The sequence below is a fragment of the Candidatus Sulfotelmatobacter sp. genome (genome assembly GCA_035498555.1).
GTDB lineage: Bacteria > Eisenbacteria > RBG-16-71-46 > RBG-16-71-46 > RBG-16-71-46 > DATKAB01.
In genome coordinates, this window is sequence record DATKAB010000053.1 from 57,672 (window position 1) to 115,342 (window position 57,671).

At 69.0% G+C, this 57,671-nt stretch carries 52 protein-coding genes (2 of these 52 cut by a window edge); 50 read left to right on the plus strand and 2 right to left on the minus strand.

What is annotated here, in order from left to right:
* The 38 genes from VMJ70_04780 to VMJ70_04965 all read left to right on the plus strand — a co-directional run.
* A protein-coding gene (locus tag VMJ70_04780) for an HD-GYP domain-containing protein (protein ID HTO90424.1) crosses the window boundary here: on the plus strand, positions 1–34 show its 3' end. The gene continues 1,292 nt to the left of window position 1, outside the view; the window shows 34 of its 1,326 coding nt (coding positions 1,293–1,326); its start codon lies off the left edge, out of view; it ends in the stop codon at positions 32–34.
* Positions 34–1,080 carry a phosphoribosylformylglycinamidine cyclo-ligase gene (gene purM / locus VMJ70_04785; GenBank protein HTO90425.1) on the plus strand — a complete coding sequence of 349 codons (1,047 nt, stop codon included), beginning with the start codon at positions 34–36 and terminating at the stop codon, positions 1,078–1,080. Before VMJ70_04780 ends, purM begins: the two co-directional genes overlap by 1 nt.
* Before the next feature lie 31 nt (positions 1,081–1,111).
* Complete coding sequence (locus VMJ70_04790; protein HTO90426.1) at positions 1,112–2,119, plus strand: sigma-54 dependent transcriptional regulator; 1,008 nt, start codon at positions 1,112–1,114, stop codon at positions 2,117–2,119.
* Positions 2,120–2,233: 114 nt separating this feature from the next.
* On the plus strand, positions 2,234–3,247 hold the full coding sequence (locus tag VMJ70_04795; protein ID HTO90427.1) for a Gfo/Idh/MocA family oxidoreductase: 1,014 nt from the start codon (positions 2,234–2,236) through the stop codon (positions 3,245–3,247).
* 40 nt (positions 3,248–3,287) lie between these two features.
* Complete coding sequence (gene lnt, locus VMJ70_04800; protein ID HTO90428.1) at positions 3,288–4,778, plus strand: apolipoprotein N-acyltransferase; 1,491 nt, start codon at positions 3,288–3,290, stop codon at positions 4,776–4,778.
* Positions 4,779–4,885: 107 nt separating this feature from the next.
* Complete coding sequence (locus tag VMJ70_04805) at positions 4,886–5,905, plus strand: aspartate-semialdehyde dehydrogenase (protein ID HTO90429.1); 1,020 nt, start codon at positions 4,886–4,888, stop codon at positions 5,903–5,905.
* Positions 5,902–6,633 carry an energy-coupling factor transporter transmembrane component T gene (locus tag VMJ70_04810; protein HTO90430.1) on the plus strand — a complete coding sequence of 244 codons (732 nt, stop codon included), beginning with the start codon at positions 5,902–5,904 and terminating at the stop codon, positions 6,631–6,633. The genes VMJ70_04805 and VMJ70_04810 overlap by 4 nt, the downstream gene beginning before the upstream one ends.
* Positions 6,634–6,646: 13 nt before the next feature.
* Positions 6,647–7,396, plus strand: coding sequence for a tRNA pseudouridine(38-40) synthase TruA (gene truA, locus VMJ70_04815; protein ID HTO90431.1), 750 nt, complete (start codon positions 6,647–6,649; stop codon positions 7,394–7,396).
* Positions 7,393–8,535 carry a trypsin-like peptidase domain-containing protein gene (locus VMJ70_04820; GenBank protein HTO90432.1) on the plus strand — a complete coding sequence of 381 codons (1,143 nt, stop codon included), beginning with the start codon at positions 7,393–7,395 and terminating at the stop codon, positions 8,533–8,535. Before truA ends, VMJ70_04820 begins: the two co-directional genes overlap by 4 nt.
* Positions 8,532–9,830, plus strand: a complete 1,299-nt coding sequence (gene purB, locus VMJ70_04825) for an adenylosuccinate lyase (GenBank protein HTO90433.1) — start codon at positions 8,532–8,534, stop codon at positions 9,828–9,830. The genes VMJ70_04820 and purB overlap by 4 nt, the downstream gene beginning before the upstream one ends.
* Positions 9,827–12,175, plus strand: a complete 2,349-nt coding sequence (gene purL / locus VMJ70_04830) for a phosphoribosylformylglycinamidine synthase subunit PurL (protein ID HTO90434.1) — start codon at positions 9,827–9,829, stop codon at positions 12,173–12,175. The genes purB and purL overlap by 4 nt, the downstream gene beginning before the upstream one ends.
* The gene (gene purQ, locus VMJ70_04835) at positions 12,172–12,987 is read left to right on the plus strand and encodes a phosphoribosylformylglycinamidine synthase I (protein ID HTO90435.1); all 816 of its coding nucleotides are present in this window, start codon (positions 12,172–12,174) and stop codon (positions 12,985–12,987) included. The genes purL and purQ overlap by 4 nt, the downstream gene beginning before the upstream one ends.
* Positions 12,984–13,592, plus strand: coding sequence for a hypothetical protein (locus VMJ70_04840; GenBank protein ID HTO90436.1), 609 nt, complete (start codon positions 12,984–12,986; stop codon positions 13,590–13,592). Before purQ ends, VMJ70_04840 begins: the two co-directional genes overlap by 4 nt.
* Complete coding sequence (purF, locus tag VMJ70_04845; GenBank protein ID HTO90437.1) at positions 13,589–15,034, plus strand: amidophosphoribosyltransferase; 1,446 nt, start codon at positions 13,589–13,591, stop codon at positions 15,032–15,034. The genes VMJ70_04840 and purF overlap by 4 nt, the downstream gene beginning before the upstream one ends.
* A gap of 4 nt (positions 15,035–15,038) precedes the next feature.
* A complete protein-coding gene (gene lysS, locus VMJ70_04850) occupies positions 15,039–16,556 on the plus strand; it encodes a lysine--tRNA ligase (protein ID HTO90438.1) in 1,518 nt (505 codons plus the stop codon).
* Positions 16,553–17,791, plus strand: coding sequence for an FtsX-like permease family protein (locus VMJ70_04855; GenBank protein HTO90439.1), 1,239 nt, complete (start codon positions 16,553–16,555; stop codon positions 17,789–17,791). Before lysS ends, VMJ70_04855 begins: the two co-directional genes overlap by 4 nt.
* A gap of 32 nt (positions 17,792–17,823) precedes the next feature.
* On the plus strand, positions 17,824–18,525 hold the full coding sequence (locus VMJ70_04860; protein ID HTO90440.1) for an ABC transporter ATP-binding protein: 702 nt from the start codon (positions 17,824–17,826) through the stop codon (positions 18,523–18,525).
* Between the two features lie 14 nt (positions 18,526–18,539).
* Positions 18,540–19,073, plus strand: a complete 534-nt coding sequence (locus tag VMJ70_04865) for a UvrB/UvrC motif-containing protein (GenBank protein HTO90441.1) — start codon at positions 18,540–18,542, stop codon at positions 19,071–19,073.
* On the plus strand, positions 19,070–20,188 hold the full coding sequence (locus tag VMJ70_04870) for a protein arginine kinase (protein HTO90442.1): 1,119 nt from the start codon (positions 19,070–19,072) through the stop codon (positions 20,186–20,188). The genes VMJ70_04865 and VMJ70_04870 overlap by 4 nt, the downstream gene beginning before the upstream one ends.
* Before the next feature lie 82 nt (positions 20,189–20,270).
* Complete coding sequence (locus VMJ70_04875; GenBank protein HTO90443.1) at positions 20,271–22,748, plus strand: ATP-dependent Clp protease ATP-binding subunit; 2,478 nt, start codon at positions 20,271–20,273, stop codon at positions 22,746–22,748.
* An 88-nt stretch (positions 22,749–22,836) separates the two neighbouring features.
* Positions 22,837–25,122: an outer membrane protein assembly factor BamA gene (bamA, locus tag VMJ70_04880; GenBank protein HTO90444.1), complete on the plus strand. Its 2,286-nt coding sequence runs from the start codon at positions 22,837–22,839 to the stop codon at positions 25,120–25,122.
* A gap of 1 nt (position 25,123) precedes the next feature.
* A complete protein-coding gene (locus VMJ70_04885; GenBank protein ID HTO90445.1) occupies positions 25,124–25,699 on the plus strand; it encodes an OmpH family outer membrane protein in 576 nt (191 codons plus the stop codon).
* Positions 25,700–25,787: 88 nt separating this feature from the next.
* Positions 25,788–26,837: a UDP-3-O-(3-hydroxymyristoyl)glucosamine N-acyltransferase gene (gene lpxD / locus VMJ70_04890; protein ID HTO90446.1), complete on the plus strand. Its 1,050-nt coding sequence runs from the start codon at positions 25,788–25,790 to the stop codon at positions 26,835–26,837.
* A complete protein-coding gene (locus VMJ70_04895; GenBank protein ID HTO90447.1) occupies positions 26,834–28,156 on the plus strand; it encodes a bifunctional UDP-3-O-[3-hydroxymyristoyl] N-acetylglucosamine deacetylase/3-hydroxyacyl-ACP dehydratase in 1,323 nt (440 codons plus the stop codon). Before lpxD ends, VMJ70_04895 begins: the two co-directional genes overlap by 4 nt.
* Entirely contained in the window at positions 28,153–28,929 is a 777-nt protein-coding gene (gene lpxA, locus VMJ70_04900) for an acyl-ACP--UDP-N-acetylglucosamine O-acyltransferase (protein HTO90448.1), read from the plus strand. Before VMJ70_04895 ends, lpxA begins: the two co-directional genes overlap by 4 nt.
* The gene (locus tag VMJ70_04905) at positions 28,926–29,924 is read left to right on the plus strand and encodes a Gfo/Idh/MocA family oxidoreductase (GenBank protein ID HTO90449.1); all 999 of its coding nucleotides are present in this window, start codon (positions 28,926–28,928) and stop codon (positions 29,922–29,924) included. Before lpxA ends, VMJ70_04905 begins: the two co-directional genes overlap by 4 nt.
* The gene (gene lpxB / locus VMJ70_04910; GenBank protein HTO90450.1) at positions 29,894–31,027 is read left to right on the plus strand and encodes a lipid-A-disaccharide synthase; all 1,134 of its coding nucleotides are present in this window, start codon (positions 29,894–29,896) and stop codon (positions 31,025–31,027) included. Before VMJ70_04905 ends, lpxB begins: the two co-directional genes overlap by 31 nt.
* Positions 31,024–31,707, plus strand: a complete 684-nt coding sequence (locus VMJ70_04915) for a lysophospholipid acyltransferase family protein (GenBank protein ID HTO90451.1) — start codon at positions 31,024–31,026, stop codon at positions 31,705–31,707. Before lpxB ends, VMJ70_04915 begins: the two co-directional genes overlap by 4 nt.
* The gene (locus VMJ70_04920; GenBank protein HTO90452.1) at positions 31,704–32,951 is read left to right on the plus strand and encodes a glycosyltransferase N-terminal domain-containing protein; all 1,248 of its coding nucleotides are present in this window, start codon (positions 31,704–31,706) and stop codon (positions 32,949–32,951) included. The genes VMJ70_04915 and VMJ70_04920 overlap by 4 nt, the downstream gene beginning before the upstream one ends.
* Before the next feature lie 2 nt (positions 32,952–32,953).
* Complete coding sequence (lpxK, locus tag VMJ70_04925; protein ID HTO90453.1) at positions 32,954–33,898, plus strand: tetraacyldisaccharide 4'-kinase; 945 nt, start codon at positions 32,954–32,956, stop codon at positions 33,896–33,898.
* Complete coding sequence (gene nadB, locus VMJ70_04930; GenBank protein ID HTO90454.1) at positions 33,895–35,538, plus strand: L-aspartate oxidase; 1,644 nt, start codon at positions 33,895–33,897, stop codon at positions 35,536–35,538. The genes lpxK and nadB overlap by 4 nt, the downstream gene beginning before the upstream one ends.
* A 28-nt stretch (positions 35,539–35,566) precedes the next feature.
* Positions 35,567–35,968, plus strand: a complete 402-nt coding sequence (locus VMJ70_04935; protein ID HTO90455.1) for a Minf_1886 family protein — start codon at positions 35,567–35,569, stop codon at positions 35,966–35,968.
* A 49-nt stretch (positions 35,969–36,017) separates the two neighbouring features.
* Positions 36,018–37,856, plus strand: coding sequence for an ABC transporter ATP-binding protein (locus tag VMJ70_04940; GenBank protein HTO90456.1), 1,839 nt, complete (start codon positions 36,018–36,020; stop codon positions 37,854–37,856).
* Positions 37,853–38,929, plus strand: coding sequence for a glycosyltransferase family 9 protein (locus VMJ70_04945; protein HTO90457.1), 1,077 nt, complete (start codon positions 37,853–37,855; stop codon positions 38,927–38,929). The genes VMJ70_04940 and VMJ70_04945 overlap by 4 nt, the downstream gene beginning before the upstream one ends.
* A gap of 131 nt (positions 38,930–39,060) precedes the next feature.
* A complete protein-coding gene (locus VMJ70_04950; GenBank protein HTO90458.1) occupies positions 39,061–40,866 on the plus strand; it encodes a C25 family cysteine peptidase in 1,806 nt (601 codons plus the stop codon).
* A gap of 160 nt (positions 40,867–41,026) precedes the next feature.
* On the plus strand, positions 41,027–42,469 hold the full coding sequence (proS, locus tag VMJ70_04955; protein ID HTO90459.1) for a proline--tRNA ligase: 1,443 nt from the start codon (positions 41,027–41,029) through the stop codon (positions 42,467–42,469).
* 11 nt (positions 42,470–42,480) lie between these two features.
* A complete protein-coding gene (gene waaF / locus VMJ70_04960) occupies positions 42,481–43,458 on the plus strand; it encodes a lipopolysaccharide heptosyltransferase II (GenBank protein HTO90460.1) in 978 nt (325 codons plus the stop codon).
* Positions 43,455–44,462 carry an HAD family hydrolase gene (locus tag VMJ70_04965; GenBank protein ID HTO90461.1) on the plus strand — a complete coding sequence of 336 codons (1,008 nt, stop codon included), beginning with the start codon at positions 43,455–43,457 and terminating at the stop codon, positions 44,460–44,462. Before waaF ends, VMJ70_04965 begins: the two co-directional genes overlap by 4 nt.
* 1 nt (position 44,463) lies before the next feature.
* Here the strand turns inward: VMJ70_04965 and VMJ70_04970 are convergent, their stop codons facing one another.
* The gene (locus tag VMJ70_04970) at positions 44,464–45,552 is read right to left on the minus strand and encodes a DUF4388 domain-containing protein (protein ID HTO90462.1); all 1,089 of its coding nucleotides are present in this window, start codon (positions 45,550–45,552) and stop codon (positions 44,464–44,466) included.
* Positions 45,553–45,559: 7 nt separating this feature from the next.
* Positions 45,560–47,608 carry a tetratricopeptide repeat protein gene (locus VMJ70_04975; GenBank protein ID HTO90463.1) on the minus strand — a complete coding sequence of 683 codons (2,049 nt, stop codon included), beginning with the start codon at positions 47,606–47,608 and terminating at the stop codon, positions 45,560–45,562.
* 163 nt (positions 47,609–47,771) lie between these two features.
* Here VMJ70_04975 and asnS point away from each other — a divergent pair, with 163 nt between their 5' ends.
* From asnS to VMJ70_05035, 12 genes are all read left to right on the plus strand, one after another.
* A complete protein-coding gene (gene asnS / locus VMJ70_04980) occupies positions 47,772–49,091 on the plus strand; it encodes an asparagine--tRNA ligase (protein ID HTO90464.1) in 1,320 nt (439 codons plus the stop codon).
* Between the two features lie 106 nt (positions 49,092–49,197).
* Positions 49,198–50,088 (plus strand): substrate-binding domain-containing protein, encoded by an 891-nt coding sequence (locus tag VMJ70_04985; GenBank protein HTO90465.1) that lies wholly within the window; start codon positions 49,198–49,200, stop codon positions 50,086–50,088.
* A gap of 27 nt (positions 50,089–50,115) precedes the next feature.
* Complete coding sequence (locus tag VMJ70_04990; GenBank protein ID HTO90466.1) at positions 50,116–51,909, plus strand: tetratricopeptide repeat protein; 1,794 nt, start codon at positions 50,116–50,118, stop codon at positions 51,907–51,909.
* Positions 51,910–51,919: 10 nt separating this feature from the next.
* Positions 51,920–52,267, plus strand: coding sequence for an STAS domain-containing protein (locus VMJ70_04995; GenBank protein ID HTO90467.1), 348 nt, complete (start codon positions 51,920–51,922; stop codon positions 52,265–52,267).
* Between the two features lie 20 nt (positions 52,268–52,287).
* Positions 52,288–52,638 (plus strand): STAS domain-containing protein, encoded by a 351-nt coding sequence (locus tag VMJ70_05000; protein ID HTO90468.1) that lies wholly within the window; start codon positions 52,288–52,290, stop codon positions 52,636–52,638.
* Between the two features lie 24 nt (positions 52,639–52,662).
* Entirely contained in the window at positions 52,663–53,406 is a 744-nt protein-coding gene (locus tag VMJ70_05005; GenBank protein ID HTO90469.1) for a MotA/TolQ/ExbB proton channel family protein, read from the plus strand.
* A gap of 18 nt (positions 53,407–53,424) precedes the next feature.
* Positions 53,425–53,898, plus strand: a complete 474-nt coding sequence (locus tag VMJ70_05010) for a biopolymer transporter ExbD (GenBank protein ID HTO90470.1) — start codon at positions 53,425–53,427, stop codon at positions 53,896–53,898.
* A 23-nt stretch (positions 53,899–53,921) separates the two neighbouring features.
* Positions 53,922–54,416 (plus strand): biopolymer transporter ExbD, encoded by a 495-nt coding sequence (locus VMJ70_05015; protein ID HTO90471.1) that lies wholly within the window; start codon positions 53,922–53,924, stop codon positions 54,414–54,416.
* Entirely contained in the window at positions 54,413–55,132 is a 720-nt protein-coding gene (locus VMJ70_05020; GenBank protein ID HTO90472.1) for a TonB family protein, read from the plus strand. The genes VMJ70_05015 and VMJ70_05020 overlap by 4 nt, the downstream gene beginning before the upstream one ends.
* 132 nt (positions 55,133–55,264) lie before the next feature.
* Entirely contained in the window at positions 55,265–56,032 is a 768-nt protein-coding gene (locus VMJ70_05025; protein HTO90473.1) for a hypothetical protein, read from the plus strand.
* Between the two features lie 84 nt (positions 56,033–56,116).
* Positions 56,117–57,502, plus strand: a complete 1,386-nt coding sequence (locus VMJ70_05030) for a TolC family protein (GenBank protein HTO90474.1) — start codon at positions 56,117–56,119, stop codon at positions 57,500–57,502.
* 28 nt (positions 57,503–57,530) lie between these two features.
* On the plus strand, positions 57,531–57,671 hold the start of the coding sequence (locus VMJ70_05035) for an efflux RND transporter periplasmic adaptor subunit (protein ID HTO90475.1). It continues 1,152 nt past the right edge of the window; the window shows 141 of its 1,293 coding nt (coding positions 1–141); the start codon lies at positions 57,531–57,533; the stop codon falls past the right edge of the window.

Here is a 57,671-nt window from a genome sequence, read left to right on the forward strand (position 1 = left end):
GCTGAAACTGCGACCGATGCGGGCCCGCGCCTGATGCGCTACCGCGACGCCGGCGTGGACCTGTCGCGCTCGGATGCGCTCAAGGCCGAGATCGCGCGCGAGGTGAACACCACCTGGCCGGCGGGCTCGAGCCCGCTGCGCGGCGGATTCGCCGGGGTGCTGGCCTGGCCCGGGCCGGGGGGCGCGCCCGGGGTGGCGACCCACGGGCTGATCGCCGCGACCCTGGATGGCGTCGGCACCAAGCTCCATCTCGCGATCGAGGCGGGCCGGCTGGCCGACGCGGCCGCCGACGTGGTGTATCACGGCGCCAACGATCTGCTGGTGCATGGCGCGCGTGCCTTCGCGTGCCTCGACTACATCGCGCAGGCGCGGCTCGAGCCCGAGCGAGTGCTCGAAGCGATCCGCGGTCTCGCGCGCGGGTGCCGCGAGGTGGGCGCGGTGCTGCTGGGCGGTGAGACCGCCGAGATGCCCGACACGTACCTTCCCGGCACGCTCGATCTCGCCGCCTGCATGCTCGGGCGCGTGGAAGAGGCACTGCTGCTCGACGGGGCGCGCGTGCGCGCCGGCGACCGGCTGCTCGGGCTCGCTTCGGCGGGACTCCACACCAATGGCTTCTCGCTGGCACGACGCGTTCTCGCCGCGTCGGGAAAGCGCCTGAGCGACCGGCTTCCGGGCGGCGCCGGGGAGACGCTGGGCGACGCGCTGCTGGCGCCGCATCGCTGGTACGGGGCGAGCCTCCTGCCGCTGATCGAGGCCGGGCGCATCCACGCGCTCGCGCACGTGACCGGCGGCGGCATCGCCGGCAATCTGGTGCGTGTCTTGCCGCGCGGGTGTCGGGCGGTGGTCGAGCGGCGCGACGAGCCGCCGGCTCTGTTCCGCTGGCTCATGGAGTCGGGCGCGATTCCCGAGGACGACGCGCGCGCGACGTTCAATCTGGGTGTGGGAATGGTGGTGGTGTGCGCCCCCGATCAAGCGGACCTGCTCGCCGAGGCGCTGCGCCGATCCGGCGAGCGGGTCCTTTCACTGGGGCGCGTCGAGGAGGGAGAGCGCGGGGCCGAGTGGCGCTCGAATTCCGGATGACGCTCACCGGGGTGGTGGGGAGGAGGTCGGGATGGAGCGGGAGGAGACGCGCGCGCGGACCGAGGGAATCGGTCCGGAGCTGATCGGAGCATCACCGGCGTGGCGCGAGGTGCTGGAGGTGCTGCCCCGCGTGGCGGCCAGCGACCTGCCGGTGCTGATCCAGGGTGAGACCGGCTGCGGCAAGGAGCTGGTGGCGCGCGCGGTGCACGCGCAGAGCCACCGGCGGCGCGCCACCTTCGTCGCGCACAACTGTGGCGCGACGCCCGACAGCCTGATCGAGAGCGAGCTGTTCGGGCACACGCGCGGCGCATTTACCGGCGCGGTCGCGGATCGCGCCGGGTTGTTCGATGCCGCCGACGGCGGCACGCTGTTCCTCGACGAGATCGGGGACGGGAGTCCGCTGCTGCAGATGAAGCTTCTGCGCGTGCTGCAGGAGGGCGAGGCCCGTCGGGTGGGCGAGACTCGCCTGCGGCGGCTCGACGTCCGCATCGTCAGCGCCACGCACCGCGATCTGGACGAGGGAGTGCGGGACGGCCTGTTTCGCGCCGATCTCCTGTTCCGGCTGAACGCCGTGCGCCTCACCCTGCCACCGCTGCGCGAGCGCGGCCGCGACGTGCTGCTGCTGGCCGAGCATTTCCTCGCGCGGGCGGCGCAGAGCTGCGGCGTCGCGCCGCCGCGAATCGCGACCGCGCTCGAGGCGCGGCTGCTCGAGCACTCGTGGCCCGGCAATGTTCGCGAGCTGGCCAATGGCTGCGCGTACGCGGTGCGCGTGGCCGGAGCGCGGGAGGCCGTCGAGATCGCCCACTGGCCGACCTCGCCGTTTCGCGTGGCGCCGGCCGCGGCGCGGGGTCTGCACGCCGAGACCCGCGCGCTCGAAGAGCGGCGCCTGCTCGAGGCGCTCGATCGTTCTCATGGCAACAAGTCACGCGCGGCTCGCTCGCTGGGTCTGTCGCGACAGGGTCTGCTGAAGAAGTTGCGCCGCTACGGGCTCTGGAACGGTGAGGCGATCGAGGCGCCGATGGGCGATGCCGGCGATTGACGTTTTCCGCCGTGCACGTGGCCGCGCCATCGTCGCGCGTTGGCGACACCCGAACCCTTCGGCTAGACTGCCGCCTCTCTCGAACCAGGAGCCGCACGAAAAGGAGGTCGCTTCGTGGCGCGAAAGGCCTTGCGCATCGGACTCGTGGGGGTGGGTGCCGCCGCGCAGATCAACCACATACCGGCGTGGAAGAAGATCGAGGGCGTCGAGCTGGTGGCGCTTTGCGATCGCGATCCCGAGAAGGCGGCGCGCGTGGCCCAGAAATTTCAGGTGCCGCGCGTGCACTCGCGGGTGGACGATCTGCTGACCGACGAGGAAGTCGACGCGGTCGACATCTGCACTCCCAACTACCTCCACGCGCCGATTGGAACGGCCGCCCTCGAGGCCGAGAAGCACGTGCTGTGCGAGCGGCCGCTGGCCAGAAGCGCGCAGGAGGCCGCCGGGATGCTGAAGGCCGCCAAGAAGGCCGACCGCGTGCTGATGTGCTGCGTCCAGCATCGGTTCCGCCCCGACGCCCAGCTGCTCAAGAAATTCGTGGAGAAGGGCGACCTCGGCTCGGTGTTCTTCGCCAAGGCCGGCTGGCTCCGCCAGCGCGCCGAGTGGGACTCGGACGAATGGCGCGCCCAGAAGCGCGAGAGCGGCGGCGGCGTGGTGCTGGACCTCGGCTTCCAGATGCTCGACCTCTCGCTGTGGGTGCTGGGCGGGCCCAGGGTTCAGGCGGTGACCGCCAGCGTTCATCGCTCGCGCAAGGGGGAAGTCGAGGACAGCGCGACCGCCTTCTTCCGCCTCGAGTCGGGCGCCACGCTCACGCTCGAGTTGACCTGGGGACTGCTGATGGAGAAGGACTTCGCCTATCTCAACCTGTTCGGCTCCGGAGGCGCGGCGCTGCTCAATCCCTTCCGGCTCCACCGCGGCATGCACGGGACCCTGGTCAACGTCACCCCGACCATGGAGACCTCGCGCAACCAGTACAAGATCTCGATCGAGGCACAGCTCTCTCACTTCGCCGAGGTCCTGCGGAAATCGGCGAAGCCGATGGGGGACGCCGAGGAGATCGTGCCGGTGATGGAGCTGCTCGACGCGGTCTATCGTTCGGCGGAGCAGGAGAAGGAGGTCCGGCTCGGCTGATCGTCGGAGCCTCGCGCTCGGCGCGCTCGCCGGGCTGCTGCTGGGCGCGGCGTTCCTGCCGTTCCGTCTCGGCGCGCTCGCCTGGATCGGATTCGTTCCGCTCCTCTCGGCGCTCGATCGCCGGCTGAAATCGGGAAGCGGAGCGCGGAGCTTCCTCGGGCCGGGCTACGTCTTCGGCTTCGTCTTCTACCTGATCGGCACTCATTGGATCGCGCGCCTCAGCACGGTCGCGATCACCGTGCCGTGGCTCAAGTATCCCGCCTGGGTCGCGGCCGCCGCCTACCTGGCCCTGTTTCCGATGCTCGCCACCTTCCTCTCCGGCTGGCTGGCGCGCCACACTCGCCTGCCGCTCGCGCTGATCGTGCCGCCGGTGATGATCTGTGTCGAGGAATTGCGCGGCTCGGGCGAGCTCGGTTTCCCCTGGTTCCAGCCCGGTTATACGCAATGGTCGCTCACGCCCGTGATCCAGATGGCCAGCCTCGGCGGCGTCACGCTGGTGACGCTGTGGGTGCTGGTGCTGAACGTGCTGATCTGGCGCGCGATCGCGGGCACCGCTCGGCTGCGCGCGGCGATCGGCGCCGTGCTCGCGCTGGCGTTGCCGTTTGCCTGGGGTTCGCGCGTGCTGCGCGCGGCGCCCGCCGATCAGGGGCCGACGGTGGCGCTCATCCAGGGCAACATTCCCGGCGAGATCAAGTGGGCGGGAGGCCACGATCGCGAGATCTTCGGCACCTTTCTCGCCCTCTCCGATTCCGCCGCCTCGCGCGAGCCGCGTCCGGTTCTGATCGTGTGGCCCGAAACCGCGACCGGCAGCTGGATGCGCAAGCGCCTCGATCAGTGCCTGCTGGTGACCGACTTCGCAGCGCGAGTCGGTGTGCCGGTCTTCAGCGGGTTCGCCGACTACGCCTATGACTCGCTGGGCCGCGCGCGCCAGTTCAACGCCGCCGGGCTGTTCGCGACCGACGGTTCGCTGGGCGAGGTCTACGCCAAGCGCCATCTGGTTCCCTTCGGCGAGCGCATGCCGTTCCAGTGGCTGGTTCCGGCGCTCGGCAAGCTGGATCTCGGCCAGGCCGAGTGGACGCCGGGGACCCGAGTGGTGCTGTTTCGCTCCGCGGCCGGACCGTTCGCCTGTCTGATCTGTTTCGAATCGATCTTCCCCGACCTCTCGCGAGAATCGGTGCGCGCCGGCGCGCGCTGGCTGGTCAACATCACCAACGACGAGTGGTTCGGCCTGAGCGCCGCGCTCGAACAGCACGCGGCGATGGCGGTGTTCCGCGCGGTCGAGAATCACGTCGCCGTGGCGCGCTGCGCCAACACCGGGCTGTCGTGGCTGATCGACGGCCGCGGGCGCGTGATTCGCGCGGCGGGCGCGTTCGTTCCGGCGGTCGTGGAAGGCCCGATCGCGCCTTCGGGTCCACCCACGCCCTACACGCGCTTTGGCGACTGGCCGGGGCTCTTGTGCGGCGCGTTCACGCTGATCCTGATGGTTCAGGCCGGCCGGGGCGCGCTGACAGTCCGCAAGATCCGCTCCTGACGGGGCGCGTTGACAGTCCGCAAGATCCCCTCCTAACATGCGCGCTCACCGCGGTACCACTCCACACCTTACGCGGAGTCGTTCGTGCGCATCGAGCGCCCAAGCGAATGAGCCGGCGACTGGGCATCGTCGGCGCCACCGGCCTCGTGGGGCGCACCATGCTGGCGCTGCTGGAAGAGCGCCATCTTCCCATCGCCGCATTGAGCCTCTTCGCGAGCCCCCGCTCCGCGGGCCGGCACCTCACCTTCCGCGGCCAGCCCGTGCCGGTGCGCACGCTCGACGAGGGCGCGTTCTCGGGGCTCGATCTGGTGCTGTTCGCGGCCGGCAACCCGGTGAGCGAGCGCTGGGCCCCCGAGGCGGTTCGCGCCGGGGCGAGGGTCGTGGACAACAGCAGCGCGTTTCGCTATCGGGACGAGATCCCGCTGGTGGTGCCGGAAATCAACGGCCGGTTGCTGGACCCGCTTCCCGAGCTGGTCGCGAATCCCAACTGCTCGACGGTCGCGATCGCGCTGGCGCTGGCGCCGCTGGCCACGGTGGTGCCGCTCGAGCGTTTGTGGGTGGCCACCTATCAGGCGGTGTCCGGTGCCGGCAGTCGCGCGATCGAGGAGCTGGAGAGCGGCGTACAGGCCGGCCTCACCGGAACTCCGCCGCTCCGTTCGGGCGGCGAGCCGCCGTTCGCGTTCAACGTCGTGCCGCACATCTCGACCTTCGAGGACAACGGCTACACGCGCGAGGAAATGAAGATCGTCTGGGAGTCGAGAAAGATCCTCAATCTGCCGGACCTCAAGGTGAGCGCGACCGCGGTGCGCGTGCCGGTGCGGGTCGGCCACAGCGCCGCCGTGCATGCCGTGTTCGCCCGCCCCATCAGCCCGGACGAAGCGCGGGCGGCGTGGCGCACGTTCCCGGGCCTCGAAGTCGTCGACGATCCGGCGCGCGGACGGTATCCGACCCCGCTCCAGGCGGCCGGGCGCGACGCGGTGCTGGTGGGACGGGTGCGCCGGGATCTCTCCGAGCCGCGAGCGCTCGAGTTCTTCGTGGCCTCGGACAATCTTCGCAAGGGGGCCGCGCTCAACGCGGTCCAGATTGCCGAAGCCCTGCTCGATCGCGAAGCGGCGACGCGCCGATGAGATCTTCCGAGCACGCGCGGCGCCAGATCGCCCCGCTGCTGCTGGGCTCGCTGCTCGGATCGCTGGTGGCGGCCCACGTCGCGGTGGGAGTGGGCTGCCTCGCGCTCTCGACGGGCGCCGCGATCGCCGCCGGGGCCGTGCGGCCGTCATGGGGTTGGTGGCGGGCGCTGCTGATCGCGGCCGGCATCGCGATTCTCCTCAACACCTACCTGGTGGCCGGGGCGACGCTGCCGTGGCCGCGCGTATTCGGCGCGCCGGCGACGCTCGAAGGTCTCCGCCAGGGGTTGCTGTTCGCGCTTCGGCTCACCGGCGCCGCGGTCGCGCTTCACGGCCTTCGCGCCGCGTGGCCGGGCGAGCGGGCGGTGGACGAGCTGGCCTCGCGGCTTCGCTGGCTCGAGTCCCTGCGCGTGCCGGTGCGGCGCGCGCGCGCCACCATCGAGCTCGCGCTGCGCTTCGCGCCGCTGCTGGCCGAGGAGGCGCGACGCATCTCGAAGCTCCAGACCCTGCGGGCCGGCCGCCCGCCGCGCTCGCTGGCGGAGCGTGTGACTCGCGCCCGCGCAGTGGCGGTGCCGGCGCTGGTGGCGTCGCTCGAGCGCGCCGATCAGGTGGCGCTCGCGCTCGAGGCTCGCCACTATCGCATGAAGCAGGTGACGCGCACGCCGGCCGCGGGCTGGCTGTGGCGCGGCGCCGGACTGGCCGTGGCGGGAGTGGGACTCCTGTGGCGATAGCGTCCCACGGAACGTGAGGATCGTGCGCATCGTGCTGGCCTACGACGGAACGGAATTCCATGGATGGCAGCGCCAGCCGGGCCAGCGCACGGTTCAGGGGGTGCTGGAAGAAGCCCTCTCCCATGTGCTGTCGGAGCGGGTCGAAGTGGCGGGTGCCGGACGCACCGACGCCGGGGTGCACGCGCGCGGCCAGAGCGCCTCCTTCGCGACTTCGTCCCGGCTGCCGGCGCGCGCCTTCGCCCCGGTGCTCGACCGCGAGCTGCCGGAGGACGTTCGCGTGATTCGCGCCGAGGATCGGGAAGAGGGTTTCCACGCGCGCCATGACGCCACCGGCCGGCGCTACGCCTACCGACTGCTCGATCGTGAGGACGTCCTGTGGAGCCGCTTCGCCTGGCAGCCCGGGGTACCCGTCGACGCCCCGGCGCTCGACCGGGCCACACGGGCGCTGGAGGGTCGTCACGATTGCCGCTCATTCGAGTCGTCGGGAAGCCCGTCGCGAAACCTGGAATGCCGCATCGATCGCGCGCGCTGGACGCGCTGGGAAGGTGGCCTGCGACTCGACGTGGTCGCGGATCACTTTCTCTATCACATGGTGCGCACGCTGGTCGGCACGGCGCTGGCGGCGTCCACGACTTCCGATCCCGCCGGCGAGATGCGCGCGGTGCTCGAGGCTCGCGATCGCGCGCGCGCCGGAGTCACCGCGCCGCCCCAGGGATTGTGCCTCGAGGAAGTCTTCTACGGATCCCGGGGAGCCGCGGAATGAAAGACACGCGCCGATTCCGAGCTCTGCGAGCCCCCGCGGCGCTGCTGTCGCTGGCGTGCCTGCTGCCTCCGCTGCCGACCCGGGCCGACTCCGGCGAGGTCGCGAGCATTCCGGCGTCGCGCCGCACCGCGATCGTGACCGCGGCGCAACGCGTGAGCCCGGCGGTGGTGACGGTCAACGTGATCTCGACGCGCGTGGTGCGCGCCGACCCGTTCGGCGGCATGTTCCACGACGAGTTCTGGGATCGCTTCGCTCCCTACGTCGAGCAGCGCCAGCGGATTCCCAGCCTGGGTTCGGGCGTGATCGTGGATCCGAAGGGGCTGGTGCTGACCAACGAGCACGTGGTCCGCGATGCCGAGCAGATCACCGTGAGCCTGGCCGATGGCCGCCAGCTGCCCGGCAAGGTGCTGGGCAGTTCCTCGATTTACGACCTGGCGGTGGTGAAGGTCGAGGCCGCCAGGCTGCCGGTCGCGCCGCTCGGCGACAGTGACCGGCTGGTGGTCGGCGAATGGGCGATCGCGATCGGCAATCCGTTTGGCTACCTGCTCAACGATCCGCAGCCCACCGTGACCGCGGGCGTCATCAGCGCGACGCGACGCGACATCAAGTCGGAAGCGACCGACACCGGCGTCTACAAGAACATGATTCAGACCGACGCCGCCATCAATCCCGGCAACAGCGGCGGCCCGCTGGTGAATGCCGACGGCGAAGTGATCGGCATCAACACGTTCATCTTCACGCGCGGCGGAGGTTCGCTCGGCATCGGCTTCGCGATCCCGATCGATCTCGCCCGGCAGGTGTTGAGCGAGGTCGAGAAGTACGGCCGGGTGCGTACCGCGTGGCCCGGAATGCAGATCCAGGCCGTCACGCCCGAGCTGGCGCAGCGTCTCGGCTGGGACGACGATTCGGGGGTAGTGGTGACGCGGGTCACCAAGGGCGGGCCGGCCGACCAGGCGGGAGTTGAGGTGAGCGATCGCGTGCGCCGCGTCAACGGGGTGGTGGTGGACGACATCGAGGACGCGCAGCGCGGCATCTACGGGCTGCAGGTCGGCGACACGCTCGACCTGTGGGTGGAGCGTCGCGGCAAGCGCCTGGATCTCAAGGTGGTGCTCGCCGAGTTGCCCGGAGACGACAGGTGATCGAACGCTATTCGCGGCCCGAGATGCGCCGGATCTGGACCGACGCGCACCGGCTCGAGCTCTGGCTCGAGGTCGAGCTCGCGGTCACCGGCGTTCGCGAGACGCGCGGCGAGGTCCCGGCCGGCACCGTCGCCGGGATCCGCGCGCGCGCGCGTCTCGACGCGGCCCGCATGCAGGCGATCGAAGCCGAAGTCCATCACGACGTCATCGCGTTCCTCACCATGCTCGCCGAATCCGCGGGCGATGGAGCGCGCCACCTCCACGCCGGGCTCACGTCGTCGGATCTGGTGGACACCGCGCTCGCCCTCCAGCTCCAGGAGGCATCACGGCAGGTCTCGAGCGGGCTCGCGGCGTTGCGCGGCACCTGCTGGAATCTGGCTCAGCGCCATCGCCACACCGCGATGGCGGGGCGTACCCACGGCATCCACGCCGAGCCGATCAGTTTCGGACTCAAGTGCCTGGTGTGGAGCGAAGAGCTGGGCCGCTCCGAGCGCCGGCTCGGCGCGGCGGCGCGCGACCTCGCAGTCGGCAAGTTTTCGGGCGCGGTCGGCACCCTCGCCCATCTCGAGCCCGCGATCGAGGAGCAGGCGTTGGCCAAGCTCGGGCTCGAGCCCGAGCCGGTTGCGAATCAGGTGGTGCAGCGCGATCGTCATGCGGCGTTGCTGGCGACGTTCGCGGTGCTGGCCGGTACGCTCGAGAAGATCGCCACCGAGATCCGCCACCTGCAGCGCTCGGAAGTGCGCGAGGCGGCGGAGCCGTTCGGAGCGGGACAGAAGGGCTCATCGGCGATGCCGCACAAGAGGAATCCGGTGCGCAGCGAGCGCATCGCCGGGCTGGCCCGTCTGGTGCGCGGGTACGCCATGGTGGGATTCGAGAATCAGCCGCTCTGGCACGAGCGCGACATCAGCCACTCGTCGGCCGAGCGCGTGATCCTTCCCGATGCCTTCGAGGTGGTGGACTTCATGCTCGCCGAGCTCGACGACATCCTGTCTCGGCTGGTGGTGGACGAGCGGCGGATGCGCGCCAATCTCGAGGCCGGCGGCGGCCTGGTGTATTCGCAGCGCGTGCTGCTGGCGCTCACCGATCACGGCCTGCCGCGCGACGAAGCCTATCGAATCGTGCAGCAACACGCGCTGGCCGCGCTGGATGGCGGCCCGGCGTTCCGCGAGGCGTTGTCGCGCGACCCCGCGGTGCGTGCGCGGCTCTCGAGCGAAGAACTGGAAGCGTGCTTCACGTTCGAACCGTTCTTCCGCCACCTCGATGCGCTCTACGCGCGCGCCGCGGCCCCGCGATGACGCTCGGGCTCGAGAGTCACGGGTGGACACTCGAGGAGGCGCGCGACCCGGCGGCGGTATCGGCGCGACTCCAGGGGCGCGGGGTTCGCCTCGAGCCCGAGGAAGTGGTGCTGCTCTCGAGCCTGCTCGGCCGCGCCCCGAGCTGGGCGGAGGCGGTGCTGTTCGGAATCCTGTGGAGCGAACACTGTTCCTACAAGTCCACGCGGCACCTGCTGCGACGGCTGCCCACTCAGGCGCCGCAGGTGATCCTCGGGCCGGGCGAGGACGCCGGCGTGGTGGCGCTGCCCGCGCCCTGCGAGGACCTGGCGCTGGTGCTGGCGCACGAGAGCCACAATCACCCCAGCCAGGTGCTGCCGGTGGAAGGCGCGGCGACCGGCGTCGGGGGCATCGTCCGGGACGTTGGCTGCATGGGCGCCCAGGTCATCGGCGTGCTCGATTCGTTGCGCTTCGGCGATCCGCGCGGCGAGGTTCACGTGCGCGACGTGGTGCGGGGTGCGGTGCAGGGCATCGCCGACTACGGCAACGCGCTCGGCGTCCCGAATCTGGGTGGCGACGTAGTGTTCGACGGCGGCTTCGACCGGAACTGCCTGGTCAACGTCATGGCGCTCGGACTGGCGCCGCGCGACGGCGTGCTGCGCAGCCGGGTTCCCGAGGGTCCCGGGCCGTGGAGCTTCGTGCTGATCGGCAAGCCCACCGACGAGAGTGGCTTTGGCGGCGCCTCGTTCGCCTCCGGCGAGCTGGGCCAGAGCGATCAGCGCGGCGCCGTCCAGCTCCCCGATCCGTTTCTGAAGCGCGTATTGCACGTCGCCAACGACGCCGCCTTCCAGCGCATCCGCTCGCGTGGCATCCCGGTCGGGTTCAAGGATCTCGGCGCGGGCGGGGTGGCCTGCGCGACCAGCGAGCTCGCCGCCGCCGGCGGCCGCGGCGCTCACATTCGCCTCGACGAGGTTCACGTGGTGGGGCGCCGGCTTCCGCCTGAAGTGCTGCTGTGCGCCGAGACGCAGGAGCGCTATTGCTGGGTGGTGCCGCAGAGCTTCGCCGCCGAGCTGTGCGATCTCTACAACCGCGAGTTCGATCTTCCGCGCATGTTCCCGGGCGCCGGCGCGCGCGAGATCGGGGTCGCCACCGACGACGGACGCTACCGGGTGACCTGGCGCGGCGAGCCGCTGGTGGACTGCGCGGTGGAAGCCATCACCACCGGACGCCGGGTGCAGCGCCCGGCCCGGCGGCGCGCGCCGCGGCGCCCGCGCTTGCCGCGCCGACGCGGGCCGGCGGTGCGCGGCGCGCTGCTGCGCCTGCTGCGCGGCGTCCACCTCGGCTCGCGCGAATACCTGTTCCGCCACTACGACAGCGAGGTGCAGGGCCGCACCTGGCTTCGCCCCGGTGAAGGGGATGCCGCGGTAATCCGGGTCGCCCCCGATCGCGCGCTCGGCGTCGCGGTCGCGGTGGGAGGCAATCCGTTCTGGTGCGGGAGCGATCCCGAGCTCGGGGCGCGCCATGCGGTCGCCGAGGCGGCCCGCAACGTCGCGTGCGTGGGCGGGCGGCCGTGGGCGCTCACCGACTGCCTCAACTTCGGACATCCCGAGAATCCGGAAGTGATGGGCGATTTGGAGGCGACGCTCGAAGGACTGGCGGTGGCGGCCGAGAAGCTCGGCGGCCTGGCCGCCGCGGGCCATCCGCTGCCCTACGTGAGCGGCAATGTCAGCCTCTACAACCAGTCGGGCGATCGGGCGATTCCGGCCTCGCCGATCGTGATGTGCGCGGGTGTGCTCTCGAGCGTCGCGCACGCGGTCGGCCAGGGCTGGCGGCGTCCGGGAGACTTCCTGGTGTTCGTTGGGGAACCGCGCGACGATCTCAGCGGCTCGAGCTTCGCGCGCGAGCTGCTGGGCCACAAGGGCGGCGCGCCGCCCTCGCTCGATCTCGAACGCGAGGCGCGGCTGCAGGAGCTGGCGGTGCGCGCCGCCGAGGGCCGCTGGGTGAGCGCCGCACACGACGTGTCGGATGGCGGGCTGCTGGTCGCGCTGGTCGAGATGATGCTGGCCGGCCCCGCGGATCGAGCGCTGGGCGGCGACGTGGATTTCGGCTCGCTCGAGGCGGAGCCGCTGCCCGCGCTGTTCAGCGAGCAGCCGGGCATCGTGTTCGCCGTGCGCCCCGAACGCGCCACGCGCCTCTTCCAGGCGGCGCGCGAACGCTCGCTGCTGGCCTGGCCGCTGGGGAGCGTCGCGGCGCACGGCCGCCTGCGCGTTCGGCTGCCGGAGGGCGGGCGCGAGGCATGGAGCCGCGACGAGCTCGAGGCCGCGGTGCATCGCGCCCTGCCGCGGCTGTGGAACGAGGAGTCGCTGTGAGCGCACGCGTGGCGGTGGTGCAGATTCCCGGCACCAACTGCGAAGCGGAAAGCGTGCGCGCGCTCGAGCGCGTGGGACTTTCCGCCCAGGTGCATCCGTGGTCGCTGCCGGCGGATCGCCTGCGCGACTATCAGGCATTCGTGCTGCCCGGAGGTTTCGCCTATCAGGATCGCGTGCGCGCCGGCGCGCTGGCGGCCAAGGAGGCGAGCCTCGAGGTACTGGCCGAGGAAGCCGCGCGCGGCAAACCGGTGCTCGGCATCTGCAACGGCGCTCAGGTGCTGGTCGAGGCCGGCCTGGTGCCGAGCGAGGGGCCGGTCGAGCTGGCGCTGGCGCGCAACCGCATGAAACATCGGGTGGGTTACTACGCCCGCTGGATCCACCTGCGCGTCGAGGAGAGCCCCTGCGTGTTCACGCGCTCGCTCGAGCCGGGAACCGTTCTGGCGATGCCGGTCGCTCACGGCGAAGGACGCTTCGCGTCGCGGAGCCCCGAGCGGCTCGCGGCGCTACTGCGCGGTGGACAGGTGCCGCTCCGCTACGCCTCGGCCGACGGCGGGCTCGCCGACGATTTCCCGGACAATCCCAACGGCTCTCCTCACGCGATCGCGGCCGTCTGCAACCGCCGCGGCAACGTGCTGGCGCTGATGCCGCACCCCGAGCGCGCCCAGGATCTCGGCGGCCTGGGCCGCGAGGTCGGCGGCGCGTGGGGGGAACGCTACGATGCGTGGGCCGGCAGCGGCTCTCCCGACGCGGATGCCCGGGGGCCCGGGCTGGCTCTGTTCGAGGGACTGCGTCAGTATCTGGAGCGCGCATGACGGCGAGGACGGGACCGGCAGGAGTAACGCGGGAGGCGAGGCCGTCACGCACGGTCCAGGCGTGGATCGAGCCGATCGCCGACGATCCCGAGGCGCTGTCGGCGCTCGAGGTCGCACGCCGCACGCTCCCGGCGTCGCTTCGGCTGCGCTCGCTGCGGCGCATGCGGCTGATGGAAATCACCGGACCGCTGAAGGAAGGATGGGATGTGGGCGAACGGCTTCATGAATCCACGCAGTTCTACAACCCTCACAAGGAGCGCGTGTTCCTGCGCCAGTCGACGGCCGACCTCACGCCGGGCTCCGCCGAGGAACGCCTGGTGCTGATCCGCGAGCGCGGAGGGGAGCGTCGCGCCGCGGCGGAGCGCTGGTGGCGTCATGTCACGGGTGATCCGGTGCAAGTTCGCGAGGCCACGGTGTGGCTGGTGACGCCGGAATCCGCCGAGACGGCGACCGCGCTGCTCGGCGAGCTGGTCGAGCTGCGCGACCGTCATCACGGGTTGCTCTGCAATCCCCATTCGCAGGATCGCGAGCTCGCTTCGGCCACGGTGCCGGTGCCCTGGCTGGATCAGGCCCGGCCGGAGCGCGCGCGAAAGGGGAGACGATGAACCGCGGCTGGTCGCCGGACAAGGTCTGGCGCGAGGAATGCGGGGTTTTCGCGGCGGTGGGCGTACCGCGCGCGGCGGAGGTGGTGTGCCTGGGGCTCCACGCGCTTCAGCATCGCGGCCAGGAATCGGCCGGCATCGTGGCCTGCGATGAGCGCGGCGAGTTCCACGCGCACCGGGGTCTGGGGCTGGTTTCCGACGTGTTCGGCGATGCCGAGGTCGCGCGGCTCCCCGGCTCGATGGGCATCGGGCACAACCGCTATTCCACGACCGGGGCGCTGACCCGCGAGAACACCCAGCCGCTGATGGTGGTCTATCGCGGCGGGCCGCTGGCCCTCGCTCACAACGGCAATCTGGTCAATTCGAGCGAGCTGCGGCGTTCGCTCGAGTCGGCCGGCTCGATCTTCCAGACCACGCTCGACACCGAGATCTTCCTGCACCTGATGGCGCTGTCGGGATCGGACGATCCCCAGGTGGCGTTGATCGAGGCCGCGAAGCAGGTGCGCGGCGCCTATTCGCTGGTCGTGCTGACGCGCGAGGCGGTGTTCGCGCTGCGCGACCCGCACGGATTCCGGCCGCTGTGCATCGGCAGGCTGGGCGATGGCTATGTGGTCGCGAGCGAGACCTGCGCGCTCGATCTGGTTGCGGCCGACTACGTGCGCGACGTCGCTGCCGGCGAGCTGGTGCGGATCGATCCGCACGGCATGCGCTCGATCCGGCCCTTCGAACCCCAGGAGCCGCTGCGCCAGTGCGTGTTCGAGCACATCTACTTCTCGCGCCCCGACAGCCGGGTGTTCGGCGTCACCGTGGATCGGGTGCGGCGCCGCATCGGACACCAGCTGGCGCGCGAGCACCCGGCCGCCGGCGACGTGGTGATCGCGGTGCCCGACTCGAGCAATTCGATCGCGCTCGGCTACAGCGAAGCCACCGGCATCCCCTTCGAGCTCGGCCTGATCCGCAATCACTACGTCGGTCGCACCTTCATCCAGCCGCAGCAGGCCGGCCGCGACTCGAGCGTTCGCGTGAAGTTCAATCCGGTGCGTGAGGTGCTGGCCGGGAAGCGCGTGGTGCTGGTGGACGATTCGATCGTGCGTGGCACCACCTCGCGCAAGCTGGTGCGCATGCTGCGGCGGAACGGCGCCGAAGCCGTGCACTTCCGGGTGGGTTCTCCGCCGGTGACGCATCCCTGCTTCTACGGGATCGACACGCCGAGTCGGCGCGAGCTGATCGCCGCGCTCAAGACTCCCGAGGAGATCCGCGAGTTCCTGGGCGCCGATTCGATCGGCTATCTCTCGCTCGAGGGACTGCTGGCCTGCGAGCAGGACGGCCAGCAGTTCTGCCGCGCCTGCTTCACCGGCAGGTATCCGGTCACGGTGGATCCCGGGGCGAGCAAACTGAGTCTCGAAGAGATCCACCGCCCGCTTCCCTTCCCCGAAAGGGTCTAGCCGAATGTCGCTCGCCGAATTGATGCGGCAGAGGCAGGAGAAGCTCGAGCGCTGGCGGGCTCTGGGCGTGCCGCCCTATGCCTATCGTTTCGACGTCACGCACGACGCCGCGCAGTGTCTGGCGCGCGGCGAGGCGGTGACCTCCGAGCCGGGCGAGCGCGTGCGCGTCGCCGGCCGGGTCATGGCGCTGCGCGGCCACGGCAAGGCGGGATTCGCGCACCTGCTCGACCGCTCCGGCAGGATCCAGCTCTACTTCCGCGCCGATCAGCTCGGCGAACAGTTCGCGCGATACGAGCTGCTCGACGTCGGCGACTGGATCGGGGTGGAGGGCCCGCTGTTCCGCACCCGTACCGGCGAGATCACGGTGCGCGTCGACATGCTGGAACTGCTGGCCAAGTCCATGCGCCCGCTGCCCGAGAAGTGGCACGGGCTGCGCGAGCCCGAAACCCGCTTCCGCCAGCGCTACGCCGACCTGTTCATGAACCTTGAGGTGCGCGAGGTGTTTCGGCGGCGCAGCGCCATGATCGCCGCGCTGCGCGACGGGCTGACCGCGCACGGCTACCTGGAGGTCGAGACGCCGGTGCTGCAGCCGCTCTACGGCGGCGCTTTCGCGCGGCCATTCGTGACCCGCCACCTCGCGCTCGACATGGATCTCTACCTGCGGATCTCCGACGAGCTCTATCTCAAGCGCCTGATTGTGGGCGGACTCGATCGCGTGTTCGAGTTCTCTCGCAACTTCCGCAACGAGGGCATGGATCGCTCGCACAACCCCGAGTTCACGATCCTCGAGTACTACCAGGCGTTCGCCGACGTCCACGACATGATGGCGCTGACCGAGGCCCTCGTCACTGACGCGATCCGCCGGGTGCGGGGCGGGACCGTGCTTCCTCACGACGGCGGCACGCTCGACTTCACGCCGCCCTGGCCGCGGCTCTCGATGCTGGACGCGGTGAGCGAGAAGGTCGGGGAGCCGGTCCACGATCTCGACCGTTCGCGGCTCGAGCAGATCGCCGCGCGCCACGGGCTCGGCGCGCGTCCCGGCACCGGCGCCGGCGGGCTGCTGGACGAGCTGTTCGGCGAACTGGTGCAGCCGGGGCTCGTTCGCCCCACCTTCGTGATCGATCACCCGATCGAGATCTCGCCGCTCGCGAGGCCGAGCCGCACCCGGCCCGGAGTGGTCGAGCGCTTCGAGCTGTTCATCGCCGGGATGGAGCTGGCCAACGCCTTTTCCGAGCAGAACGACCCCGAAGCGCAGCGCGCCGCGTTCGAGGCGCAGGCGCAGCGCCGCGCGAGCGGCGACGAAGAGGCGCATCCCATGGACCTCGACTACCTGCGCGCGCTCGAGTACGGCATGCCGCCGACCGGCGGGGTCGGCATCGGCATCGATCGGCTGGCCATGCTGGTCACCGACCAGCGGTCGATCCGCGATGTGATCCTGTTCCCGCAGCTCCGGCCCGAGGAGGGCCGCGCCGAGCCTCACGACGAAGAGGAGGCCGAACCCTCCGAGGCGCCGTCGCGGTGAGACTCTCCCTGTGGATCGCCGGGCGCTATCTGCGCACCCGGCGACAGAGCGGATTCATCTCGCTGCTCACCGGGATTTCGATCGGCGGGGTTACGGTCGGGGTCACCGCGTTGCTCACCGTGCTGGCGGTGATGAACGGCTTCGAGAGCGAGGTCCAGACCCGCATCGCCGGCACCGACGCCCACGTCGTGCTGCTGGGGGAGAACACCGCGGCGGTCAAGGACGCCGATCCGCTGGCCGCCAGCGTCGCGAAGCTTCCGGGGGTCGCCGGCGTCGCGCCCTTCGTCTACACCAAGGCGATCGTCTTCCATGAAGGCCTCACCGAGGGCCTGGTGGTGAAGGGTGTGGATCTCCGCGCCGAACGCACCGTCACCACCATCGGCAAGCACATCGAGCCGCCGCTCGATTCGATTCCGCGCATGACGCCCGGGGGCGCTCCCGGCATCGTGCTGGGCTCGGAGCTCGCGGCCCGGCTCGGCACCGGGCCCGGCCAGCGCGTGACGCTGGTCTCGATGGTCGGCGCCCGGAACTCGGCGATGGGTTTCGCTCCCAAATTGCGCGCCTTCCAGGTGGTCGGGATCTTCACCTCGGGGCTCTACACCTACGATTCGAGCTTCGGCTTCACCTCGCTCCCGGCGGCTCAGGATTTCTTCGGCTACCAGGACGGTGTCACCGGGCTCGAGATCCGGCTCGACGACATGTTCGACGCGCCGCGCATGGCGGCGCGGATCCTGGCGGCGCTGCATCGCCCCGATCTGCGCAGCAACAACTGGATCGAGCTCAATCGGAATCTGTTCACCTGGATGAAGCTCGAGAAGGTGGTGATGTTCGTGATCCTCGCTCTGATCGTGGTGGTCGCGACCTTCAACATCGTCAGCACGCTGTTCATGGTGGTGCTCGAGAAGCGCCGCGACATCGGGGTGCTCAAGTCGCTCGGGGCCTCGGACGGCCTGGTGCTGCGCGTGTTCCTCTGGAAGGGACTGCTGATCGGCGCTGCCGGCACCTTCCTTGGCGCCACGCTCGGGGTGACGCTCATCGAGATCCTGCGCCGCTACCCGTTCGTGAAGCTTCCGGGTGACGTCTACTTCATCGAACGCCTGCCGGTTCGGCCAGAATGGGGCGACTTCGCCGCCGTGATTCTGGCCGCCCTGTCCCTGTGCCTGATCGCCGCCCTCTATCCCGCCTGGCGGGCCTCCCGACTCGACCCGGTCGAAGCCATCCGCGGCCCGGTGTGAAGCCGTGGCTCAGGCGATTGAGATAACTCACTGTGAATAGGACAGTATCGGACTCGACTCCCGTTCTGGTGGCACGCGGGCTCGAGAAACGCTACCGCCACGGGCACGAGGTGCTCGAGGTACTGCGAGGGCTCGATCTCGAGGTCACGCGCGGCATGCTTCTGGCTATCGTCGGAGCTTCGGGTTCGGGCAAGAGCACCCTGCTGAACATTCTTGGGACACTTGACCGGCCCGACGCGGGCACCGTCGAGTTGGAGGGTCGCAGGCTGGAAGGACTGTCCGCCCCGGAGCTGGCCCGGATTCGGGCCCGGCGGATCGGATTCGTGTTCCAGTTCCACCATCTGCTGCCGGAGTTCAGCGCCGAGGAGAACGTCATGATGCCACTCCTGATGACGGGTCAGTCCACCCTCGAAGCCCGGGCGCGGGCCCGGGAGCTGCTCGGCGTGCTCTCGCTCTCGGGTTGGCGCGATCATCGCCCGGCCGAACTCTCGGGTGGCGAGGCCCAGCGCGTGGCGGTGGCGAGGGCGCTGGCGGCGTCGCCGGATCTGGTCCTGGCGGACGAACCCAGCGGAAACCTCGACTCCCAGACCGCACAGGAACTCCACCAGCTCCTGACAACCCTCTGTCGCGAGCGACATCAAACTTTCGTCATCGCCACCCACAACGAACGCCTGGCGTCGGCCGCCGATCGAGTGCTCAAGCTCGAAGCGGGCCGCCTGCGTCCCATGGAATAGAGGATCATCGATTCATGCTCTGTCAGATCTGCGGCAAGAGCCCGGCCACCGTGCACTTCACGGAGATCCAGGACAACAAGATGTCCGAGATCCACGTGTGCGATCGCTGCGCGGAGGAAAAGGGCATGCACGCCTCGGCGAAGAAGCACAAGTTCGACATCGCCGACCTGCTGGCGGGCATGGTGGACGGCATGACCTCGACCGAGGAGGAGCGCGTCGGGCACGTCCAGTGCCCGCGCTGCGGCATGCTGTATTCGGCCTTCAAGGAGACCGGCCGCCTGGGCTGCGCCGAGTGTTACGCCGCCTTCCAGTTCCAGCTCCGGCCGCTGCTGCGCAGGATCCACGGCGACACCCGCCACAAGGGCAAGAAGCCGGCGCGCGATCATGCCGGCGCCACCCGCACCCGGCAGATCCAGCGCCTTCACGACGAGCTGCAACGCGCCGTCGAGCGCGAGGACTTCGAACGCGCCGCCAGCATTCGCGACGAGATTCGCCGCCTGGAGCGCGAAGCGCAGGTGACGACCGATCCGGCGGAGGGGCGCTCGTGAGCGCGGAGCGTCCCAATCCGCCCGCCGACTTCGGCGACCTGCTGTCGCGACCGAGCCCCTGGCTCTCCGGCGATGGCCCGCACGCCGAGATGGTGCTGTCGACGCGCATGCGCCTCGCCCGCAATCTGCAGAGCGTGCCGTTCACGCATCGCGCCCGCGACGAGCAGCTCCAGGGCGTGATGATGAGCGTGACCGGCGCGGCTCAGCGCGCCGCATCGTTCGAAGGCGGGCTGATGCTGCGCATGAACGAGCTGGAGCCGGTCGAGCGGCAGATCCTGGTCGAGCGCCACCTGGTCAGTCACGAGCTGGGCGACGGCGTGCGCCCGCGTGGAATCCTGATCGGTTCGGACCAGCGCCTGTCGCTGATGATCAACGAGGAGGATCACCTGCGGCTTCAATCGATGGCCGCCGGGTTCCAGCTGGCGGAGGCCTGGTCGCTGGCCGACGACGCCGACGACGAGCTCGAGCAGGGTCTCGACTACGCGTTCTCGGAAGAGATCGGCTATCTCACCTCGTGCCCGACCAACGCCGGCACCGGACTGCGTGCCTCGGTGCTCATCCACCTGCCGGCGCTGGTGCTGCTCGAGGAGATCCAGCGGGTCTTGAAGAGCGTGGCGCAGGTGGGGCTCAACGTGCGCGGCCTGTACGGCGAGCACAGCGAGGTGATGGGCAATCTGTTCCAGATCTCGAATCAGACCACCCTCGGTCGCGGCGAACACGATTCCATCGAGCAACTCGATCGCGTGACCCGCCAGATCATCGGCTGGGAGGAAAAGGCGCGCGAGCGTATGATGCGGGATGCGCGAGTCCAGGTGGAGGACAAGGTGTGGCGGGCCTACGGCACGCTGCGTCATTGTCGCTCCATTCAGACCCGCGAAGTCATCAATTTGTGTTCGGCGGTGCGCTTCGGCGTGGCCCTGGGCCTGAACGGCCTCTGCCCGCTCGGAGTGCTCAATGAATTGCTGGTGATCACGCAGCCTGCGCACCTCCAGCGCGCTCATGGCGGGCAGCTTCAGCCGGCCGAGCGCAACGTGGTGCGCGCGGATGTGGTGCGCGAGAGGCTGGCGGCCGCGGAGCGGGAAGAGCCGCGCCGGCGCCGGCCGAATCGCGAATAGCGAAGCCGAAAACTACAGGCGTGGGAGCGGCGACCACCGGTCGGTGGCCGCGGGCTCCCCTCCAGGGAACGAGAGCAACGCCATGCATGACAAATTCACGGAGCGGGTGCGAAAGGTCATCTACCTCGCGCGCGAGGAAGCGGCGAGGCTCCAGCACGACTACATCGGCACCGAGCATCTGTTGCTGGGTGTGATTCGCGAGGGCGAGGGCATCGCGGCCACCGTGCTGAACAATCTGGGGCTCGATCTCGATCGCATTCGCCAGGAAGTCGAGAACATGGTGAGCGCCTCCGGCGGCACCATGACCATTGGCGAGATCCCCTTCACGCCGCGCGCGAAGCGCGTGCTGGAGCTGGCCGTCGAGGAAGCTCGATCGCTGGGTCACAACTACGTCGGCACCGAGCACCTGTTGCTGGGGCTGATTCGCGAAGGCGAAGGCGTAGCCGCCAAGGTGCTGCTCGAGCTGGGCGTGGACCGCAAGCGCGTGCGCGAAGAGACCCTGAAGCTCCTGGGCGGCACGCCGTCTTCGAGCAGCAGTGCCGAGCGCGAGGAGCGTCCGGAGACCCCGGCCCTCAATCAGTTCGGTCGCGACCTCACCCAGCTGGCGCGCGAGGGCAAGCTGGATCCGGTGATCGGCCGCGACAAGGAGATCGAGCGCGTCATCCAGGTGCTATCGCGTCGCAAGAAGAACAATCCGGTGCTGATCGGCGAGCCGGGCGTCGGCAAGACCGCGATCGCCGAGGGGCTGGCGCAGCGGATCGTCTCGGCGCAGGTGCCGGAGAGCCTCAAGAACAAGCGCATCGTCACGCTCGACCTGGCGGCGGTGGTGGCCGGCACCAAGTATCGCGGTCAGTTCGAAGAGCGCCTGAAGACGGTGATGAACGAGATCCGGGAATCGAAGGACACCGTGATCTTCATCGACGAGCTGCACACCATCGTCGGCGCGGGCGGCGCGGAGGGCGCGATCGACGCGAGCAACATGCTCAAGCCGGCTCTGGCACGCGGCGAGCTCCAGTGCATCGGCGCCACCACCCTCGACGAGTACCGCAAGTACATCGAGAAGGACGGCGCGCTCGAGCGCCGCTTCCAGCCGGTGATGGTGGACCAGCCGAGCATTCAGGACACGATCGCGATCCTGAACGGGCTGCGCGACAAGTACGAGGCGCACCACGGTGTCAAGATCACTGATAGCGCGGTGGTCCAGGCGGTCAAGCTCGCCGATCGCTACATGAACGACCGGTTCTTCCCGGACAAGGCCATCGACGTGATCGACGAGGCGTGCGCGCGCGCGCGCCTGTCGGTGAGCACCGTGCCCTCCGAGATCCACGAGCTCGAGAAGAAGCTCGAGGAGGTCATCAAGGAGAAGGAATCGGCGATCCGTGGCCAGGAGTACGAGAAGGCCGCCCGGCTGCGCGACCGCGAGAAGGAGCTGCGCGCGCGCCGCAACGAGCTCAAGAAGTCGTGGTCGGAGTCCAAGCGCGACAAGGAAGTTCAGGTCGACGAAGAGCTGATCGCCTCGGTGCTCTCGGTGATGACCGGGATCCCGGTCGTGAAGCTGGCCGAGGAGGAAACTCAAAAGCTCCTGCGCATGGAGGACGAACTCGGCAGGCGCGTGGTGGGGCAGGCCGAAGCGGTCGCGGCCGTGTCCCGCGCGGTGCGCCGCAATCGAGTCGGCCTGCGCGATCCCAAGCGTCCAATCGGTTCGTTCATCTTCCTGGGTCCCACCGGCGTGGGCAAGACCGAGCTGGCGCGGGCGCTCGCGGCTTTTCTTTTCGATGACGAAGACGCGCTCATTCGGATTGACATGTCGGAGTACATGGAGAAATTCTCGGTTTCGCGCCTGGTGGGAGCACCGCCGGGCTACGTGGGGTATGAGGAGGGCGGGCAACTCACCGAGAAGGTGCGCCGTAAGCCCTATTCGGTGGTGCTGCTCGACGAGATCGAGAAGGCGCATCCCGACGTATTCAATGTGCTCTTGCAGGTGCTGGATGACGGCGTCCTCACCGACAGCTCCCGTCGGCGCGTGGACTTCAAGAACACCGTCATCATCATGACTTCGAATCTGGGCGGCCGGCAGATCGTCACGGGCGCGCGCAACCTGGGCTTCAAACAGGCGGCGGCCGGCGCTCAGCAGTTCGCGGCGATCAAGAGCACCGTCCAGGACGAACTCAAGCGCACCTTCAATCCGGAGTTCCTCAACCGGGTCGACGACGTGATCGTGTTCCACGCGCTCAGCCGCGAGGACATGGCCAACATCGTTCAGATCCTCTTGGGTCAGGTCAAGGAGCGACTGCGTGCACAAGAGATTCAACTCGAGATTCAACCCGAGGCGATCGAGCTCCTCATCGACAAGGGGTTCGACCCGGCGCTGGGAGCGCGCCCCCTCAAGCGGGCCATTCAGCGACTGCTGGAGGATCCGCTCGCGGAATTCATCCTGCGCGGGCAGCTTCCTGGCGGCGCCGGCATCTGCGTGGAGCGCCGCAGCGACGAGCTCGCCTTCGAGCCCGCTGCCGCCCAGAAACCTGCGGAGGCTCCCGCTCCTGCGGTCCCGGGTCGTTAGCGCGGTCCTACCGCTCCTCCTCACGCTCCTCTCGGCGCCGGCGACCGCACAGTCGCCGGCGCCGGAGCGCTCCGACGCCGAGCCGCCGGTGGTCGGCGCGATCACGGTGGTCGGCAACACCATCACCGACACCACGCGCATCATCCGTTCGTTCGAGGTGGTGCCCGGCACGCGCTACAGCGAGGATGCGGTGCGCCGCGGCATGCGCAAGCTGTTCGCGCTCGGCGTGTTCGAGGACGTGTGGGTCGACAAGGACCTGCAGGGCGACACCATGAACCTCGTGATCCACGTCGCCGAGCGGCGAAGGATCTCCAGGATCGAGTTCACCGGTCAGCGCAAGAAGAGCGAAGACGATCTGAAGAAGAAGCTCTTCCTCCACGTCGGTGAGAGTTACTCGCCGGTCCAGACCCGCAGCCAGGTGGACACGCTGCTCAAGCTCTATCGCGACGACGGTTACGCCCAGGCCGCGATCGACGCGGTGACCGACACCACCGTCGGGCCGGGACAGCTCGCCCTTCGATTCGTGATTCGCGAGGGCGAGAAGGTCAGGATCGAACGCATCACCTTCGAGGGGATCTCGGCCTTCAACGAGGCGCGGCTGCGCAAGAACATGAAGACTCACCAGAAGGGCTTCTTCGGCGGCGGCGAGGTCAAAGAGGAAGACCTGATGCAGGACAAGGAGAAGCTCGAGACCTGGTATCACGACCACGGCTACCGGGACATGCGCGTGGCCGGGCACGAGCTGTTGCCGGGCAGCGAGCCCAGGCGCCTGATCCTGCACGTGAAGATCGAAGAGGGGCGTCCGTATTTCATCGGCAACGTGCGCTGGGAGGGTAACAAGGTCATCGGTCCGGCCGACCTGGCCAAGGTGCCGCAGCCCAAGAGCGGCGATCTCTACGACGCCAGCAAGATCGACCGAGCGCGCGGCGAGGCGTTCGGCAGCTACGCCGAGCACGGCTATCTGTACGTCCAGATCGAACCTCAGGAAAGCCTGCGCGACTCGCTGGTGGACATCACCTTTCACATCACCGAGGGCGATCCGTCCAATGTTCGCTACGTGGTGATCTCCGGCAACAAGGCGACCCGCGAGAAAGTGATCCGTCGCGAGATCGACATCCACGAGGGCGATCGCTTCCGGCGATCGGCGTTGATGCGGACGCGGGACGACATCATGCGACTCGGCATCTTCGAGGACGTGGCGATCGATTTCGGCCCGACCGAGACCAGCGACGTCGATGTGCTGCTCAAGGTGAAGGAGAAACAGGTCGGCACCGCGTCGGCGGGTGCGGGCTACACCAGCGCGACCGGCGTCACCGGGTTCGTCGAGCTGGGTCACAACAACGTGCTCGGCAACGGCCAGAGCCTGCAGCTGCACCTGGAGCGGGGCGCGACCAGCAACAACTATTTCCTGAGTTTCACCGAGCCGTGGTTCCACGACACCCCGACCCTGCTCGGCATCTCGGCGTTCAACACCGCCACCAATCAGGATCTCTATCGCGAGAAGCGCGTCGGCGGCTCGGTTCGGATCGGCCGGCCGCTCCCCTGGCCCGACTACTCGCGCGGCTCGATCACGTATCGCCTGGAAGGCGTCACGCTCGACTCGCTCGGCACGCTCAGCGACGCGAACCGACTCGCGCTGACCGGCACCAAGTGGGGCGAGCAGGCCACCACCAGCAGCATGGAATTCGACTTTCTCCGCAACACCACCGACAACCCGATGTACCCGAAGCGCGGCACGCGTCTCGCCCTCAGCAGCGAACTGGCGGGCGGTCCGTTTCTGGGCAACGTGAACTTCCAGAAGCAGCGGGTCGAGGGGCGGCTCTACATGCCTTCGATCCTGCGCGGCATCACCACCATGATGCGGGCGCGTGCCGGATGGCTGGGCGAATTCGGACTCAGCAGCCTGCAGCCGGTGCCCGAATACGAACGCTTCCGGCTCGGCGGCGGCTCGACCATCGACCCGCTGCGCGGCTACGACGACTACATGGTGGTGCCGGAAAAGTTCATCCAGCGGGTGCGAACCCCGATTCTTGGCATCGTGATCGACAGTCTCGGGGTGGCGCGCAGCGACACCCTCGGCTACACCAATTCCACGGTGCGCTACCCCGGTGGGCGCTTCTTCACCAGCTATACGGTCGAGCAGCAGTTCCCCATTGTGAATCCGCTGCACGGTGTGTTCTTCTTCGACGCGGGAAACACCTGGGATCTGTTCAGTGAGATCAAGCCGTTCGACCTCAAGATGGGTGCCGGCATCGGCTTCCGCCTCGAGATCCCGCTGCTCGGCAACATCGGCTTCGACTACGGATATGGATTCAATCGAGACGATCACCCCAAAGCCGTGGGCCACTTCCTGCTCGGAAACGTCAACTTCTGACGTGACGACTCCCGTGCGCTCGCGTCTCCATCCGATTCTCGGGCCGGCGCTGGTGGCGGTCGTGGCGCTGGCGTTCTCGGCGTCCCGGTCGCCCGCCGCCTCGGACCTGAAGATCGGCTATATTGACTCGTCTCGGATCTTCCAGGAGTACAAGGCCGCCCAGGAAGCGCAGGCGAGCTTCGAGCGGCAGGTTCAGGGATGGCGCAGCGAGGCCGACGAGAAGCAGAAGGTCGTGGACCAGCTGCGGGCCGAGGTCCGGGATCAGGGTCCGATTCTCTCGGCCACCAAACGCCAGGAAAAGGAAGAAGCGCTGCAGCGGGCGATCAGCGATTACGAGAAGTTCGTGCAGGACACCTGGGGGCCGCAGGGTCGCGCTTCGCAGGAGAACGAGCGGGCCACTCAGGAAGTCATCGGACAGATTCGCTCGGTGGTCGAGAAGCTGGCAGCCGATCGTCAGCTGGATCTGGTGCTGGACGCGGCGAGCGGCATCATCATTTACGCGGACAAGACGCTGGATCTGACATCGGCCGTTCTGCAGGAGCTGGCGCTCCGCAGCAGCACGGGAGCCACTCACTGAGTCTTCGACACATCATGGGACAATCGAGGCCGGCCGGGCGAGCCCCGCGCCGCCGGCATGCGGTGAACCTCCAGGGAGGGTCGCAGGCATGATCACGCGCACGCTGGCCGAACTGGCTGCCGAACTCGGGGGCGAAGTCGCGGGGGACGGCTCGACCGTCATTCGCGGCGTGGCCGGGATTCGCGAGGCTCAGCCCGGCGACGTCACCTTCCTCGCCAACTCGCGTTACGACACCTATCTCTCCGAGACCCGCGCCTCGGCGGTGATCTGTTCGCGCGACGCACGCACCTCTCTGCTGCCGCTGCTGCACGTCGACAATCCCTATCTCGCGTTCCAGAAGGTGGTGCGCATCTTCCGGCCCGATGCCTTTCGGCAGCCCGCCGGCATCCACCCCTCCGCGGTGGTGGACCCCTCGGCGCGACTGGGCGTCGAGGTTTCGATCGGACCGAACTGCGTGATCGAACGGGATGCGCAGATTGGCGAGCGCGCCGTGATCATGGCCGGCAGCTACGTGGGAGTCGCGTCCCGCGTCGGCGCCGGAACGGTGTTCTACCCGCGCGTCACGCTGCGGGAAGAGTGCGTGGTGGGGGAGCGGTGCATCATCCACAGCGGCGCAGTGATCGGCGCCGACGGCTTCGGCTTTGCCTTCGACGCCGGGAAGTATCACAAGGTCCCGCAGGTCGGAAACGTCGAGATCGGTGACGACGTCGAGATCGGGGCCAACACCACCATCGATCGCGCCACCACCGAGAGCACCCGGATCGGCGACGGCACCAAGATCGACAATCTGGTCCAGATCGGCCACAACGTGGTGATCGGCAAGCACTGCATCATCGTGGCGCAGGTGGGGATCTCGGGAAGCACCGAGCTCGAGGACTACGTCACCGTGGGCGGCCAGGCCGGGCTGGTGGGGCACATCCGCCTGGGACGCGGCTCCCAGGTCGGCGCGCAGAGCGGGGTATCGAAATCGGTGCCGGCCAACGCCACGGTGTTCGGTTATCCGGCGGCGCCGCTTTCGGCGTTCAAGCGGCTCAACGCCTATCTGCAGCGGCTGCCGCAGTTGTTCCAGCGCACCAAGACCATCGAGGAGCGCATCGAGAAGCTCGAGCGGGAGGCTCAGCGCGAGGAAGTGAGATGATCGCTCGGCCGCAGCGAACCATCCAGCGCGAGGCCTCGTTCGAGGGGGTCGGGCTCCACACCGGCGAGAAGGGCCGGGTGACCTTCAAGCCCGCCGTGGTCGGCTCGGGAATTCGATTCGTCCGCACCGATCTGGCCGGCCGCCCCACCGTCACGGTGCGGCCCGAGAACGCCGCCTTCGATCCCAGCGCCGGACGCCGCACCATCCTGCAGGAGAACGGCGTCCAGATCCACACCATGGAGCATCTGCTCGCGGCGGTGGCCGGGCTCGGCATCGACAACCTGATGATCGAGACCTCGACCATGGAGATCCCCGAGCCGGCCGACGGCAGTGCCGCGCCGATCGCCCGCATTCTCCAATCCGCCGGCTTCGTCGAGCAGGATCGGGCCCGCCGCCACCTCAAGGTGACGCGGCCGGTGGTGTGGTCGGAGAACGGGGTCTCGCTGTCGGCGGTTCCATTTCAGGGCTTTCGCATTACCTTCCAGATCGACTACGACCACCCGATGATCGGGCGGCAAACCGTGACCTTCGACATCGACGACGAGACCTTCATGCGCGAGATCGCCCCGGCGCGCACCTTCGTGCTCGAGCGCGACGTCGAAGCTCTGCGCACCGCTGGCTGGATCAAGGGCGGACGCATCGAGAGCGCGGTGGTGGTGGGGGAGAACGGCCTGCGCAATCCCGAGCCGCTCCGCTATCCGGACGAGTTCGCGCGCCACAAGGTGCTGGATCTGCTCGGCGATCTGTCGCTGCTCGGCGGACCGCTGCTCGGTCACGTGACCGCGGTCAAGGCTGGCCACCAGAGCCACGTGGCGTTCGTCAAGCACCTGAAGGAGACCCTGCCGCTGCCCGGGCGCCGGCCGGGAAGTCCGGCCGACGAGTGGGACGTCACCGCGGTGATGGACATCCTTCCGCATCGGTATCCCTTCCTGCTGGTGGATCGCGTCACCGGCTTGGAGGAGGGGAAGTGGATCGAAGGCATCAAGAACGTCACCATCAACGAGCCCTTCTTCCAGGGACACTTCCCGGGCCACCCGATCATGCCGGCGGTGCTGATCATCGAGGCGATGGCGCAGGTGGGCGGACTGCTGCTGCTCAACTCGATCGACGATCCGCACGACAAGTTGATGTACTTCATGGGCATCGACGCGGCGAAATTCCGCCGCCCGGTCACGCCTGGGGATCAGATTCGCTTCCATCTGTCGCTGCTCAAGTTGCGCAAGGGCACCTCGAAAATGCGCGGCGAGGCCTTCGTCGGCGACCAGCTGGTCGCCGAGGCCGAGCTGCTGGCGATGGTCGTGGATCGGCGCCGGACGTGAGCACCCGCATTCATCCCGCCGCGCTGGTGGATCCCGGCGCGCAGCTTGGAACCGACGTCGAGGTCGGCCCGGGTACGGTGGTCGGGCCCCATGCGCGGATCGGGGATCGCACCCGGATCGGCTCGTGCGCGCTGATCACCGGCTGGGCCCGAATCGGCAGCGATTGCAAGCTCCATCATGGCGCGGTGGTCGGCAGCCCGCCCCAGGATCTCAAGTATCCGGGCGAGGAGTCGTACCTCGAGATCGGTGATCGCACCGAGGTTCGCGAGTTCGTCACCGCGAATTTGGCCACCGAGCCGGGCGCGACGACGCGCATCGGCAGCGAGTGCCTGTTGATGGCCTACTCGCATGTCGCGCACGATTGCCAGCTCGGCAGTCATGTGGTGGTGGCGAACTCGGTACAGTTCGCCGGCTACGTCACGGTCGAGGACTGGGCGATCGTCGGCGGCGGTTCGCTGATTCACCAGTTCGTTCGGATTGGTTGCCACGCGATGATCGGAGGCGGCTCGCGGATTCCGCAGGACGTGGCACCCTACATCACGCTGGCCGGCAGCCCCCCGCGTCTCGCCGGGATCAACGTGATCGGGCTCGAGCGCCGCGGGTTCGGGAAGGAGACGGTGGACGCCCTGAACGGCGCGTATCGGGTGTTGTTTCGCGAAGGGCTGAACCTCGGCGAGGCGGTATCCGCTCTGCGCGATCGCTACGCCGCCCATCCCGAGGTGGAACACCTCGCACGCTTTGCCGAGACGTCGACGCGGGGGCTGACGCGATGAAGCCGGTTCGGGTCGGTGTGGCGGGAGTCGGCACCTGGGGCGAGAAGCACGCGCGCGTCTATCAGGCGATCCCCGAGGCCACGCTGGTCGGGGTGTTCGACGAGAATGCCGAGCGCTCGCGCTCGGTGGCGCAGCAACACGGATGCGCGGTTTTCGACTCGCTCGACGAGCTGCTGGCGGAGGTCGAAGCGGTTTCGGTCGCGGTGCCCACGGTCGCGCACCGCGCGATGTTCGAGCGCGTGGCCAAGGCGGGTCGTCACGCGCTGGTGGAGAAGCCGATGGCGGTCACGGTCGAAGAGGCCGATGCGATGCGCGCCGCGGCCCAGCAGGCGGGTGTGAAGCTCCAGATCGGCCAGGTCGAGCGGTTCAATCCGGCGTTCGTGGCCGCTGCCGCGCACCTCAAGTCGGCGCGCTTTGTCGAGGCGCACCGCCTCGCGTTGTTCCAGCCGCGCTCGCTCGACATCGACGTGGTGTTCGATCTCATGATCCACGACATCGACCTCGTGCTCGCGCGCGTCGGCGAGTCGCCCGCGCAGATTTCGGCGGTCGGCGTGGCGGTGCTGTCCGAGAACGAGGACATCGCCAACGCGCGGCTCGAGTTCGAGAGCGGCGCGGTCGCAAATCTGACGGCGAGCCGGGTGTCGCAGGAACGTCTTCGCCGGATCCGGTTCTTCCAGGACGACGCCTACGTCGCCATCGACCTGTTCGAGAAGACCTGCGATCTGCTGCACGTGGATGTCGAACAGTTGCGCCGCGCCGCGCCGTTCGGCCTGGCCGCGGCCATGGGCGCGATCACCCGCCGGCGGCTGCCGGTGGATGCCGGCGAGCCCCTGACGCTCGAGCTGACCGCGTTCCTGCGCTCGCTGCGCGGCGAGGGGACGGGTGCGGCGTCTGCGGAGGCGGGGCGCGAGGCCCTCGCGGTGGCGGCCGAGGTGCGCGCCGCGATGAAGGCCCGAACCCGGCAGTGGGCGACTCACTCCAGCGCCGTCTCCTGATCGTCGCCGGTGAAGCGTCGGGCGATCTCCACGCCGCCCGGCTGCTCACGGCATTGCGCGCGCGGATCGAGGTGGACGCGCGCGGGGTCACGGGTCCGGCGCTCGAGGCCGCCGGGGCGAAGCGCCTCGCGCCCATGGATCGCCTGGCGGTGATCGGCTTCACCGGCGTGCTCAGGCGGCTCCCGGCGATACGCGGAGTGTTCCGGACTCTGAATCGCGAAGTGCGCGAGAACCCTCCGGACGCCGCGCTGCTGGTGGATTCGCCGGGTTTCAACTTCCGTCTGGGGCCCGGGCTGCATGCGCGCGGCATCAAGGTCTTCTACTACATCGCGCCGCAGGTGTGGGCCTGGCACGCGGAACGCGCCCGCCAGATGGCGGGCTGGGTGGATCGCCTGGCGGTGGTATTCCCGTTCGAGGAGCCGCTGTTCCACGACGCCGGCGTCACCACCCGATGGGTCGGCCATCCGCTGCTCGACGACTTCCGGCCCGAGGTCGAGGAGAGCGCCTGGCGAGCCGAGCTGGGGCTCGCCAGGGATGCGCCGGTGCTGGGCCTGTTGCCCGGCAGCCGACCGCAGGAGATCGAGCGGCACCGTGGCCCGCTGCTCGAAGCGGCGGCCCGCCTGCGCGCGGATCGCCCGAGCCTCGCCGCGGTGATGGCATTGCCGCCGCGCTCGAGTGGCGCCGCGCCGCAGGTCTCGCGCGAGGATGGCGTGACGGTGGTGCGCGGGCGCACCCGCGCCACCCAGGCGTTCGCCCGCGCCTGCGCGGTGGCGTCGGGAACCGCCACGCTCGAAACCGCGCTGTTCGCCACTCCGCTGGTGGTGATCTACCGCACCGGCTGGCTCAACTGGGAGCTGGGTCGCCGGCTGGTGCGCCTGCCGCGCATCGGGTTGCCCAACATCGTCGCCGGTGAAGAGGTGGCTCCCGAGCTGCTCCAGCGCGACCTCACCGCCACGAAACTGGCCGAGCTGCTGGCGCCGTGGCTCGACGACGACGCGCAGCGCGCGCGGGCGAGCGAACGTCTGCGCCGCGTGCGCGAAAAGCTCGGCGGTCCGGGCGCTTCGGCGCGCGCCGCCGACTGGCTGGCGGAGATGCTCGCATGAGCGAGTCGGCCAGCCGGCGCGAGGACGCGTACCCGTGGTGGACGGCTCCCGCGGCGTGGCTGGGTGCGGCACTGCTCCGTACCCTGGGTTCGACGTGGCGGGTCGAGCGCGTCGGCCAGGCCGAGCACGACGCTCGGTCGAGCGGCGGCGCTCACTGTATCTTCGCGCTCTGGCACTCGCGCCTGCTGCCTCTCACCTACTTCCATCGCGATCGAGGAATCGCCGCGCTGATCAGCCGGCATCGTGACGGCGAGCTGGTGACGCGAGTGGTCGAGCGACTGGGATACGAGACCGCCCGCGGCTCGAGCACGCGGGGCGGCGAGGAGGGGCTTCTCGAGATGATCGGCTGGACGGAACGCGGCCGCTCGCTGGCGTTCACTCCGGATGGCCCGCGCGGCCCGGCCGAGCGCGTGAAGCCGGGCCTGGCCTATCTGGCCAGTCGCACCGGAGTGCCGATCCTGCCGGTCGCGGCCGCCGCGCGATCCGAGTGGCGATTGCGATCGTGGGACGGATTTCGCGTACCGAAGCCGTTCTCGCGACTGGTCGTTGCGTACGGGACGGCGATCCAGGTCCCGCCCGGGCTCGACCGCGACGCATTGGAGAGCTGGCGGGCGGAGATCGAGCGGCGGATCACCGCCGCGACCCGCGTGGCGGACGAGCGCGCCGGGAACCCGGCATGAGCGTGGCCTGGGCGGCCTATCGCGTGGTGGCGCCGTGGCTCGGGGCTCTCGCTCCCGGCGTGCGGTGGTTCACGCCGCAGGCCGAGCGCTCGCTGTGGCGCGAACGGCTGGGAGAGGTGAGCTCAGCCGGAGTCTGCGACGCCTGGATCCATGCCTCGTCGCTGGGCGAGGCGCTGGCGGTGGGTCCGCTGATTGGAGAGCTGCGCGCGCTCGAGCCCGCCGCGCGCTTCTGGCTCACGGCCTCGACGCGCTCCGGCCGCAGCCGGCTCGAAGCGCTCGGGGAGCCGGTGAGCCTCGCGCCGCTCGACGCGCCGCAAATTGTCGCGCGCTTCTTCGCGTCGGTCCGACCCCGGCGCCTGTTCCTCATCGAGACCGAGCTGTGGCCGCACTGGCTGCTGCAGGCGCGCGCCGAGAGCATCCCGGTGGTGGCGTTGAGCGCGCGGCTCTCGGCCGGTTCGGTGCGCGAGTACCGTCGGCTCGGCGAGGACTTCCGCGCGCTGGTGTCAGGAGTTTCGGGCGTGCTCGCCCAGAGCGACGCGGATGCCCAGCGCTGGCTCAGGCTCGGCGCTCCCCGCGACCGAACCTGCGTGGCCGGCAATCTCAAGAACGACGCTCTGCCGTGGCCGGCCTCCGATCGCGGCGCGGCTCGCGGCGAGCTCGGGCTCGAGCTGGAGCGGCCGCTGCTGATCCTCGGCAACGTGCGCCCCGGCGAGGTACGGAAGCTGGCGCGCGCCTGGGGCCGACTGCCGGTGGCGCTACGGCGCCGCTGGCAGGTGGTGGCGGTGCCGCGCCATCCGCGCGCGGTCGCCGACCTCAAGGAGGAGGCGCGCCAGGCGAGCGCCGCGGGTGGGAGTGGAGACGCTCTCGGCGCATGGCGCTGGGAGGATCGGCTCGGCGTGCTGACGCGCTACTATGCGGTCGCGGACGCGGCGTTCGTGGGCGGGAGCCTGATCGCGTACGGCGGGCACAATCCGCTCGAGCCTGCGGCGTGCGGCGCGGCGGTGATGATGGGGCCGCACCACGATTCGCAACGCTCCGGAGTGGTGGCGCTGGAGAAACGCTCCGCGATTCGAGTCCTGGAGCCCGGCGAGCCCATCGATTCGGCGCTGCTCGATTGGTTGGGTGACGAGCGCCGGCTGCGCGAGCAGGGTGAGGCGGCGCGCGCCGCGATCGATCCGCTGCGCGGGGTCGCGCGACGCACCGTCGCGCAGCTCGCCGCCTGGCGGCTGTGGGCCGGAAGATGAGCATGGCCGGGGCGGTGGCGCGCGTCGTGGAGTGGGGCTGGGAGCTCCGTCGCTCGGCGTATGCGCGCGGCTGGCGAAGGCCCGAGCGGGTCGGCGCGCGCGTGGTGAGCGTCGGCAATCTCACCCTGGGCGGCACCGGCAAGACCACGCTCACCCGACACCTGGCCGGGGTGTTGCGCGAGCGCGGGCGCAGGGTGGCGGTGGTGTGCCGGCGCTATCATCCCGGGCCGGCCGGCGAAGGCGACGAAGAGCGCCTGCTGCGCGAGAGCCTGCCGGGGATTCCGGTGCTGGCCGGACGGAGCAAGCTCGAGCTGGCACGCCGGGCAGTCGACGAAGGATGCGATCTGGTGCTGGTGGATGACGGTTTCTCGCACTGGCCGCTCGAGCGCGATCTCGACATCGTGCTGGTGGATGGGCGCACGGCGCTGGAGCGGGAGGCGCTGTTTCCGGGCGGCCGGTTGCGCGAGCCATGGCGTGCGCTGCAGCGGGCGCAGTGGGTGGTCCTGTCGCGCCTCGACGCCGGGGAGGATCCGGGGCCGCGGTTCGCATGGCTCCGCCGGCGGGCGCCCGGCGCGCGTTTCGCGGCCGGTCGGCACGCGGTGTGCGGCGTGCGCGAAGCGCGCGGCTCCTGGCTTTCGGGAGGCGCGCGGGTGCGGGTGGTGACCGCGACCGGCAATCCCGGGTCGGTCGAACGGACGGCGCGCGAGGCGGGACTCGAGGTGGTCAGCGCCTCACGCTATCGCGATCACCACTGGTTCTCGGCCGACGAGGCTCGGCGCGAGCAGCAGGCCGCGGATCGAAGCGCGAGTCGCGTGCTGCTGACCGCCAAGGACGCGGTGCGCTGGCCCGAGGCAGCCGGGCCGCCGCCGCTGGTGCTGGAAGTGGCGTGGGAGTGGGTCTGGGGCGGCGCGGAGCTCGAGCGAAGCGCGGCCGGAGAGGACCGGTGAGCGACCCCGACGTTCTGATCATCGGCAGCGGCATCGCAGGTCTGATGCTCGCTCTCAAGTCCGCTCGCTTCGGCGACGTGCGGGTGGTCTCGAAGCGGCGCGCCGAGGAATCGAGCACCAACTGGGCGCAGGGCGGGATCGCGGCGGTGTTCGAGACCGGCGACACGTTCGCCGACCACATTCGCGACACCCTGCGCTGCGGCGGCTCGCTGAGCGACCCGCGCGTGGTGCGGCGGGTGGTCGAACAGGCGCCCGCCTGCGTGGACGAGCTCGCCGATCTGGGCGTGCCGTTCAACCGCGCCCGCCATGGCTTCGCGCTCGGACGCGAAGGCGGGCATTCTCACCGTCGAATCGTCCATGCCAGCGATTTCACCGGTGCGGCGATCGAGCGCGTGCTACTCGACCGGGTGCAGAGCCATCCGCGCATCGAGCTGCTCGAGGATCAGCTGGCGGTGGATCTGATCCTCGAGTCGCGCTTGCGCGGCCGGCGGGCGGCTCGGGATGGCGACACCTGCTGGGGCGCCTACGTGATGGACCGCACCACCTCGCGCATCCGCCCGATGACCGCGCGGGTGACGGCGCTCGCGACCGGCGGCTGCGGCAAGGTCTACCTCTACACCACCAATCCCGACGTGGCGACCGGCGATGGACTGGCGATGGCGTTCCGCGCCGGCCTTCCGATCGCCGACGTCGAGTTCGTCCAGTTCCATCCCACCTGCCTGTACCACCCGCGCGAGCGCTCGTTCCTGTTGAGTGAAGCGCTGCGCGGCGAGGGCGCGGTGCTGCGCACGCTTGGCGGCGAGCGTTTCATGAAGCGCTATCACCGCCAGGCGGAGCTGGCGCCGCGCGATGTCGTGGCGCGCGCCATCGATCGCGAGATGAAGCGGCGTGGCGAGCCCCACGTCTTCCTCGACATCAGTCATCGTCCGGCGGCGCTGATCCGCCGGCGATTCCCGAACATCGACGCGCGGCTCCGGGCGCTCGGATTCGACCTGACGCGCGACCCGATCCCGGTGGTACCGGCGGCTCACTACATGTGCGGGGGCGTGGTCGCGGAGCTCACGGGCCGCACCTCGATGCGCGGCTTGCTGGCGCTCGGCGAGGTGGCGCGCACCGGACTCCATGGCGCGAATCGTCTCGCCAGCAACTCGCTGCTCGAAGCGCTGGTGAGCGCCCGCGAAGCGGCCGGAGAGGTCGCGCGGCGCCTCGCCGAGACTTCGCGCGCGCCGCGCGCGGAAGCCTGGCGCACTCGCGGCACTCGCCCGGCGCTCGAAGCCGTGGTCTTCGATCACGACTGGGATGCGGTGCGTCGCGCGATGTGGGATCTGGTGGGCATCGTGCGCTCGGATCAGCGTCTGTCGGCCGCGCGGCGTTTGCTCGACCTGCTCGGTGAAGAGATCGAACGGGATTACGACCGGCTGCTCCTCGGCCCCGACCTGATCGAGCTGCGCAACATCACCCAGGTGGGACGACTGATCGTGGAGGCCGCGCGGCGGCGCTCGGAGAGCCGCGGGCTTCACGAGACGCTCGATCATCCCGGCTCGCGGCGGTCGTGGGCGGGTCGCAGCATCGTTCTGTCACGGGGATCGAACGGCGAGCTGCGGGCGCGTCTTGCCACGCTTCGCGCCCGCGACCTATAGTCGGAGCAGACCGCGACTCGAGGAGACCATGGCTCAGGAAATCGCCTTCTGGGAAGTGGTGGACGAGATCCGCGAGGCCGACGGGCGGTATCGCCGCGAGGCCTACGGCTTCCTGATGGCGGCGCTCGGCATCACCGTGCACGGGCTTCCCGAGGAGCGGAAGCTGGATCCGGCGCGGCGGCACCTGAGCGGCGGCGAGCTGCTGGAGGGAATGGTGCGGCTCGCGCGCAACGAATTCGGCGAGCTCGCCCCGACCGTGTTCAGCGAGTGGGGTGTCCATCACGGAGAGGATGTCGGCGAGATGGTCTTCCAGCTGGTGGCGAGCGGGCAGCTCAGCGCCCGGCCGGAGGACACCCTCGAGGACTTTCGCGGGTTTCGCCTGATGGAGGCGCTGCGCGGAGGCGGTACGCTCCCCGCCGGGTCCTCGTGAGGCCACGTCCGGCCGCGAGTCGCCCTCTCGCCGTCGCACGGTGCCGCCGATGAAGACCTACCTTCGGCTGCTCGGCTATCTCAAGCCCTATCGGACCCGGCTGGCGCTGGCGCTCCTGTGCATGGTGCTCTACGCACTGATGTCGGCGGTGTCGCTGGGCATGGTGGCGCCGTTCATGCGCATCCTGTTCGAGCGCACCGGCGTGATGGGGCAGGTGTCCGGAGTCGCCGGCCTCGCGATGCAATCCGACCGCCTCACCGGATGGCCCGAGCCGTTGCGCGCTTGGGCCCAGGGCGCTCTGCTCGACGCGCGGCCGCTGGTGGCCCTCGAGCGCGTGTGCGTGCTGATCCTGGTGGCGCTCGCGCTCAAGAATCTCGCCGACTATCTGCAGGCCTACCTGATGGTGACGGTGGAACAGGCGGCCATCCGCGATCTCCGCAGCGGCATGTTCTCGCACCTGATGCAGCTGCCGCTCTCGTTCTTCCAGGAATCCCGCGGCGGCGCGCTGCTCTCGCGCATGACCAACGACCTGGAATTCGCGCGCGCCTCGCTGGCGGCCGGAGTCGGCAACCTGGTCAAGGACTCGCTCACCCTGCTCGGGTGCCTGGCCTGGGTGTTCCTGGCGTCGTGGCGTCTGGCGCTGCTGGCGATGGTCGTGCTGCCGCCGGCGGCGGTGGCGCTGGTGGCGATCGGGCGAAAGATGCGCCAGCGCTCAACTCGCGCCCAGCAGCGCATCGCCGAAGTCAGCAGCATCGTGCAGGAGACCGCGGCGGGCGTGCGAGTGGTCAAGGGCTTCGGCATGGAAGGTTACGAACGGAATCGGTTCGATCAGGCCAACGACGGCTACTACCGCGCCGTCGTCAAGCTGCGCCGGGTCTCGGCCGCGGCCCGACCGGTGAGCGAATACGCGATCGTGGTCGTGGCGGTGGCCATGCTGTGGGTGGGGGGTCAGCAAATCTTCGTCAACCATTCGCTCGCCCCTCAGCAGTTCATCCTGTTCGTGACCGCGCTGCTCAGCACCATCTCGCCGATCAAGAGCCTGTCCGAGGTCAACGCCAACATTCAGCAGGGCATCTCCGCGGGCGAGCGGATCTTCGCGCTGTTCGACGCTCCGCCCACCGAGGTGGATCGCGCGGGCGCTCGCGCGCTGCCGAGACTGGCGCACGGCCTGCGCTTCGATCAGGTGAGCTTCGCCTACGACCACGACAAGCCGGTGCTCGAGAACGTGAGTTTCGAGGTTCGGCGGGGCGAGGTGCTGGCGCTGGTGGGCCCGAGCGGCGCGGGGAAGAGCACGGCGCTCGATCTGCTGGCGCGATTCCGCGAGCCGACCATGGGCCGCATCATCCTCGACGGCGTGGACATTCGAGACGGCACCATCGCCTCGCTTCGCTCCCAGCTCGGCATCGTCACCCAGGAGACCCTGCTGTTCCACGACACCGTCTCTCACAATATCGCTTACGGCCTGACCGGCGTGGACCCGGACGCGGTGATCGCGGCCGCGCGCGCCGCGCACGCGCACGATTTCATCATGCGGTTGCCGAGGCGCTACGAGACCGTGATCGGCGAGCGCGGCACCCGGCTGTCGGGCGGCGAGCGGCAGCGGCTCGCGATCGCCCGGGCGCTGCTGCGCAATCCCGCCATTCTGCTGCTCGACGAGGCCACCTCGGCGCTCGACACCGAAAGCGAACGCCTGGTGCAGGACGCGCTCGAGCACCTGATGCGTGATCGCACCGTGGTGGTGATCGCGCACCGGCTCTCCACCGTGCAGCACGCCGACCGCATCGTGGTGCTCGAGCACGGTCGGGTCGTGGCCACCGGGACCCACGCCGAGCTGATGCTGGCGGGCGGCGCCTACCGCCGGCTCTACGAGCTTCAGTTCACGGGATGAGCCGGGCGCCGAAGCCGCTCGCGATACCGGCGGGAGGCTTCCGCGAGATCGCAATCCTGCGGCTCTCCTCGCTCGGCGACGTGGTGCTGACTCTGCCGGTGGTGCACGCGCTGCGCGCGGCATTCCCCGACGCGCGAATTCACTACTGGGTGAAGGAAGAGTACGCCGAGGCGCTGAGTGCCGATCCGGCCATCGATCACGTGAGGATGCTCGAGCGCGACGGGCGCCGCCTCGAGGACCTGGTCTCGATGAGCGCCGAGCTCGAGGCCTGCGATCTGATCGTGGATCTCCACGCCAGCTCGCGCACCCGCGTCCTCACCTTCCGCCAGGGCGCGCCCGTGTTGCGGGTGCGCAACCAGCGCCTGCTCCGCTCGCGCTGGGTGCACGCGCGCTGGACCGGGCCGCGGCCCGCCGATCCGGTCGTCGAGCGCTACGCGCGAACGCTCGCGCCACTCGGTATCGAGGCGGCGGAAGCGCCGCGGCTGACGGTCGGGCCCGAGGTCGAGCGATGGGCGGCGGACTGGTGTGCCGCCCGGGGAGCGGCACCGCGCATCGGCTTTTGTCCGGCCGCTCAGCACGCCACCAAACGCTGGCCGGAAGAACACTGGCTCTCGCTGCTCGAGCTCCAGCTCGCACGGGGCCGGCGGGTGGTGGCGTTCTCGCTGCCGCGCGAGCGCGAACAATTCCCGAGGCTGCTGAGCGCGATCGAGAGCCAGTCGAGCGCGGGCTGGTGCTCGGAGAAGCTCCAGCGCCAGGCGGCGCTCATGAGCCGTCTCGACGCGGTGGTGTGCGGCGACACCGGCCTGATGCACGTGGCGGCCGCGCGCGGGGCGCGGGTGGTGGCGATGTTCGGCAGCACCTCGCCGGCGCTGGGGTTCGCGCCCGCCGGCGGCGGGCACATCGTGCTGTGCCGCAACGAGCCATGCCAGCCGTGCACGCTCCACGGCCGGGAGCGCTGCCCCCTCGGACACTTCCACTGTATGAAGAAGCTGCTGCCGGGGGAGGTCGAGGCGGCGGTCGAGGACGTGCTGGCGGGAGCGCCCGCTCGGGCCGGAGGGCCCGTTTCCAATTGACTCTCCCGCTCCGGCAGGCCTAGCCTACTTGGGCCTGCGGTTCGCGATCTCCCGAGGAACCCCCATCTCACCTGGCTACCCGGTTCCAACGCGCTTCCCGCCCCTCACCGCCGATTACCGGGAGTATCGCCATGGTCGCCTCGCGCCGCCTTGCCAGTTTCGCGTTCGCCGCGCTCACGTCGCTGGGGGTCGCGCATTCGTCCTTCGCGAACTCCCTTCCACCCGGGCCGGTGGTCGGGCATCCCGCCGACTACGTGATCATCACTCCTTCGGCCTACGCCAGCGAGTTCCAGCGTCTCGCGAAATTCAAGACCCACGTCGGCGTTCCGGCGCTGGTCAAGACCCTCGAGGCGATCGTGACCGAGTATCCGGGCGGGCGAGACGACGCCGAACGCGTCCGGATGTTCCTGCAGGACGCGAGCCAGCAGTGGAACACGCACTGGGCGTTGCTCGGCGGTCTGCCGCCCGAGGTGCCGGCGCGGCGCGTGCACAGCACGTTCTTCGGCGGCCTGGACTTCGTGACCGATCTCTACTTCGGATCGCTCCACGGCACCTGGGACGCCAACGGCAACGGGGTCTTCGGCGAGGGCTACGTCTCGAGCGCCGATCCGGGCGACAGCGTGGATCTCAGCGTGCAAGTCTACATCGGGCGCGCGCCGGTCAGGAGCGTCGCCGAAGCGCGAGACTTCGTGAACAAGACGATCGCCGCCAGCGCCGTGCCGTTCGATCCGACGCCGCATGCCGCGTTGCTGGCCGCCGACGCGTTGTTCCCTCACCCCTGGAACGGAACCGATCCGTTGAGCCTCGACGGCGCGGACTTCACCGAGGTCGTGCGCAGCGTGATCGTGGGGACGCCCGGCGCCGGCGTGACGCGCCTCTACCAGAACTGGAATGATCCGCGCTGGCCGGACGCGCAGCCGCTTTCGCGTGCCTCCCTGCTCTCCGAGCTTCGCGCCGGCACGGATTTCTATCTCGACGTGAACTTCGGCGGCCCCCTCGTGATGACGGCGGCCAATGATTCGGTGACCGCCGCGGACCTCGATGCGCTGGGCGACGCGGCCCGTTCCACACACGCCTGGATGACCGGCGCGTGGTGCGGCAACTTTGAGGGCGATTGCCTGGCCGCTCACTTCGTGCGAGGCGCGAGCGGCGGGGCGGTGACCTGCGTGGCCGCATCGACCGAGTTGTTCTTCACGCCGCTCCTCAACTATCAGCAGGGCTACGCGGCCGCGCTCTACCCGCCGGCCTCGGATCCCGAGGGGGAGGCGCTGGCGGCGGCCAAGGCGCCGTTCATCGACTACTCGGCCTACGACGGCGTCCATCGCACCACCGAGATGGCCCTCAACCTGATCGGCGATCCGGGGCTGCAGATCCGTCCGGTCGAACCGCTGGCACTCGAAGCCGATTTCTCCTCGGCCGTCTCGGTCGGCAGCCCGGGCTTCGAGGTGGTCGTCACCGCAGCCGGCGCGCCGCTCGCCCGCGCGCGTGTGGCGGTGGAATTCGGCGACGAAGCGCTGGCGGTGTCGATGACCGATATTACGGGCCGGGCGCAGGTCGAGCTGACCCCGGCGCACGCGGGCGTCGAGGCCCTGACGGTCACGGCACTCGACGGCAGCCGCCTCGAGGGCGCCGTTCAGGTGAACGAGGCGCTCGCGGTCGAGCGGGGCGGTTCCCCGGCGACGCGCCTCGACGCCCCGCTGCCCAATCCGGCGTTCGCGAACGCGCGGCTCTCGGGGGAAGCGGCATCGAATGGTTCGCTCGCGCTCTTCGATGTGGGCGGACGGCGGCTGCGCGAGTTCGCCATCGCTCCGGGCCGGTTCGATCTGCGCTGGGATCTCGGCGACGCGAGCGGACGTCGCGTGCCCGCGGGATTGTACTTCGCGCGGCTCTCCTCCGGCCCGGCGACCCTCGTTCAGCGACTGCTGGTCACGCGCTGATCGCGCGCCCCTCACGGGCGACCGCGTCGGAGGCCACGGCCTCGGCTTGAGAGGGTCGTGGCCCCCGCCTATACTGCGCGCCCTTCGCGCCACCGCGGATGTCGAGTGTCGCGGTTTCGCCGGCCGTAGGTGCCGGCGTTTCGTCAGCCCCGGAGAGCCCGTGAGCCAGACCGACGACAAGAAGCAGTTCGTCGAGGACCTGACCGACCAGTCCGACGATTTCTCGCGCTGGTACAACGAGGTGGTGCGCAAGGCCCAGCTCGCCGACTACACACCGGTGCGCGGCTCGATGGTGATCCGGCCCTATGGCTACGCACTGTGGGAGAACATGCAGCAGCAACTCGACCGGCGCATCAAGGCCACCGGCCATCAGAATGCCTACTTTCCGCTGCTGATCCCGGAGAGCCTGCTGGCCCTGGAGGCTGAGCACGTCGAGGGGTTCGCGCCCCAGGTCGCGTGGGTCACGCACGGCGGCAACGACAAGCTCGAAGAGCGCTACTGCATCCGCCCGACCAGCGAGGCCATCATCGGCCATCTCTACTCGCGCTGGATCGAGTCCTATCGGGACCTCCCGGTGCTCATCAACCAGTGGGCCAACGTGATGCGCTGGGAAAAGGTGACGCGGCTGTTCCTGCGCACCGCCGAGTTCCTGTGGCAGGAGGGTCATACCGCCCACGCCGGCGGAGCCGAAGCGCAGGAAGAAGTGCTGCGCATGCTCGAGGTGTATCGCGATTTCGTCGAGAACGAACTCGCCATCCCGGTCTGGCCGGGGAAGAAGAGCGACGCCGAGAAGTTCGCCGGCGCCGACGCGACCTACACCGTCGAGGCCCTGATGCGCGACGGCAAGGCCCTGCAGGCCGGCACTTCTCACAATCTCGGGCAGCATTTCGCGAAAGTGTTCGACATCACCTTCCAGGACGAGCAGGGCAAGCGCCAGTACGTCCATCAGACGTCATGGGGCATGACCACTCGCATGATCGGCGGCGTGGTGATGACCCACGGGGACGATCAGGGATTGAAGATGCCGCCCCGCGTGGCGCCGATCCAGGCGGTGGTGATCCCGATCTGGCGGAAGCCGGAAGAGAAGTCGGCGGTGCTCGAGTTCCTCGACCGAGTGCGGGCGGCGCTGGCGGATCGCGTGCGCCTCCACGTCGACGCCCGCGATCAGTATTCGCCGGGCTGGAAGTACAACGAGTACGAGTTGCGCGGCGTGCCGGTGCGCCTCGAGGTCGGTCCTCGCGACGTGAGCGCGCAGTCGGTGATGAGCGTGCGCCGCGACACTCGCGCCAAACAGCCGATTCCGCTGGCCGAGCTCGGCGTCCGCGTGCCGGCGTTGCTCGGCCAGGTCCAGCGCGATCTGTTCGATTCGGCGCTCAAGTTCCGCGAGGAGAACACCGCGTTCGCCAGGGACCTCGGCGAGATCGAAGCGCATTTCGCCGAACGGCGCGGCTTCGTGGCCACACCCTGGGAGGGCGACGCGAAGTTCGAGGCCGAGGTCAAGGCCCGTACCATGGCGACGTTGCGCTGCGTGCCGCTCGATCAGTCGCGCTTCCGCGAGCAGGCATCGGGCCGCAGCTGGGCGCTGTTCGCGCGCTCCTACTGAGGCGCGCCGGGGTGGGCGACGCCGGGCGGTTGCTGGTCCGGATACCGAACTGGCTCGGCGACGCGATCATGGCGCGACCGATGCTGAGTGCGATTCGGCGGCACTTCACCGGCGCGCGGGTGGTCGCGGTCGGGCCCGCGGCGCTGCTCGAGTTGCTGGAAGGGGACGGCCACTGGGACGAGTCGGCGCCGCGCGACGTCGACCCGCGCTCGACGCCGGCGCTCGGCGCCCCCGCCGATCTCGCCATCGTCTGCCCGCCCTCGTTTTCGAGCGCGTGGCGGGCCTGGCGGCTGGGCTGCCGCCGGCGAGTCGGCTTCCGCGGCGAAGCCCGCGACTGGCTGCTGACCGATCCGATCGCGCGCCCCTCGAGAGGGAGTCTGCATCTGTCCGAGGAATACCTGTTGCTGTCGGCGCGCGTCGGGGCCTCGGCGTTCGAAACCCCGCCACTGCGCGCGCCCGCGCTCGAGACGGGGAGTGGGGCGCCGCCGGGCTCCGCGGAGAACGACCACGCGCCCTTCGCGATCCTCGCGCCGGGCGCGACCTACGGGCCGGCGAAGCGCTGGCCCGCGGAGCGCTTCGTGGCGGTGGGCAGGGCGCTGACGGCTCGCGGCCTGGCGGTGCGCGTCTGCGGGGTCGGGGCCGAGCGCGAGATCTGCGAGTCGGTGGCCTCGGCGATCGCAGCAGCGCGATCGCTGGCCGGCCTGACTTCGCTCCAGCAGCTGGCGCGCCTGTGCTCCGGCGCGCGCCTGGTGGTGGCCAACGACTCGGGGCTCGCGCACCTCGCGGCCGCGGTCGGCGCGCCGACCGTGGTGGTGTTCGGCTCGACCAGCAGCGCGTGGACGGCGCCGCTGGGCCCGAAGGTGCGGGTGGTGCAGCGACCGCCGGTCTGCTCGCCCTGTTTCCAGCGCGCCTGCACGATCGGCTATCGCTGTCTCGAAGCCGTGCCGGTGCGCGACGTGCTCGGCGCCGCCGAGGAGCTGGCGGCGTGAGAGTGCTGGTGGCGGATTCGCCCGCGCTGAGCGCGAGCCGCATGCGCACTGCCGCCGAGGGATTGGCGCTGCGCGGACACCAGGTGATCCGGAAGCTGGAACCGGACGGCGGCCGGAATCCGCAGCTGGTGCTGGGCGCCGGTCCTCCGGCGGGTGCGGTGGTGCGCGGCTGGCGGGCGGCGGCGCACGTGGTGGTGCAGCAGATCACTCCGGCGGAGCTCAGGCGCTGGTCGCTCGTGGATCGCTGGCTATGGGCCTCGCTCTACGCCTTCGCGCTGGTCGAAGAGCGGGACGCCGGCGAGATTCGACTGCATCCGGGGCCGCTCCTCCTGGATCGAGTGGGACTCTGGTCCAGCGAGGCTCCCGCCGAACGACCGGCGGCCGAGCACGCCGATGTCGAGATCCTCGAGCGCGCCGGCGAGCGATCGATCGCGCGACATCGGAGCGCCGCGCCGCGGCGCGCGGTGTTCCTGGACCGCGACGGCACTCTGGTCGAGGAGGTGGGCTATCTCGACGATCCCGAGCGCCTGCGCCTCCTCCCCGGAGTGGCAGGGGCGCTCCGCTCGTTGCACGCCGCCGGCTTCGCCCTGGTGGTGATCTCGAACCAGTCGGGCGTCGGCCGGGGCCTCTACACCATGGCGACGGCGTACGCCGTGATGGCGCGACTTCGCTCCGAACTCCGTCGCGAAGGCGTGGAGCTCGACGCCATCTATTTCTGTCCTCACCGTCCGGACCAGGGCTGCGCCTGTCGCAAGCCCGGCATCGAGCTGGTGGAACGCGCGGCCGAAGACCTGCTGCTCGACCCACGCCACTCGGTCATGATCGGGGACAAGCAGATCGACATCGAGACCGCGCGCCGGGCGGGCGCGGCCGGACTGCTGGTGCAGAGCGGCTACGGCGAGGAAGAGGCGCGGCGCATCGAGCAGGCCGGCGCCCCCAGGCCCGACCACGTGGCGTCGGATTTCGCCGCCGCGGCGCGCTGGGCCATCGATCGGCTCGCGTGAGCTAGCGGCTTCGATCGACGTCGAGCTGGTAGCTGGCGCCGCCTTCGACCGGCAGGTAGTGAAGCGCATAGCCCGAGACCTTGATCTGGTCGGCATCGATCCAGCGCGCTTCGATCAGATCCTGGAGCGAGGGCGGGTAGCCGCCGTGCTCGCGGCGGTAGAGGTCCAGCGCGAAGCGCAGGTCACGCATCTGCGCCGCGGCGAAGACGTCGTTGGCGGGCGGCGGGGGCGCGCTGGCCGCGATGCGTTGCGCCCCCAGCCGCAGCCCGAAGGCGAGAGCCGCGATCGCGACCGCCACCAGCGCCTCGCGGCTCCACGACAGGTCGCGCGGCACCAGCCGGCGAACGGGCGCGGACACCGGCGTGGCCGGGGCCTGGCCGGGGTCGCGGCGTCCGACCACCTCGATCCAATTGGCCTGAAGCATCCGAAACAGCGCTTCGTAGGCCTCGTACTCCGAAAGCGGCGCCGCGTCGACGATCTCCTGCACCGTGTGCTGTCCGTCGACGATGCCGAACAGCTCGCGCTCCTCTTCGGAGAGCGGCTCGTTGGGGTCGGGCAGGTCGTGAACCCCGAGCAGCTGGTAGGGATCGCGGAACACCTGGACGAAACGCTTCTGCTCGTCCACCCGGCGGGCGGCTTCGATCAGTGCGCCCTCGATGCTCAGGCGTACGACCGGCGGCGCGTTCCAGCGGCTGTGCGGATCGAACCGATAGGTGCCGTCCTCCCAGCGCACCAGTCGCGTGAGATCGTCGAGGATCTGGCGCTCGACGTAGCCGGCCAGCTCGTCGGCGTCGAGGTACCGGCCGTTGAGGAGCAGATCCTCGACGTCGCGGTTGGACTCGCGCTGAATCGTCAGGATGCCGCGGTATTGCTCATCCGACAGCCGGTGCACCTTGTGGAGGAACACCAGCAGCGGGTCGTCCTTCTGCTGGCCGCGATTGCGGGTGGAGACGATGCGCCCTTCCTGAACGTAGACCACTGCGCGCTCGGTGTTCCACTCCATCATCAGACAGCCGGTCTTCTTCTGGCTGGCCACCAGCTGGAGGATCTCGGTGGCCGAGAAGTCGCGAAGATTTCCCTGGAGCGCCATGGATGCCTCAGGCCGCTGCGACGTTGGAGGAGTGGCTGGTGGCCTGCACGCTGCGGCTCCGGGTCGGCGCCGCGAGGACGGCCGCCTGATACTGAGCGCGGTTCACCAGACGCGAGTAGCCGATGATGGACCACGAATAGAGCATGCCCCAGGTGGCGAGCCGCACCACCCACGGCAGGTCGCTGGGCGTCACCGCGAGCCGCGGCTCGAACGCGAACGGGGGCGCCGCGACCAGCTGGCTGCCCAGCATCCCGAGCGCGATCGTCAGCATGAGTATCGGTGAGAACGCGCGCCTGAAGCTGATCAGGCCGAAGCCGGGGATCAACACAGCGAGCGCGCCACGCAGCAGATTCTGAGTGCGGTCCACGCGCCTCTTGCGATTGGCGAGCAGCACGCGCGCCACCTCGGGAGCGTCGGCGGACTTCTCGGCTGCCGCGCAGGCCGGGCACAGGGCCAGCTCGCGACGCCGCTCGGCGCAGCGGCGGCACACGGTTCGACCACAGTTGCTGCAGGCGCGCAGCGGCAGCTGGCGCTGCTGCTGGAGGCCGGCGAGCACGCCCAGCACGGCCACCCCGAGCACGGCGAGCGAGAAACCCCAGCCGCGAGTCTCGAGTCGGTCGCGCCAGCCGGGAGGCAGCGCGCCGCGCGTGCTCCCGGAGGGCACCGAGCCCGAAAGCGAGCGCCAGAAGCGATTGGGCGCGATCCACTGGTCCACCAGCGCCAGGTACCCGTCTTCCGTGCTCTGGCCCTGATAGGTCTTGACCATCTCGAAGTTGATGGCCGAGGCGCGAGTGAGCGCATCGCTCGCAGCGCGGAAATCGAAGCGCTGCGTGTAGAGCTGGGAGATGTTGAACCACGCCGCCCCGTTGGACGGGTTCTGCGAAGTCGCACGGCGATAGAAGTCGAAGGCCTCGTCGCCGCGGCCCTGGCTCATCATGACGTTGCCGAGGTTGTTGAGCAGCCGGTCGTCGTTCGGCCACAGGTGGAGCGCGTGGCGATAGAGCCGCTCGGCGGCGGGCACGTCGCCGGCCCGCCTCGCCATCCAGCCGGCGGCGAAGGCCAGGAACGGATTCTCGGGCTCGCGGGCCGAGAGCTGCTCCAGCTCCTCGGCGCGCGCCGGCGAGGCCGGCTCGGTTTCGACCATCGCCACGCCGTGGAGCGGACCGCGGGCGGCGTCGAGCGGCAGGGTCAGGCGATCGAGTGCGTCCACCACCAGCGGCATTACCGCGAGGCTCGCGACCAGCAGGATGAACACGATTCGTTCGCGCGCCTGTAGCAGCGGCCAGAGCAGGGCGAGGAACAGGACCACCGGCAGCGCCGGACCCAGGCCGAGGAAGAACGGCATCGCCAGCAGCGCCCAGGACCAGGCTTCGGCGCTGGACGCGGTCACCAGTCGGCGCAGCGGTTCTCTCCAGGAATGGCGCAGCTCGGCCTGATGCACGGCGACCACCAGCGCGCCGGTGGCGAGAATGCCGAGGAACAGCGCCTGCAGGATGGCGTAGATCGTGTTCGCGCACAGCGCGAGCTGGAGGAGAAAGTTCTGGCGCGCCAGCTCGAGCACGCTGGCGTAGCGGAGCAGCGCCTGGCTCGGCTCGTGGAGCAGACTCCACGACGCGAGCGTGAGGTGCGGGGTGACGAAGGTCGGGTCGAGCTCCGCCGCGCCGCGCACCAGCCGGGCCGCTTCGTCGAGACTGCCGGACTCGTGAGCGAGGATTCCGCGGCGATAGAAGAGTCGTGCCTCGAGCGGGAGCGAGGCGATGTGATGGCGCTCCTTGTACTGCAACCAGCCGGTGAGGTCGGTGAGCGGCGGTTGCGCTTCGTCGGCGGCGACCGCCGCAGGCGGCGGAGCGGGGGTTGTGGTCGCGGGAGCGGTATCGGCCGGATGCTCGGTGGTGCCGGGAACGTTCGGCGCCGATCCCGCCGCGGACGCCCCGAGCGCCGTGGCGAGCACCAGCACGAGAGCGACCCCGGCCTGCCGAAGACGCCGGCCGGAGAGCCCAGATTGTCCGGCCGCTCGGCTCCTGAGCGCGCTCCCGCCGTCCAGCCATTCGAACATGCGTGCCATCCCTTGACAGTGCCGGAGTGCCCACCTAGCGTGCACCGCGTCCCATTCGTTATCGGCCCTTCTCGGCAGCCGCTTTACGCGAGTTTCCCCGGGGCCGCCGAAGCCCGCCCGGCCTCGCGCCGGCCGGACAACTCACGATCCAAGGACCCCTGGAATGAGCGCCACGCCCCTGACCGGCACGCTGCCCTGGATCCGCATCGCCGAAGCTGCGCGCCACGTCGGACAAAGCGTCGAGGTCCGAGGCTGGCTTACCCACCGGCGATCGAGCGGCAAGATCCAGTTCCTGGTGGTTCGTGATGGGAGCGGGGTGTTGCAGTGCGTCGCCGGGCGCGAGGACCTGACGCCGGAGGCCTGGCAGGCCTCGAGCGAGCTGGGCCAGGAATCCGCGCTGGTGGTGCGGGGGGATCTACGCGCCGACCCGCGCTCGCCGGGTGGGGTCGAGATGGGGCTCCGGTCGGTCGAGGTGGTTCAGCGCGCGGAAGGGTTTCCGATTTCGCCCAAGGAGCACGGCACCGAGTTCCTCATGGATCACCGGCACCTCTGGCTGCGCTCTTCCCGGCAGCAGGCCATCCTGCGCATCCGCGCCGAAGTGATTCGCGCCTTTCGCGATTTCATGGACGGCGAAGGCTTCCTATTGCTCGACGCGCCGATCTTCACGCCCAATGCCTGCGAAGGCACGACCACTCTGTTCGAGACCAGCTACTTCGATCAGAAGGCCTACCTGACTCAGAGCGGCCAGCTCTACAACGAAGCGGGGGCCGCCGCGTTCGGGCGCGTCTACTGCTTCGGGCCGGCATTCCGGGCCGAGAAGAGCAAGACCCGCCGGCATCTGATCGAATTCTGGATGATGGAGCCCGAATGGGCGTTCGCCACCCTCGAGGACGTGATTGCGCTGGAAGAACGGTTGCTCGTCTTCACCGTCGGGCGCGTGCTCGAGAAGCGGGCCGAGGACCTGAAAACGGTGGAGCGCGACGTGAGGAAGCTCGAGGCGGTCCAGACCCCGTTTCCACGTCTTCATTACAACGATGCGGTGAACCTCCTGCATCAGAAGGGCATGACCTTCGAATGGGGGGGCGACTTCGGTTCGCCGGACGAAACCGCGATCTCGGAGAGCTTCGATCGTCCAGTCTTCGTCACCCATTATCCGGCCGCGGTGAAGGCCTTCTACATGGAGCCCGATCCCGCCGACCCGCGGCTGTGCCTCTCCTGCGACTGCCTGGCGCCGGAAGGGTACGGAGAAATCATCGGGGGCGGGCAGCGCAGCCCGTCGCTGGAGCTGCTCGAGCGGCGCATCGACGAGCATGGACTGCCGCAATCGGCGTTCGAGTGGTACAAGGATCTGCGCCGCTACGGCAGCGTGCCGCACTCGGGGTTCGGGATCGGGGTGGAGCGGACCCTGGCATGGATCGCGGGCCTGGAGCACGTCCGCGAGACGATTCCCTTCCCGCGCATGCTCTATCGCCTGGCACCCTGAGGGCCCGAGCGTGGCGGCCCAGGCCATTGACACGAACCCGCGCCGCTCCTTACACTTGGCTCGCTTCGTTGTCTCGGCGCCTGGTGCCAGGAGCCTGAGGCGGTTCATGCCTCTGGTGCCGTGCCTGGTCGTGGTTCTCGGCTGCTCTCGCAAACCAGCGCCTCCCACCGTGGAAGACTCGCTGACCAGCGGAACGATTCGAATTGCCTGCGCTCCGGAGGCCCGGGGGCTGATCGCGCGCGAGGCCGCCGCCTTTGAGGCGCTCTATCCCCAGGCCCGTCTGGAGATTCATGAAGCATCGTCGCGGGATGGCGTTGGGGAGCTGTTCGGCGCGAGGTCCGATCTGGCGGTGATCACGCGCGAGCTGAGCACCGAAGAGCGGGCGGCTGCGGTGCGAGGAAAGCTCGAGCTCGAAGGATACCGGTTCGCTCGGGACGCGGCGGTGATGATTGCGAACTCAGAAAATCCGGTGCAGAACCTGGCGGTCGACCGGTTGCGCGAAGTCTATTCGACGGACGGCGCGCGCTGGTCCAGTCTGGGAGGCGAAGATCGGCCGGTCGAGCCGGTGGTTCTGCCGGCCGGGGCCGACCTGACGGAGTTCATGATCCAGCAGGTGATGGGAGGGCAACCGATTCGCGCACATGCGATCTACGCCGCGAACGAAGCCGAGGTGGCGAGCCTGGTGAAGAAGCGCCCGAATGCCATCGGCTACGTGTCGCTGGCGGCGGTCCCCGAGGACGTTCGCGTGCTGCGCCTCGCCGGACTGACCGGGCTGCCCTACTGGAAGCCCGACCTCGAGGCCATCTATCGCGGCGACTACCCGCTCACGCGATTCTTCAGCCTCTACGTCCGCACCGATGGGGCGAAGCTGGCGAACGGCTTCATCACCTATGTCACGAGTCGTGAGGGCCAGGCGCTGGTCGAGCAGGCCGGGCTGGTGCCGACCGCGGTGCCGGTCCGTTTCGTCCGTCGCTCCCCGATGTTGAGCACGCACTAGGTCCCAAGAGGAGAACGATTCCCGACGATGATTGGCTTCGGGCAGTTGCAGACGACGCGGCGATTCTGGCCGCGGATGGGAACGCTGCTGGTGGCCGTGGCGCTGGCGACGCCGGCGCTCGCCGACGATCTCAAGGACGCGCGCGCCGCTCTCCAGGCCGGGCGCGTCGATCAGGCCGCGACGCTGTTCGGGAAGCTGGCGAGCCAGGGCCAGATCGAGGGACACATCGGGCTCGGGCAGGTCTACCTGAAGAAGCGCCAGTATTCGAAAGCCCAGGACGAGTTCAAGCTCACCCAGCGTCAGGATCCGACGGTGGCGTGGGGATACTACGGCGAGGGTGAGGCCCTCAAGCGTCAGGGCAAGTGCGACGACGCGGTGCCGCTGATGCGAAAGGCCACCGATCTCGACAAGCGCTTCCCCGAGGCCACGCTTTCGCTCGGCGACTGCCTGGTGCAGCAGAAGCAGGTGGACGCCGCGATCGCGGTGCTCTCTCCCGGGGCCAAGTGGGGCTCCAAGTGGCGGCCGAAGTTCCTGGTGGCGCTCGGCAACGCCGAGCTGGCGCGCGACTCGTTGCGCTCGGCCAGCGTCTACTACACGCAGGCGCGCGAGGAATCGCCCGAGGATCCGGCGCCGCGCAAGGCGCTCGGAGACTTCTACCTGTACACGCGCCGCATCGCGGAGCTGGCGATTCCCGAATACGAGGCAGCCGTCCAGCTCGATTCGTCGGACGTGGAGCTCCACTACGCTCTGGGCGAGGCGCTGTTCGCCGGCCAGCGCTACAACGAGGCGCTCGACCAATACAAGTGGGTGGTGGCGACCGACCCCGATTTCCCGCCCGGCCAGCTCTCGCTCGGCAATCTCTACTTCCTGTCGGGCCCGAACGACCCCCGCCGCTATGCCGACGCGCGCGCGCCGCTCGAGAAGTACACCCAGCTCGAGCCCAACGACGCCAAGGGCTGGAGTCTGCTCGGCCGCACCTACTACTATCTGAAGATGAAGGACGAGGCGGTGCAGGCGATGGAGAAATCGCTCACGCTCGGCGGCGCCAACAAAGAAACCTTCACGATCATGGCCCGCGTCTATGCCGAGAAGAAGGACTGGCAGAAGTCCCTCGACGCCTTCGCCAAGGGCGAGCCGACCTCGCGTGACATGCTGACCATCGGCCAGATGTGGGTCTTCCTCGGCAAGCCGGAACGGGCCGACTCGATCTATCAGGCGGTGGTCGCCAAGGACTCCACCAGCGCCGACGCCCGCTTCGCCCTGAACGAGTCGGGAAAGCTCCACTTCCGGCGCCAGGAGTACCCGATTGCCATCGCCATCTTCCAGCGGGTGATCGCTCTTGACCCGAGCAACGACGAGGCTTACTACTACCTCGGTCTGGCTTATAAGGAGTTGAAGCAGTACCCCGACGCGCTGAACGCGCTTCGGCAAGCGGCGACGCTGGCTCCCGGCAAGGCCGACCGCCAGTTCTGGCTGGGGATCCTTTACGCTCAGTTGGACTCGACGGCACTCTCGAGAGCTGCGCTCGAGAAATCGGTGGCGATCGATTCCAGCGGGCAGTTCGCGGGTGTAGCGTATCGCCAGCTGGGTTACTACCGCCTTCTCGACAAGGAGTACGAAGGCGCCATCAGCCTGCTGGAACGGGCGGTGGCGTTGAACGACAAGGACATCCAGGCCTGGGTCTGGCTGGGGCAGGGGAATCAGAACGCCGGCCACCTGGCGCGGGCCGCTGAATGCTATCGCAAGGTGCTGGCGCTGGATCCGAAGCAGCCCGACGCGCAGAAGGGGCTGCAGTCGCTCCCCGCGGCGGCGCCCAAATAGGGGGAGTTCGATGAAGCAACGCGAGGTCGGAAACATCAAGATCCTGACGCCGAAGGGCTACCTCACGGGTGGCGACGAGACCGACGAGCTCGACAAGGCCATCGAGCAGCTGAGCGAGAGTGGCAACAAGGCGTTGATCATCAACCTCGCGGAGACCCAGCACCTGAACTCGACCGCGTTGGGCGTGCTGATTCGCGCGCACTCGAACTACGTGCGACGCGGGGGGCAGATGAAGCTGTGCTCGGTCGACAAGCGCATCGAGAACATCTTCGTGATCACCAAGCTGTCGCTGGTGTTCGACGTGTACCCCAACGAGGAGCAGGCCATCGCCAGCTTCGCGGAGTCGAAGCCGGTCTGAGGCCGGCGGGGGATCGGAGCGTGGCCATTCGCCGGAAGGAAGTTCGCACGGTGGTGGTGCTGTACCCGAAGGGGAATTTCTTCGGCGACGACGAGACGGACGAATTGCAGAAGGCGATCATGGACGAGGCGGCCGGCGGGAATGAGCGCCTCATCCTCAACATGCAGGAGTGTCAGTCGCTCAACTCGATCGCGATCGGCGTGCTGATGCGGGGATTCGCGAATTACCGCAGCCGCGGCGGCGAGATCAAGCTGTGTGGGCTGGGTAAGCGTCTTCAGGATCTCTTCACCATGACCAAGTTGATCATGGTGTTCGACCATCACGAGAGCGAGGAGGAAGCGCTCGCGGCTTTCGCGGTGGGAGCCCGGTAGCTCGAAGCGGAGGAGCCTCAGAACATGAGTCGTTTCATCGTTCCAATTGGGTTCGTGTCGGCTGCAGCGGTTTCGATCGCCATTTGGTACTTCCTGCCGGTTATCGGTGAACTCGGCAAGAACATCCAGCAGGGTGGCTACCTGGTGGCGGCGCTCATCATGCTCATCATCCTTCAGACCGCGTTCATCATCGAGCGCTCCTGGAGCCTTCGCAAGGCGCAGGGTCGCGGTCCGCTCACCGTGTTCCTGAACGAGGTCAGCCGCCGCCTGCACACCGGCGACGTGGACGGCGCCATCAAGGCCTGCGCGACTCAGCGGGGCTCGGCGGCGAACGTCATCCGCGCCGGCCTCGAGCGCTACCAGTCGCTGCGGGCAGAAAACGCGTCGCGCGAGAAGATCGTGGCCGAGACCCAGGCCGCGATCGCGGAAGCCAACGGCCTCGAAGTGCCGTTGCTCGAGCGCAATCTGATCGCGTTGTCGACCATCGCATCGATTTCGACCATGATCGGACTGCTGGGAACGGTGGTCGGAATGATCCGTTCGTTCGCCGCCCTCGGCCACACCGGCGCGGTGGACGCCACCAAGCTCGCCATCGGTATCTCCGAGGCGCTCATCAATACCGCCGGCGGCCTGATCTGCGCGATTGCCGGAATCGTCGCCTATAACGTGTTCGTGACGCGCGTGGACGGCTTCAACTATATGATGGATGAAGCCTCGTACGAGGCGGTCCAGCTGCTGGCCGCGTCGGCGCCCAGCGAGAAGAAGTAGGGGAGAGGGGCTCGAGCCATGCTCAAGAAGATGCGCCGCATCGGCATCGCCATCGACATGACGCCGATGGTCGATGTGGCGTTCCTGCTCCTGATCTTCTTCATGTGTACCACCCAGTTCAAGCCGCCCGAAAAGGACAAGATCACGCTGCCGGAATCGAGCTCCGAGGCCAAGTCTCCGGAGTCCGACATCATCACGATCGCGGTCACCAAGCTGCCTTCGGTGCGCGTGGTCTGGCATCAGGGCGGTCAGGAAGTGAACCGCGAGGTTCCCGCCGACAAGGTGGCGTCAGACCTTGGCAATGTCCTGAGCAACGCGCGTCTCGCCAACCCGGCGGCCCGAATGATCGTCAAAATGGACAAGGATGCCCCGTACGGGGTGATGGCCGACATGATGGGCGCGCTGCAGGAAGCCAAGGCGCCGCGCTTCAACGTACAGACCGAGCTCGAGGGCTCGGCCAATCCATTCAAGAAAGCCGCGGCCAAGCCATAGGTCGCTGGAGGAGGTGACGTCCCATGGGTGCGGTAGACACCCCACAACCCAGACAAGGCAAGAAGAAGGGCAAGGGCTTCAGCCGCCCCAAGCGTCGCGTCGGTGTTCGCATCGACATGACGCCGATGGTGGACGTGGCGTTCCTGCTCCTGATCTTCTTCATGGTGACCACCGTGTTCCGGACTCCTCAGGCGCTCGAGATCAACCTGCCGCCCGACAAGGACGTCAAGGTCGAGATCGCCCAATCCAAGGTGCTGAGCGTGCGGGTGCTCGGCGACGACCGTGCCTATTTCAAGCGCGGCGACGATCCATGGGCGCGCACCGACGTTCCGGGACTAAAAAAGGTGTTCGCGACGTACAAGGGGAACAAGGACCTGGTGGTCGTGATCAACATCGACCGTGAGTCGAAGTTCCACAACATGGTGGACATCATCGACGAGCTCGACCTGGCGAATCTGACGCGGTTCTCGCTGGGCACGCTGAAGCCGGAAGAGAAGAAGGAGGTCGAGTCGCTGTGAGCCAGCCGAACCTCACGCTTTACGAGTTCATGCCCTACGGGGCGCCCGAACTCAAGGAGGTCGCCAAGAAGTACATGACGCGGGCGATCGGCACTGCCGCGCTCGCGTGGCTGGTCGTGTTCGGCCTGTCCTTCGGCACTTCCGAGCTCCTCAAGCACCGTCCTCACGAGACCAGCGTGATCGTGGTGCCCTATCGCGAGCTGGCGGCGCCGCCGCCATTGACTCAGAACGAGCCTCCGCCGCAGGTGGCCATCGCCCAGCCGGTCGCGCCGCCGACCATGGGCGTCGCCGTGCCGGTCCCGGACGCCGAGGCCCCGCCCGAGCAGACCATCGCCACGCAGGAGGAGATCGCGCAGACCGCGCCTGGAATTTCCAAGGGCGACGGCGACCAGATCGTGGTCCAGCCGCCCTCCGAGGACGAGTTGCCGAAGCTCGGCGAGTACGTCTACGTCGAGGAGCTTCCCGAGGCGATCACCAAGGTCCCGCCCGAGTATCCGGACATCGCCCGCCAGGCGAACGTCGATGGCACCGTGCTCATGCAGGTGCTGGTCGGCAAGGATGGCAAGGTCAAGGACGTCAAGGTGATGAAGTCCGTCGCCATGCTCGATGCCGCGGCCATCACCGCCGTGAAGCAGTGGATCTTCAAGCCCGCCCTTTCCAACAACAAGCCGGTGGCGGTGTGGGTGGCGGTGCCGATGAAGTTCACGCTCAACTAGACCCTCGCCTCTCGCCACGCCCGGGACAGCTTTTGCAGCGCCGGTCGGGCCCGATTTGACCCCCGGTGAGCGGAGTCCTTAGGCTCCGCTCGTCTTTGTCTTCCCCCGCCCGCCCTCATTATCGGAGTGACCATGTCCGCGATTCCCTCGGACGGCGACGCGGCCGTTGCCGCTCCCGCACCCGGCCCCAATCTCTCGCTTTTCCAGCGCGCACTCGCCATCTATGCGCGGCCCTCGCAGGCCTGGAGCGGCCTCCAGGACCACGTCCAGTGGTGGTTCCCGCTGCTGCTCTTCCTTGCCATCAACGTCTCGGGAGCCCTGCTGCTCCACGAGCGAGCCCTGATTCCCATGCTCCAGGACACCTGGGATCAGCAGGTCGCCAACGGGAACATGACCCCGGATCGCGTCGACAAGATGCTCGACTTCATGCGCAGCCCGATGGGAATCGGCTTCGCGGTCGGCCAGCAGGTGATCGTGATCGCGGTCATCACGTTTGTCACCGCGCTGGTCATCTGGTTCGGCGTGGGATTCCTGCTCGGCTCTCGATTCTCGTACCGTCTGTCTTTGGAGGTCGCGGCCTGGGCGGGTCTGGTCAACGTACCGGCCCAGTTGCTGGCATTCGGCCTCGCCTGGTATCGCCAGACCTACAAGGGCCTGCACGTGGGCTTCGGAGCGTTGCTGCCCGAGGCGGACACGCCCAGCAAGCTGATGGTGGGGCTCGGAGTCTTGCTCGACGCGATCGGACCCTTCTCGATCTGGTTCCTGGCCGTCGGGATCATCGGCGCCTCGACGCTGTCGGGGGCGCCGCGAAAATCGGTGGGGTGGTCGCTCGGGCTGTTGTACGGGGTGATGTGGGTCTTCGTCGCCGCCCTGGCCGCGGTGTTCACGCCGGGCAGCTAGGCACGTGACAGGTCTGCAACCAATGCGTATCCGAAACGTAGAAGCAGCGACTGCCGGCTCGACCGGATCGCGGGGGGAATCTCGATGATTCACATGAGTGGCTGGCGAGCTGTCCTGGTGGTCCTGCTGACAGTGGCGGCGGGGCAGGCGCGCGCCGAGGAAGCGGCCGCGCCGGCGGGTCCCATGAACGCCGACGCGGCGGTCAAGATCGCGTTGAAGCACGGCTCCGATGCGATTCGATCCAAGGCTTCGATCCAGGACGCCCTCGGGAACTACTGGGGGGCGGCCAACGGCGTGCTCCCGGCGGTATCCCTGAACGCCGGCCGCAGCGGCAGCCTGACTCAGAACCAGCCGATCACGCTGGCCACCATCGTCGGCACCCAGGTGGTCACGGGAACCGGTCTGCTCGACGTCGAATCCTACCAGCGCAACGCGGTGGTGAGCGGCAGCTGGGCGATCCTCAACCCATCCGCCATCGCCGGGTATTCCTCGGCGAAGAACGAGCTCAAGTCGGCGAAGCTCCAGGATCTTTCCACACGCCAGGACATCGGGCTCAGCGTCCGCCGCCAGTACTACGAAGTGGTGAAGGCCATCAAGCTGGCGCAGGTGTCGGACGGGGCGCTGCGACTGTCGCGCGACAACGAGCGGCGCGTGCGCGCGCTGTTCGAGGTGGGATCGGTCTCGCGCAGCGATCTGCTCAAGGCTCAGGTGCAGACGGCGCAGAGCGAGCTCGACTCGATCACCAATCATCAGCAGATCGTGGCCCAGCGCATCACGCTCGCCAATCTGATCGGAATTCCCGAGAACTCGATGGGCGAGGTGGACACCACGCTGGCCTATCGGCCGATGGACTACGACGAAGCGACGCTGATCAAGGAGGCGCTTGCGAACCGGCCGGATCTCAAGGCCGCCGACGCCTCGCTCAAGTCGGCTCACGCCGGTCTGGGCGCCGCCCGCTACAGTCGGCTTCCCTACCTGGTGCTCAGCGGTTCGGTCAATGTCAAGCCGGCGTTCGACCAGAAGAGCGATGCCGACACCATGCCCGGCGCGCCTCACGATATCTCCAGACAGCACGTCGAGAGCGACCGGATTTGGAGCGGCACGATCGCGCTGCGCTGGGACTTCAACGTCGGCACCGATTCGAGGATCGCTTCAGCGCGGGCCAATCTGATGCGCGCGGAGGACACGCGCACCGCCCTCAATCGCGATCTCGAGGGGGACATCCGTTCGGCGTTGTTCACCTATCGCCAGGCGGTGGCGGGGAGCGACGTCGCTCAGCGCAGCATCGAGTCGGCCACCGAGACCTACAAACTGATTCAGCAGAAGTACAACGTGGGTTCCTCCACGATTCTGGATCTCATCGACGCCCAGGTTCAGCTCGAGCGCGCCTACAGTGACCTGGTGAATGCGCTCGCGGTCATTCGCGTGGCCGAAGCACAGTTGAACCGTCTGGCAGGCCGCGGCGAGTGATCCTGCCGCGAGAGGGGATGGACTGGCGATGCTGAAGAACAAGAAGCTCCTGTGGATCGGGCTCGGCGCGCTGTTGCTGGTGGTGTTGATCGTCGCTCAGGTGGCGAACAGCGCGAAGGGCAAGGTCGAGGCGGTGCAACTGGCGCGAGTGCGGGTGGAAGACGTCACT

Bases quoted from the DNA above. Each gene is read 5' to 3' on its own strand.
- lpxD (HTO90446.1), top strand. From the start codon at position 25,788: ATGATCACGCGCACGCTGGCCGAACTGGCTGCCGAACTCGGGGGCGAA.
- VMJ70_04920 (HTO90452.1), top strand. From the start codon at position 31,704: ATGAGCGTGGCCTGGGCGGCCTATCGCGTGGTGGCGCCGTGGCTCGGG.
- purL (HTO90434.1), top strand. From the start codon at position 9,827: ATGACGCTCGGGCTCGAGAGTCACGGGTGGACACTCGAGGAGGCGCGC.
- asnS (HTO90464.1), top strand. From the start codon at position 47,772: ATGAGCGCCACGCCCCTGACCGGCACGCTGCCCTGGATCCGCATCGCC.
- VMJ70_04990 (HTO90466.1), top strand. From the start codon at position 50,116: ATGATTGGCTTCGGGCAGTTGCAGACGACGCGGCGATTCTGGCCGCGG.
- VMJ70_05015 (HTO90471.1), top strand. From the start codon at position 53,922: ATGGGTGCGGTAGACACCCCACAACCCAGACAAGGCAAGAAGAAGGGC.
- VMJ70_04985 (HTO90465.1), top strand. From the start codon at position 49,198: ATGCCTCTGGTGCCGTGCCTGGTCGTGGTTCTCGGCTGCTCTCGCAAA.
- VMJ70_04790 (HTO90426.1), top strand. From the start codon at position 1,112: ATGGAGCGGGAGGAGACGCGCGCGCGGACCGAGGGAATCGGTCCGGAG.
- VMJ70_04875 (HTO90443.1), top strand. From the start codon at position 20,271: ATGCATGACAAATTCACGGAGCGGGTGCGAAAGGTCATCTACCTCGCG.
- VMJ70_04805 (HTO90429.1), top strand. From the start codon at position 4,886: ATGAGCCGGCGACTGGGCATCGTCGGCGCCACCGGCCTCGTGGGGCGC.
- VMJ70_04895 (HTO90447.1), top strand. From the start codon at position 26,834: ATGATCGCTCGGCCGCAGCGAACCATCCAGCGCGAGGCCTCGTTCGAG.
- VMJ70_04995 (HTO90467.1), top strand. From the start codon at position 51,920: ATGAAGCAACGCGAGGTCGGAAACATCAAGATCCTGACGCCGAAGGGC.
- VMJ70_04945 (HTO90457.1), top strand. From the start codon at position 37,853: ATGAGCCGGGCGCCGAAGCCGCTCGCGATACCGGCGGGAGGCTTCCGC.
- purF (HTO90437.1), top strand. From the start codon at position 13,589: ATGAACCGCGGCTGGTCGCCGGACAAGGTCTGGCGCGAGGAATGCGGG.
- VMJ70_04820 (HTO90432.1), top strand. From the start codon at position 7,393: ATGAAAGACACGCGCCGATTCCGAGCTCTGCGAGCCCCCGCGGCGCTG.
- lpxK (HTO90453.1), top strand. From the start codon at position 32,954: ATGGCCGGGGCGGTGGCGCGCGTCGTGGAGTGGGGCTGGGAGCTCCGT.
- VMJ70_05025 (HTO90473.1), top strand. From the start codon at position 55,265: ATGTCCGCGATTCCCTCGGACGGCGACGCGGCCGTTGCCGCTCCCGCA.
- purM (HTO90425.1), top strand. From the start codon at position 34: ATGCGCTACCGCGACGCCGGCGTGGACCTGTCGCGCTCGGATGCGCTC.
- VMJ70_04935 (HTO90455.1), top strand. From the start codon at position 35,567: ATGGCTCAGGAAATCGCCTTCTGGGAAGTGGTGGACGAGATCCGCGAG.
- VMJ70_04950 (HTO90458.1), top strand. From the start codon at position 39,061: ATGGTCGCCTCGCGCCGCCTTGCCAGTTTCGCGTTCGCCGCGCTCACG.
- VMJ70_05005 (HTO90469.1), top strand. From the start codon at position 52,663: ATGAGTCGTTTCATCGTTCCAATTGGGTTCGTGTCGGCTGCAGCGGTT.
- VMJ70_04970 (HTO90462.1), bottom strand. From the start codon at position 45,552: ATGGCGCTCCAGGGAAATCTTCGCGACTTCTCGGCCACCGAGATCCTC.
- VMJ70_05010 (HTO90470.1), top strand. From the start codon at position 53,425: ATGCTCAAGAAGATGCGCCGCATCGGCATCGCCATCGACATGACGCCG.
- VMJ70_04975 (HTO90463.1), bottom strand. From the start codon at position 47,608: ATGTTCGAATGGCTGGACGGCGGGAGCGCGCTCAGGAGCCGAGCGGCC.
- VMJ70_04905 (HTO90449.1), top strand. From the start codon at position 28,926: ATGAAGCCGGTTCGGGTCGGTGTGGCGGGAGTCGGCACCTGGGGCGAG.
- VMJ70_04915 (HTO90451.1), top strand. From the start codon at position 31,024: ATGAGCGAGTCGGCCAGCCGGCGCGAGGACGCGTACCCGTGGTGGACG.
- VMJ70_04840 (HTO90436.1), top strand. From the start codon at position 12,984: ATGACGGCGAGGACGGGACCGGCAGGAGTAACGCGGGAGGCGAGGCCG.
- VMJ70_05030 (HTO90474.1), top strand. From the start codon at position 56,117: ATGATTCACATGAGTGGCTGGCGAGCTGTCCTGGTGGTCCTGCTGACA.
- VMJ70_04810 (HTO90430.1), top strand. From the start codon at position 5,902: ATGAGATCTTCCGAGCACGCGCGGCGCCAGATCGCCCCGCTGCTGCTG.
- VMJ70_04865 (HTO90441.1), top strand. From the start codon at position 18,540: ATGCTCTGTCAGATCTGCGGCAAGAGCCCGGCCACCGTGCACTTCACG.
- lysS (HTO90438.1), top strand. From the start codon at position 15,039: ATGTCGCTCGCCGAATTGATGCGGCAGAGGCAGGAGAAGCTCGAGCGC.
- VMJ70_04940 (HTO90456.1), top strand. From the start codon at position 36,018: ATGAAGACCTACCTTCGGCTGCTCGGCTATCTCAAGCCCTATCGGACC.